This window comes from Microcystis sp. LE19-195.1E, assembly GCF_027532095.1.
Taxonomy (GTDB): Bacteria; Cyanobacteriota; Cyanobacteriia; order Cyanobacteriales; family Microcystaceae; genus Microcystis; species Microcystis aeruginosa.
Genome location: NZ_JAPZSZ010000084.1, coordinates 1 through 41,418, shown reverse-complemented (window position 1 = coordinate 41,418; position 41,418 = coordinate 1). Strand labels below are relative to the sequence as shown.

Genomic DNA, 41,418 nt, shown 5'->3' with positions numbered 1-41,418 from the left:
CTGATAGCTCTGATACCAAATTATTGAGATAAACTCTCATTAAGCTGGCGATCGCTGACTAGAGTGTGACACTTCATAATTCTTAGTAATCGCTAAAAGTCTTACTATACAAGGGCTAGAGCAACTTTTGATTTCAACGACCAGGGTGCGGAATGTGGGTTACTATACCTTACCCGAAATAATAGTGAAATTCTGTGACAAAGTGCAGCCAGATACAAGAATCTTTGCTAGATTTCTAGAAAGCTTCTGTGATAAGTTTCCTTAAAAGGAGATTGTTTGCAGTAAGCTAATCTGGCTAACACGCTTTTGGGCGTGATATGGGGAAAAGTTCTTGCAATTGCGCCTAAATAGAGTGATATACCGAAAGTTGACCCATATTGTTACTCTGGAGAGTGTTATACGGAAAGTTTCCCTGTACTATTCATGAAACTAGGTTCCAAAGATGATTAAGTTTAATGTAAAGCGTCGAGAGATAGTAGCATCTTATTTTGGACTTTCCTTATTTTTTGCCATTGTGTCGGGTTGTACTCCTCAAGTTGTAACTGTTGCAAACATAATAACTGCTGTTAGAACTGTACAACAGTTGTTGAAACTTTCTCGACAGTTGTCAAATGACAATGTTTATGCCTTAAACGTTTCTTATAAAGAGTTGGGAACATTCTTAAACGAGAAGAATTTCTCCACTAACGTAGTTCAAAAAATGGAGCAGAGAGGTTCCTCTTTATCACAAGGTAGCAGTGAATTACGCTCTCGAATTAATCAAACAAGCTCAGCAGCTAATGAACTATTCTCGCTACTTCAAACAAGAGCTAATCAAAACTCAACACCTGAGTTAAAAAGCAAAATGCTTTCTGATATTGGTGATAAGCAGAAAGTCTTTAATGAGAAAATGAAGATAGCAGAAGAAGTTTTATCTAATATTGAGAAATCAGTCAAGAAATATGATGATATTCTTGGCTATATTCAGGTTGCTACTGGCCTCGCACAGATTGATCAATACATTAGAGATGTAGACGAAGCGATAGTGGAGGCTAAAGCATTGGATCGTGAGATTCAAAATGCTTTAAGCGAAAATGAAGCAATAATTGCATCTTTTGATGCAGTTCGATAATTTTAGTTTTTCTGTTTTTATTAGCATGAATTTGTAACCTGATCATTGAAGTATATTTAACTTCATATTTCTAGACCCACTTCATACCTCCATTTCTGTTGATGTAGCAAATCTTAAGTCAAGAATATTCAAGTAATGATTAAATTCAACATTTACCTCAAAGACGAAGATTGGGTGCCAGCAATGGGAGGATGGCGCTGTGATGCTCTGCTCATTCCTGGCGCAAACTTTGAGGCTCTTTATCATGATGGGATGAAAGCTGATACAAAAATTTTCAATGTTGAAAATCATATTATTCGATGGTCAGGAAGTTCAAAGCCAAAAGATATATTAGTAACACTCTCCTTAGCTAAAGATTTACCTAAATTAGAGGAAGAAAGGCTTCAACTGGAACGAGATAAACTGAATTTAGAACAACAGCTAGAACGAGATAAATTGAGCCTAGAACAACAGAAAGCATCCGTAGAAACTAAATGGAAAATCATAACTGCGTTAGGTGCAATTTTTGGTAGTCTGTTAACTTTTGGTACTACATATCTCGTAGGATCATCCAAATCAGCAATACCTGTGATGACTCCACCTAGAGTTCATACCTACGCGGCTGTAATGTCAATTTCTGAAAACAAATGTCTAGAGTCTCTAACAAAGAGCTTGGCAAACTATGGTTTGCAAAATGTTACTCCAGTTAGAATGGGTATCTATGCAACTAGAGGAAGCTATAACGTGTTTGTAGGATGCAATTCAGATGTTAAAGCTGTGTTTCTTGTGGTAAGTGGACCCGATGATTCTAAAGCAAAGAAAATGAGAGAGGATATCAAGGATCTTCTGCCGTAATCTAACTCAAAATCCATGAAATTGCGATCGCTAACGCAAGTACGATCGCCGATCTTGTAGGGTACGTTCCCTAATATGACTCCTACTGCTCCAGCGATCGATTTTTGGGGAACGCACCATGCACATTGATTGCATCTGTGATACCAAATCCTGTTATAATAAAACGAGATATAGGGTGCGTCCCACGCAGCCTTTACCTTTTTGAAAACACTTTCAATGATGTAGCTATGGACTGGGAAACTCGAATTACACTAAATCCCGATATTTTGGTGGGAAAACCTATCATTAAAGGAACAAGGATTGCGGTTGAATTTATCATCGATCTTCTCGCCCAAGGTTGGAGTATTGATGAAATTCTGCGAAACTACCCAGGTATTACAGTAGAAGATATTCAAGCTTGTCTTAGCTATGCTAGTGTAATGCTCAAATCTGAGAAAGTCTATGCTATTCCTGCTTAACTGATGCGTTTTCTAGCGAACGAAAATTTCCCCCTTGATGCGGTTGAAGCCCTACGACAAAATGGCCATGATGTCCTGTGGATTAGGGTGGAATCCCCCGGAATCTCGGACCGTGAAGTTTTAAGTCGCGCCCAAGCAGAAAATCGTATTCTCTTGACATTTGATAAAGATTTTGGAGAACTCGCCTTTCGTTCAAGGTTGCCGGCCAGTGTTGGTATTATTTTGTTTAGAATAAGAGTACCTTCTGCATCTGTAGTCGCTGAGAAAGTTGCCAAGGTTATCTCATTGCGGGATGACTGGTATGGACACTTTACAGTTATTGAAGAAGACAAAATTAGAATGAGAGACTTAACGGTGCGATCGCCGATCTTGTAGGGTGCGTTCCCTCATGTGGCTCTTACTGCTCCACCGATCGATTTTTGGGGAACGCACCATGCACATTGATTGCAGCTGTGATACCAAATCCTGTGATAATAAAACGAGTAAAGACGAGGTTTTAGACCCGATTTTTTTGATACCATTTAGTGAATAATCGACCTCTGGTAAGCTAGGGAGCGCCAGAGCAGGGGGAGTAGAGCTTTTGTACTAAATTTTCCTGTCTTTTTTCTCCTCCTGTCTCGGATTTTCCTAACCTAAGGTCAGGTTTTTAATTTTTGCAGGAGATCTATAGCGGGTTTCCCAGAAGTTAGTCCCGATTGAAACGCTGGCCTATCTAGGGGTTGCTGAATAAATCTAAAAACCTTGTTGGATAATATTTTTAGACTTTTTTGAAATCAAAAAGTACCAGCGATTGGAGTGATTGGGAGGAAAATTCAGGGACTTTTTCCCTGAAAATTAGGTAATTGACCGCCTGAAAATGGGTAAAACCTACACCCCACACCCCACACCCCACACCCTAGCCCCACCAACAAACTTTTTCAGTAAACCCTATCTATCAAGGGATTTACGATACCTTACCCGAAATAATAGTGAAATTTTGTGACAAAGTGCAGCCAGATATAAGAATCTTTGCTAGATTCCTAGAAGGCTTCTGTGATAAGTCTCCTTAAAGGAAGCTCTTTGCAGTAAGCTAATCTGGCTAACACGCTTGTGGGCGTGGTATGGGGGAGGATACAACCATGACTCATGAGATTTTAGGTGAATTTTTATCTTTGCCTGCTGAAGCACAGAGCCAAGTAGTCAGCCTGATCGCTTTTTTGAAACAAAAGTACATATATTCTGAACCTCTGTCTGCATCGTCAAATGTTGATTTAGTTAATGATCCCTTTGTTGGAATGTGGCGCGATCGTCAAGATTTAGATAGTACTACTTGGGTGCGAAATTTACGAGAAAGCGAGTGGTCAAAGACAAATGGCTAGTTCAACTATCGTAGATACCGACATAATCATTGATGTTGGTCGTGGTATTCCTGAAGCAGTCAATTGTCTGCAAAGGCTACAATCAAGTTCCAGATTAGCAATTAGCGTAGTTACACAAATGGAACTAATTGTTGGCTGCACTAACAAGTCAGAGTTACGGACGCTGGAAAAATTCCTTCAACAGTTTGATATAATCAGAATTGACCAACCTATTTCAGACCAAGCGGTTGACTTACTTCGCTTGTATCGGCTAAGTCACGGTTTGCTGATTGCCGATGGCTTGATTGCAGGTACAGCAATAATATGGAATTACCCTTTTATCACCAAGAATCAACGAGACTACCGATTTATTCAAAATTTAAATGTATTACCCTACCCTTAGGGAAAAGCCTAACTAGACCGTTATGCCGCAAGTCCTCGGTGGAGGGTGTAAACAGGGCTAGTTCATCGGTATCTGAAGTTAAAAAAGGAGAATTGGTTTTTGAGCGAGGATAAAGAGTATCGGTTCTTCGGTTTGAAAAACTGATAGATTTGCATAAATTTTATTTTGAAAATTTAATCAAATCCGCCTCTTTTTCCTTTGGAATTATTGGGGCGATTTTGACCTATGTAATCAGCGCTAAACTTAGCGAAAACTTAATTAGGCTTGCTCTTCAACTACCATTTCTACTCAGCATCGGGACGTTCATTATGTTTTGTTTCGGCACATGGAAGACCTGGGATTTGTCAAATTGGGTGAAGCATCATCAGGCAGAACTTGGAATTGATTGGCGACCTCATGCCGAAACTTTAACCTATATGTCAATCGCGTTTGCTCTATTGTTCTTAATAGTAGCCATTGGTCTTGGAGGACTTATTGCAAATCCCTCAATGCTACAGCCGTAGGGTGCGTTCCCTAATGTGGCTCCTACTGCTCCAGCGATCGATTTTTGGGGAACGCACCATGCACATTGATTGCAGCTGTGGGTTAAAGTGCGATGCCGAAGGCACTGCGTAGCAGATCGCTGATCTTGTAGCTTGGGTTGACGAAAAGAAATCCAACACCTTCGGAACTAAACTGCGAAGGCTAATCTTGTATTGTTCTTAACCTTAAATAGCCTTTGGCCTACACGAGCATATTCACAGATTGACAGTCAGCGAGGCATTCAGCTATGTTTGAGATATTTAGAGCAAAACTTTTGAATGCCCACGCTGTTGACCGTTGGCCCATATCGATTCTTTTGCTACGCAGGCGATCGCTTCGGAGCCACCTCACATCCATGTTGAACGAGATCGAGAGATCGCTAAATTCTGGCTTCAGCCGGTTCGTCTTCAGAGTAACCAAGGATTTAACCGCACCGAAATTAACCGCATTCAAAAACTTGTTCAAGAAAACCAAGAACAATTACTAGCAGGCTGGAATGACTTTTTTAACGAATGAAGTATTTGAAACATTGGCTATTCAGCAATTGGCCATCACAGATGACACACTCAGTGTAGATTTGTCTGATGGGCGCACTATATCTGTTCCCCTGGCATGGTATCCTCGGCTCCTGCATGGCTCAACTGAGGAGCGCAATGATTATCGCTTGCTCGCTGGTGGCAGTGGAATCCATTGGAATCAACTAGATGAAGACATTAGCACTAAAAACTTGATTCTTGGCCAACCATCAGGGGAAAGTCAAAAATCATTGAAGCGTTGGTTAAATAATCGATTGCGATCGCAATCGCCGTAGGGTGCGTTCCCTAATGTGGCTCCTACTGCTCCACCGATCGATTTTTGGGGAACGCACCATGCACATTGATTGCAGCTGTGGGTTAAAGTGCGATGCCGCTCTGGTGGGCTGAGTGCGATGCCGAAGGCACTGCGTAGCAGATCGCTGATCTTGTGGGTTGGGTTGACGAAAAGAAATCCAACAACTTCTGGTTTAATCCCCTCCGCCACCTCAACGATAGACACCTCCATTGCTTAGGGTAAAATGAAGGGGTATAGTTGAAAAGAGGTCAAATCTATGACAGTTCGACAACCCCGCTACAGCAAAGAAGAGTTTGCCCGACGTGGCGATGAGATTTATGAATCTCAGGTGCGCCCCCAAATTGAGGAAGGTAATCATGGCAGAATTGTGGCGATCAACATCGAAACTGGAGCGTTTGAGCTTGCCGACGATACGATGACTGCGACTCGGCGACTTTATGAACGATTGCCTGATGCTCAGCCTTGGGTTGTTCGGATCGGCTATCGCGCCGTTCATCGTTTCGGCGCACGGAGTTTGAAAGACGCTCTATGATGATGCAGGGTTACGTCAATCAGAATTACGAAGCAATGCTTTCCTTAATAGACTGGACAAGAACCTCTAGATGGGCGAGGCTATGGGTGGCCATGGCAGTAAACCGCAGACGACTGGTGGGAACGGTAGGAGGACGAATTGCTGGGGCAAAAATCCCTTTTTCTAGCAGTTTTTGCGATAATTCTAGGGCTTGACCCGGATTGGCTACCGGTAAACATAAAATCGCCGCTTCCGAAGGCAATATATTAAGATTATTTAATTTACTCTTGACAAAATTAATATTTTGGTGTAAGCGTTGGCGACGTTCCGGTTCCAGACGAATAATCTCTAAAGCCATTCTAGCGGCGGCGGTGTCGGCGGGGGATAAACCGGTAGTATAAATCCAGGTGGCGGCGCGATTGCGGATAAAATCGATAATTTTGGCGTTTCCGGTCACATATCCCCCTAAACTGCCCAAAGCTTTACTCAGGGTTCCCATCTGAATTAATTCCCGTCCCTGACAACCACAATATTCCACGCAACCTGTGCCATTTTCCCCCATAACCCCGGTAGCGTGGGCCTCATCCACCAAAACCATACAATTATAAATCTCGGCTAGAGCGAGAATTGCCGCTAGGGGACAGATATCCCCATCCATACTAAACACTGTATCAGTGAGCAGTAAACAATGACGATAGTGATGACGGTGGGCTAATAACTGATTTTCTAAATCTTCGAGACTATTGTGCCGGTATTCTTTCACCGTGGCACCGCTTAACTTGGCTCCATTTTTGAGGCTAGAGTGATTGTATTGATCGCCTAAAATCAGGTCTTTGTGCCCCACTAAACAGGTAATTGTCCCCAAATTGGCTAAATATCCCGAACTAAAAACGATCGCGTCTTCGCTATTTTTAAAAGATGCGATCGCTAATTCTAAGTCTCGATGAATATCTCGGTGTCCACTTAATAGACGCGAGCCGGTGCTTCCAGTTCCATAGCGTTGTGTCGCTGCTATGGCTGCCGCAATCATTCTTTCATCGGCTGCTAATCCCAGATAATCATTACTGGCAAAATTGATCAGCGATCGACCCTCTAATTCTATAACGGCTCCGCCCCGGCCTTGAATGGTTTTAACCCTTCGATACCAATTAGCCCGATGGAGGGTTTTTAAGCTATCCTCGATCCAAGAGTAAGGATGATTCATAGGCGATTGATCAATATAGCGGTTAGCTAGGGGAAAATAGCCAGATTGTTGCCGAAAAAAGGCTCTTTTAAGGGTTAATAGTTTCGTAAAAACGACAATCTTGACAGGGACCTGGGGGGTTAATCGCACAGCGCAACAGTTCGGATCTGGCGTTAAAACGACAACTAGCATCCCCCATCACCCAACGTCCTTCAATCAAACTTTTTTCGTTAGGGGTGGGAGCAGTTTGTACATAAAGGGATATTTTGCGTAAACAATAGCCACCAATCTTGTATTGATACTGGTGGTGACGTTCCAAAACCGCATAGGTTTGTCCTTTTAAGGCCAAATAATTACCCGGTTGTGGCATCCAATCCAACTGTATCTCTCCCAAACTTTGCCGCGGATGGGTCAGAATAACCTCCGTTGTTAATGAATCTTGCTCCATGATTATCCCTGTATTCTGGGCTACCTTTGCTCAATGGTAGCTTAGATCTCCGAGTCGATTAATAATTATATCTCCTGCAAAAATCAAAAATCTGACCTTAGGTGAGGAGACCCCCAGACAGAAGACTCCGAGACGGGGGGAGAAAAAAGACAAGAGACAAATATCCTAGAATTGCCAATTTCCCGATTAAAGTGGAAGATAAACCGCAGGATTTTTCCGAGAATTTACTTTAAATCTCTTGCATAATTAATTTTTCAGGGTTCAAAAACGGCAAAAATAAGGATTAAATCGCATAAAGTGTGTAAATAGACCATTTAACTGATTATTATTCATTCTTAATTCTCCTGACTACTGACTACTGGCTACTGACCCCTAACCCTAACAACAATTTTTGATTTTTACAAGAGGTCTTTTATGGTTTACCCCATCCCGCCTGAAGATAATCTACCGCAAAAATTTCCGAAAATTCCCTTAGATCGTCGCGCCTATGCTTTCCTGATCGACTTTGCCTCGATCTGGTTTTTAAGCTCCTTTGCTAACGGTACACCTGTACTGCAATTCTTCCTTTTTCTCCTGATTTGGTGGTGTTTGCGGGTGTTATTGGTAGCGCAGAATCAGGGTCAGAGTTTAGGCCGTTGGGCCTTGGATATGAAGATCATCGATCTACGACTTCAGCGTTTACCTGGAATTTTGGAGTTAAGCAAAAGAGAGGCGATCGCTGGTGGCGGGGCAGCTTTAATGATGCTAGGGTTAAATACTTTTTTTGGCAATCCTTTAAGTTTGATTTTACTATCTTCGCCCCTTTTCGCCGATTGTGGTATGGCGATCGGTGATGAGCAATTGAACCGAGCTTTCCACGATCGCATCGGTGGCACGATTGTTATTCCCACCCGTCGGGGTTTTTCTCTCGATCTACGTTTAAGAAGGCTTTGGTATCAAGTTAAGGGCAGAATGAGAAGATAAATATCAGTGATCAGTGATCAGTTATCAGTGATCAGTGATCAGTTTTAAGTTTTGAGTTTTAAGTGAGCAGTATTATAGCAGTTTTCATCAGAATGAGGTATGGGCAAGGGGCTTAAGCCCTTTGTTGGCAAAACTTGTCGATACCTCAGTAACGTGAAAAGTGCTATATGTGGGTTTTCCTGTAACGGGAAAACCCTTGATTTTGTCTCCCTGACTTGGTAATAGTCAGGAAAGATTAAGACTCCTGATGAGATCGCATTACAGTGGGAATTTAGGAAATCGGATCAGCGTTGGCATCGAAAAGCCCATAATTAAAGTTATTCCCCCATCCGACGGGCATCGGTGGGGGACAAGAATTAGTCTATTAGGAGTTTACCAAAATGTCAGAAGACAGATTAGAGCGGATCGAGAGAATAGTGGAATCGAACGCTCGCGCTATTCAAGCCCTAGCTGATGCCGTCGCTAGTGACCGCGAGGAACGGAAACAGGAGAAAAAAGGGCTTTACGATTACCTAGCTCGAATAGCAAGCGCACAATCAGATTTTTATGAGACTCAAGCCGATTTTTACCGGCATCTAGAGAGAATGGATGATCGACACGCTCAAATGATTGAAATCATCCGACAGATTAACAAGAACAGAAGCGATCAAGCCTAACCTCTAGAAGTTGCCCGTAGCCGTGCCTACGGGCTTAATTAAGCCCGTAAATATTTCGATAATGGGGTTGATGCTATAGCAGTTTTTATCAGAATGAGGCATGGGCAAGGGGCTTAAGCCCTTTGTTGGCAAAACTTGTTGATACCTCAGTAACGTGAAAAGCGCTATAAATAGCAGTTTCCCAGCATCTTTTCACTGTTTACTGTTTACCGATCACTGAAAAAGGCGGGATCGGCCGGGATCGAACCGGCGGCCTAGTGCTTAGGAGGCACTCGCTCTATCCAACTGAGCTACGACCCCAATTTTTTCCCTAACCATGATAAGACATCCACGGCTAAACTGTTGATTGCCGTGGATTATTTAGGGTTTGCTGAATAAATCTAACAACCTTGTTGGATAAGGTTTTTAGACTTTTTTCCCTCAAAAAGTGCCGACCATTGGAGTGATTGGGGGGAAAATTCCGGGACTTTTTCCCTGAAAATTAGGTAATTGACCACCTGAAAATGGGTAAAACCCCACACCCTACCCCCACGAAAAACTTTTTGCCGCAAACCCTATTTAGGGGTTTTTTTTGGGGGGGTAATCTCGACTAATCGGCGAAAAAACACCTCGATACCCAGCTACTTTCTGTTTTATGGCCGTGACCTTGGCAGTATGTTAATTTTATTTGCCCTTGAGGGCTTTTTGAAAATTCTTGCGGTAGGCGGGATTAACAGCCAAAAGAAGCGGCCAGAACAGGGTTAGAGCTAAACGATTGGGTAAACTGGGACTAAAATTAGTGCTTCTGTACCCATTCCAGAATTTCCAACCACCGGCACCATAAACAATTATTAAGATAAAAATAACCAGTCTCATGCCATCTCATCCTTGAATTTAGAGAATTCACATCTCCTATTTTAAGCTTGGGTTTTGCCGACTTGGGAAAAGAAAATATTGTTCTGAATCGGGGGGACGGTGTTAGAATGCCGGTTAGGAACTGGCTCGATCGAGGTCGGGAAACTAAAGCCATAATTTGGAAAAACTATTTAAAAACGGCGAAAAGATAGCCTTGGGAGGAAATTATGCGAGCGGTATTAATGGCAGGTGGTTCAGGGACAAGATTACGTCCGCTTACTTGTGATCTTCCCAAACCGATGGTCCCGATTCTCAACCGTCCCATCGCCGAACATATTATTAATTTACTACGAAAGCATGACATTACCGAAATTATCACCACCCTGCACTATCTCCCCGATGTCATGCGCGACTACTTTCAAGACGGCAGCGACTTTGGGGTAAAAATCACCTACGCTGTCGAGGAGGATCAACCCCTAGGCACCGCAGGATGTGTGAAAAATATTGCCGAATGGTTAGATGATACCTTTCTGGTGATTAGTGGCGATAGTATCACCGATTTTGACCTGCAAAAAGCGATCGCATTCCATAAAAGTAAAAACTCGAAAGCAACCCTCGTCCTGACGCGGGTTGCCAATCCGATCGAATTTGGGGTAGTGATTACCGACAAAGAAGGCAGAATTCGCCGTTTTATCGAAAAACCATCCACCAGCGAGATTTTTTCCGATACTGTCAACACCGGAACCTATATTCTCGAACCAGAAGTCCTCGATTATCTCCCCTACAAAGAAGAAGCCGACTTTTCTAAAGATTTGTTTCCGCTGCTGCTGCAAAGGGGCGAACCTATGTATGGTTATGTGGCCGATGGTTATTGGTGCGATGTCGGTCATCTGGAGGCCTACCGAGAAGCGCAATACGACGCTTTATCCGGCAAAGTTAACCTGGAATTTCCCTATCGAGAAAAATCCCCCGGAGTGTGGGTCGGCACTAATACCTATATCGATCCTAGCGCCCAGATTGAGGCCCCAGCCATGATCGGCAATCATTGTCGTATTGGTGCAAATGTTCTGATCGAGAGGGGTTCGGTTATCGGCGATAATGTCACCATCGGTGCCGGTTCCGATCTGAAACGTCCCATCCTCTGGAATGGTGTGGTGATCGGGGATGAGGTCAATTTAGCCGCTTGTACGATCGCTAGGGGAACCAGAATCGATCGACGGGCCCAGGTACACGAAGGTGCGGTGATCGGACAATTATCGATCGTGGGGGAAGAAGCGCAGATCAATTCCGGGGTCAGAGTCTGGCCGAGTAAACAGATCGAATCGGGAGCCATCCTCAATATTAACCTGATTTGGGGAAATACTGCCCATAAAAACCTCTTTGGTCAACGAGGAGTATCGGGCCTCGCTAACATCGATATCACGCCCGAATTCGCCGTTAAACTGGGGGCATCCTACGGTTCTATCCTGAAACCGGGGTCAACGGTAATCGTCTCCCGGGATCAACGTAGTGTCTCGCGCATGGTCAGTCGATCGCTGATTGCCGGTTTAATGTCCGTGGGGGTGAATATCCAAAACCTACAAGCGAATGCTTTACCGATTTCGCGGACTTTAGTGGCTAAATTAAACGTAGTCGGTGGCATTCACGTTCGTATTCATCCCGATCGCCCAGATTTTCTCTTAATCGAGTTTTTAGACGAAAAAGGGATTAATGTTTCCAAAGCGAGGGAAAAGAAAATCGAAGGGGCCTATTTCAAAGAAGATCTGCGACGGGTGGGAATGCAGGAAATCGGCAGTATGTCCTATCCGGCTGATATTCTCGATAATTACCGCAAAACCTTTGAAACTCAGCTAAATGTAGAGGCTATTCGCAATAGTAGCTCCAAAATCGTCATTGATTACGCCTACGGAGTCTCAGGGGCAATTTTACCAGAATTACTGGCCAAATTTGGCTGTGATGCCGTGGTTCTCAATGCCAGTTTACGTCAGAATGCCCTTTCCATGCAGGAAAGAGAGTTACTAATCCATCAATTGGGCCATGTGGTGGAGGCCCTGAAAGCGAACTTAGGCGTACAAGTTTCGGCCAACGGGGAACAATTAGTCCTCGTCGATGAGAGTGGTTTATCGATTCGCGGGGAACAATTAACTGCTCTAATGGTGAATACAATTCTGACCGCCCATCCGCGCGGTACAGTGGTAGTGCCGGTTCATGCTTCTAGTGCCGTGGAACAGATCGCGCGTCGTCACGATGGCCGGGTGGTGCGGACAAAAGCCAGTCCTAGCGCTTTAATGGAAGGATGTCAAACCAATCCTAATGTGGTTTTAGGAGGATCTGGGCAAACTGGCTTTATTTTTCCGCAATTACATCCCGGTTTCGATGCCATGTTCAGCGTGGCGAAACTTTTGGAGATGTTAACCATTCAGGAACGTTCTCTAGCTCAGGTGCGGGCCGAGTTACCGCGCATTTACAATAAGAATACGGCGGTGCGTTGTCCTTGGAAAGTCAAGGGATCCCTGATGCGCTATCTAGTGGAGACTCACGCGGATCTTAATCTAGAGTTGATCGATGGGGTGAAGGTGATTAATCCCCTTAATGATGACTGGGTATTGATTTTACCCGATGCTGGAGAACCTTTAGTGCATATCTATGCTAACAGTGAGCAGCGGGAATGGGTCGATCGGACAATTAAAGAATATCGTCATCGTGTCCAATATTTCGTCGAACATTACCAGGGCGAAATAGTGATGATTTAGGATTTTTCTGCCCTATTAGCCCCGAAACTTGACTATGATGACTTTTTTGACCTAAAAGTTGTCCTAGCCCTGTAGATGCTCATTTTTCCCGCAAAAGGAAGGCGATTCGATCGGCCGCCGCCTCACCGGTGCGGATCGCTCCCTCAAAAAATCCCGGCCAGCGATCGGCCATTTCTGTGCCGGCCCAGTGAATCGGTCCGACGGGAGTAAAAAGAGCCTCGCCGAAACTTGTCCAGACTCCGGGGGGCATAAAAGCGGAATATGCGCCACCAGTCCAGGGATCCCCGGGCCAATCCACCTCATCATAACTGATCGGCAAAAAGGCCTCTTGACCGAAATAAATAGCTAAATCCGAGAGGACGGCGGCACGACGCGCCGGACTACTCATGGAGCGCCAACGACTATAGCGATCGCCAACCACAAAGGTGGCGATTACCCCGACGCCGGTTTCGGGATCCGAACTATCAGCACAGAGTTCCAACCATTGACAATTCCCTTGAGCAAGTCCCGCTAGTCCCTGTTTTCGCCAGAAAGGTTGCTCGTAGGAAATCAGGATTTTAGCGCAGCATCCCATCGGTACTCGTTGGGTTAGTTGTTCTCGCTGGGGTGGCAGCGGGGGATGATAAATAATGCGGCCGGCAAGATGGGGCGGCATGGCAATGATGGCAAATTTGGCGGTAAAAGTGTTCTGGCTGGTTTCTATGGTCACGCCGGCCGAGTCATAATTAAGGCGAAAAACCGGTTCCCCCAGTCGAATTCGCTCTCCTAATTCCGCCGCGATCTTGTCGGGAATTTGTCCCGCTCCGCCATGGATCAGTTCGGCTTCTGGATGTTCGGCCTGAGGGGCGCAATTTTGTCCCCAAAGAACGTGCAGCAGTGAGACTTGTTGGGGTTCGGCCGGCCCGAGAAACCCCACTGCACGGGCCATATAAGCAAAATACCATTGACCAAAATCTGTGCTTGTGTTTTCTTCAATCCACTGAGCAAAAGTTTTACTGTCTAGTTTTTTGGTGTGATCGTTGCTTTGGGGATAACCTGAAGGTAGGGTTTTGGCTAGTTCTTGAAAACGCGCCCATGCTGACATCGCATCTTGCCATTCTTCCGTGCCGATATCGGGTACTTCTCCCTCGTGGAAACCTTGAAAAAAACCATTGAATTCATAGCGTTTGTTGTTGAACACTAGGACGGTTTTTCCCTGATTGGGAGAGGGAAAACGACGTATTTTATACTCGTCGAGGAGGGCTAAAAAACGCTCTTGGGTTGGGCCCACCCACTGACCACCTCGATCGATCCACTGTCCGGAGGGGAGATATTGACCAGACATTCTGCCACCGTAACGATTTCGCGCTTCGATTACCAGAACTTGATGACCTCGCCTCTGGAGATTACGCGCGGCGATTAATCCTGCTAATCCCGCCCCGATCACGATACACTCATAGCTAGTCAATTGGAGATTTGCCATGATTTTAGCTCCACAGAATATTTGATAATTAACAATTATTATTCTCCCCGATTTTTCCCTCAGTTTCTCTATCCATTGGCTCTTTTGATTAAATTATCTGCTGCCATCAATGTTTGATCTTCTTAGCGATCGCTTAAGCCAACACCTAGAACAAATTGTCCGAGAAAGAAACCCTTTTTTCTCTAGTCAAGGACATTTTTATGTGCGAGAATACCTGCGGCAAGAGTTAGGACAGTGGGGAAAGTTTGAATCACATTTTTTCACTTTTCAGGGAAAAGTTTATGAAAATTTAATCTTGGATTTGCCTAACAACAGTCAAAAACCCCTGATTTTAATTGGCGCTCATTATGACACGGTGCCGGGGTCGCCAGGGGCTGACGATAACGCCACGGGATTAGCGGTATTATTAGAATTAGCGAGGTTTTTTGGGGAGAATCAGGCTAATTATCCAATTCGTTTAATTGCCTTCGATCTAGAAGAATACGGATTACTGGGGAGCATTGCCTACGCAGAAAAATTAAAACAAACTAAGCAGGATTTAAGGTTAATGTTATCCTTAGAAATGCTCGGTTACTGTGATAAAAATCCCCATTCTCAAAAATATCCAGCTTTTCTAGAATATTTTTACCCCAACACTGGGGATTTTATCGCTTTGATTGGCAATCTCAAAACCCGCGAGGATTTGAAGTTTCTTAGTCGAGTCATGAGAGAAAATCAGACTCCCTGCGAATGGTTGCCGGTAATTTTTGGAGGTTATATCGTCCCCGATACTCGACGCAGCGATCATTCTCCTTTTTGGAGTCGCGGTTATTCGGCAATTATGGTGACAGATACGGCTAATATGCGTAATCCCTATTATCATAGTTATCGGGATACAATCGCTACTTTAGACTTAAATTTCCTAACAAGAGTGTGTCAAGGTCTTTGTTTTGGATTGCAATCTTTACCGATGAGATGAAAGCAGACTACGGGGGAATTTTTCGCCGCACTAAAGCTCTGCAAGAATTATCACTTTAAGCGGTGACATTTTCTGTTTCTGCTGGTTGAATTTCCGGCATTTCTACTTTAATTAAACTCACTCTAGCACGATAAAGTAGTTTTTCCCCATGACGATAGCCCCGATAACGCACTAGAACTTGTGTACCTATTTCCGCTTGACCATCGATCAATTGATGGATTTGCGGATCGTAACCGACATGATCACCAACACTGTGAATTGGTTGCACTCCCCAGCGCTCCAGTAACTGCATAATCGGTTTAACTAGGGAGAGGATTTTGACGGCTGCTAGGTCGGGATTTTTGCGGGCAACGGCCTCGGCCGTAGGCCATTGAACTAACCAAGATTCGATCGCTTCGATGCTTTGACGTTGAAATTCTGCGGCTAATTCTTCTTTTTGCTTGTCTAATTTTTGCTGTAAATTTTGATACTCTTGTTCGAGAATTTTTGATTCCCCTGAACGATCCTCTGTCCCCATCGTCGGGATTTGAAAATGAGCGAGAAGATCGCTAACTGGCAGCTGCAGCGCATTAGCTAATTTCACCAAAGATTCAGAGGATAATTTGGCGATTAAGCCATGGCGAACTCTCTGCAATTGCCAAGAAGATAGACCCGATAACCGACTCAATTCTTCCAGATTTTTACAGCCAATTTCTGCCATTAACTGCTCTAATTTTTGCCGATGATATTTATATAAGGACTCATTCATGGGACTTCTCAGCTTAAGCGATGTGTTTAGCTAAAACGGATTTAGGAGCGCGACGAACTCGACAGAGAATTGTTTCTTTACCGAGACGCTGATGAGCGGCAAAGCGATGGCAACCGGAAAAACCGTAGTATTGACCATCCACCTCCAAAACATCGATCGGCTCTCGTAATCCCTCCTCAGCGATCGATTGCATCAACTGATTAACTTTTTCGGGATCGGTTTGTCGCGGTAAAGGACGACGAATTTGGGACAGAGGAATGTTTTTAATTTCCATAGTGTTTTTACTATAGCACATTTAGGCTAAACTGAAGATAAGTGGACTCGGTTGCTGATGCAGTGGTCCGCCTCGCTGCCGGCAGTTTTATTAACACAGACAAGATTTTATCACCCAATCCTCTCCTTTGCTGACTATGACTATTCCTCCTATCAATGAAAAAATTATCCGGAAAAATAGCACCAATGCTTCCTATCAGCGCGGTCAATATTATTACGATAAAGGTGCAGTTATTTCTCTTTGGCAACGGGGGCAAAATCTACAAGCTTTAGTGAGTGGTAGTGAGGTTAAACCCTATCGAGTTGCCATAGATTTTAACCAAGAAAACCTTGAAAATGTCTCCTGTTCCTGTCCCTACGATTATGAGGGTTGGTGTAAGCATATTGTGGCGGTTTTATTAACCTGTTCTCGCCAACCAGAATTAATTATCAAAAAAGCATCTTTAGAGGAGTTATTGACACCGATCGATGAAAGTAAATTAAGAAAATTGCTTAATCATTTAGTGGCTAAACACCCAGAAATTATCGAGACAATTGATAAGTTTTTATTTCCAGCTACCCCAGTTAATAAAGCGGCAGGGAAGATAACTATTAATGTCAAAGCTTATCGTAATACTGTCCGTAATGAACTGCGGCAATCCCTGCGAGCGATCGAAGAAGATTACTACGAAGAAGATCCAATTTCTAATGAAATTTATGCCCTAGTGGATGAGTCCCAAGATTATTATCAAAAGGGAGAACCGGATAATGCGATCGCTATTTTAGAAGCAATTATTAGCGCCTGTATCGAGGAATGGGATAATTTAGAAGATTACGGTGCTGTTAATGATGATTTAAGTGCTAGAATCGATCGAGTTTTAACTGGGGCAATTTTAAGTAAAGAATTTAATCCCCAAGAAAAGCAAGATTTAAGGGAAAAAATCGAGCAATGGCAGCATGAATGGAGTGCCGATTTTGAGATGAGTTTAGCAGCCTTACAACAGGGATGGGACGATCCAGTTTTAGAGAAGATTTTACGGGGAGAATCGGCTAATTTTTCAGAAATGTGGTCAGATAATATCCCCGATTATGCCCAAACATTAACTTATATTCGCTTAGAAATTTTCGAGAAACAGGAAAAAGATCAGGAGTATTTGAATCTAGCTTTAGCTTCAGGACAAGTGGTAGAATACCTAACTAAGTTAGTCTATCTCGATCGCATTGATGAAGCGATGGCAGCATCAAAAAACATGATAACTAAAAACGATGAAGCCTTCTTTTTTGCCAAAGCTTTACGCGATGAATCCGCACCAGAATCCGCCCTAATAATTGCCCGGAGTGGTCTAAATTTCCCAGGTAATTATCATTATCAATTAGCTCTCTGGACAAGTGAACTAGCGCAATCTTTAGGGGATATAGATATAGCTTTGGCTGCTAGAATTAAGGCATTTCAAGACCAACCTTCCTTTTCCCATTACCAAAAAATTGAGTCTTTAGCGGGGGAAGATTGGCCCGATTTAAAATTAGACTTGTTAGATTACTTGCGCGAGTTTAGCGGTGGACGTTCCCTAGAGGCTAAAATTGATATATTTCTCCACGAAAATTTAGTTAGAGATGCAATTAAAGTCGTTTCTGATAATTCCTATGTGCAGTCTCACCTAATTTGGCGGATAATGGATGCGGCTGCTACCGTCGATCCTAACTGGGTGATCGATCACGCACGTCCTGCCGCGGAAAAGATACTCGACGAAAAAAAGGCTGATCGCTACGAAGAAGCGATTAAATGGCTAAAAAAAGCTCGTAATGCCTTTTATATGTCGGGAAGACGGGAAGAATGGCAAACCTATCGAGAAAATTTAATTAAGGAACACGGACGCAAATCGAAATTTATGGGGTTATTTAAACATCAGGATTTACAATGATTTAAGCTTCTAGCTGTCAGTTATCGGCTAAAACCGGGCTATTTTTAGCTTGTGGCAGAGGAATTGTCCTAATCTTAAGTCTGTGATGTTTCGACGCAAAGTAGAGTATAATGGAAGATTGGTCTAAACTTATACCCAGACTACTTATACTGAATATTCATTGTCAAAAAATATGACTGAAACTATTCGCTTTTTGATGTGTTCTCCCGATCATTACGATGTGGATTATGTGATTAATCCTTGGATGGAGGGCAACATTCACAAATCTTCCCAAGAAAAAGCTAGGCAACAATGGCAGCAGCTTTATCATGTTCTCAAAGATCGGGCGCTCGTGGATTTAGTCACACCAGAAAAAGGCTGGCCCGACATGGTTTTTACCGCTAATGCAGGTTTAGTTCTGGAAAAAACTGTCGTTCTCAGTCGCTTTTTACACAAAGAAAGACAGGGAGAAGAACCCTATTTTAAACAGTGGTTTGAAGATAACGGTTTTACAGTTCACGAACTGCCCAAAGATTTACCCTTTGAAGGTGCAGGAGACGCACTATTAGATCGGGAAGGACGTTGGTTATGGGCAGGATATGGCTTCAGAACCGAGTTAGATTCCCACCCTTTAATCGCTAAATGGCTCGATATCGAGGTTTTATCCCTACGTTTAATCGATGAACGTTTTTATCACCTTGATACCTGTTTTTGTCCCCTTAGTGGCGGTTATCTCCTCTACTATCCTGATGCTTTTGATGCCTATTCTAATCGGTTAATTGAGTTAAAAATTCCCGAAGAAAAACGCATTATCGTTGAAGAAGCCGATGCGGTTAACTTTGCTTGTAATGCTGTGAATATCGGTGAAGTAATCGTCATGAATAAAATTAGTGACGATTTACAACATAAGTTAGCGTCAAAAGGGTTTGAAGTGGTACAAACTCCCCTGACGGAGTTCTTAAAAGCAGGAGGAGCCGCTAAATGTTTAACCCTGCGTACCACCGAACCCTTAATTCCAGACCATCACGCTAATGTCACCATTGAAAGTCGCATTCTCCAGCTAGAAGGTCATCTGCTCGACGCGGGAATTATGAATAAAGCTCTCGATGTTGTGGTAGGAAATGGGGGCAGCTTCAAGGTTTTAAACTTCACTTTGGGGATTGAGCGCCAAAGTACCTCCTCGGCCGAAGTGCGGGTTTCTGCACCCTCTCACGAGGTAATGGAGGAGATCATGGTACAATTGATCGACCTCGGTGCGGCCGCTCGTCCCCAAGAAATATGTGATGTCAATACCGCAGTGGTGGCACAAGATGGGGTCGCTCCCGATGATTTTTATGTCAGCACCATCTATCCCACGGAAGTGCGGGTTAACTGTGAATGGGTGCGGGTGGAAAATCAACGCATGGATGCAGCCATCGTCGTCACTGAAGGTCCGGAAGGCAAAACCGCGAAATGTACTCTGCTGCGGGATTTAAAAGCTGGCGATCGCGTTATGGTGGGAGTTGAGGGCATCCGTACTATCCGACAGGCGGAATCCAGGGAACAACGCAACAGCACCCAGGAATTTACCTTTATGGGTGCGGGGGTTTCCAGCGAGCGCCGAGTCGAGTTAACCGTGGAGCAGATTGCCTGGGAAATGCGTAAAATTCGCGACCAGGGCGGTAAAGTGGTAGTAACGGCAGGTCCGGTGGTCATTCACACTGGAGGAGCGCAACATCTCTCCCGTTTAATCCGCGATGGTTACGTTCACGCTTTACTGGGGGGAAATGCGATCGCAGTTCACGACATGGAACAGGCGATCATGGGTACTTCTTTAGGGGTAGATATGCAGAAAGGCATCCCCGTGCGCGGTGGCCATCGTCACCACCTCAAGATTATCAACCTCATCCGTCGCCACGGCAGCATCGCTAAAGCTGTATCGGCCGGGGTATTGACAAAAGGCGTAATGTATGAATGCGTCAAGAATAATGTCCCCTTCAGTTTGGCCGGTTCAATTCGCGATGATGGTCCGCTTCCGGATACGGAGATGGATTTAATTAAAGCACAGGAAGAATATTCGCGCTTAATTCAAGGTGCAGACATGATTCTCATGCTGTCTAGTATGCTCCATTCCATCGGTGTGGGCAATATGACACCGGCGGGGGTGAAAATGGTCTGTGTTGATATTAACCCGGCCGTGGTGACAAAATTAAGCGATCGAGGTTCCGTAGAATCCGTGGGTATTGTCACCGATGTGGGTTTATTCCTGAGTCTGTTAACCCAACAGTTGGATAAGTTAACCCGTCCCTTGGTAGAAACGGTTTAAAACCAATACTCTAAAACATAAAACTTATGAGCTTTGGGGGTATTTAAACCCCCTTTTTTGGGACTATTAACCCCTATCTCTATAGGTGAGTTAGCAATGGGTAACTAGAATAATAAAGGAGAACCATTGCCGAAAAACGAGAGCGCTATGCCAGAAGAAACTATTTGGATTATCACCGCAGAAGATACCCCCGTCACCCCCGATAAAGATGCGAAAGGAAACGACACCTATGACAATCCCTGGGACACGAGGAAAACTATCACCGAAGCTGCGACTCGCGGCGTAAAAGTGAGCATAGAGAAGTTAGAGACAGAACTCTCCCATTTTCTCCAGCTTATCGGCAAAGTCTTCAATCAAGCACAGAAACAGGTCAACCAACAAACCGGTTTTAAACTCGACGAAGTAGAGCTTTGCGTAGAGATTACCGGAGAAGGTGAAGTAAAATTGTTAGGGACGGGGATTAAGACCGGCACTAAAGGCGGATTAACCCTAAAATTCAAGCGAGACGAGAAAAACACACCGACTGCGGACTAATGGCGAATCATGGGTTAATTATCGGGATAAATCAATATCAGCGCTTGAAACCGCTCAAATGTGCCAAGCAGGACGCGGTAGAGATGGCGCGTTATTGTCGTGACGAAATTAATTTTGACGAAGTTTTCCTGTTTACCGATGAGTCTGACCCAATAACCGCGCCGAATGGTTCCCAACAGGAGACGAAACCGACGTACACAAACCTAATGGCTTTCCTGCACGACTTTTTCGAGTCGCAACGCTTGGAAACCGGCGATAATTTCTGGTTTTTCTTCAGTGGCCACGGATTACGCCATCAGGGACAGGATTACCTCGTTCCCAGCGAGGGACACCCGACCTTAATCGAACAGACGACCATTTCCCTCAATTACGTTACCCAACGTTTACGGAGATGCGGTGCAGATAATATCATTCTCTTTCTCGATGCCTGTCGCAACGAGAACGATTTTAGAAATAAATCCGTAGGCTGGCAAAAGCAACAGGGAGTGATAACCATCGCTTCCTGTAGTCCGACGGAGGAATCCTACGAAATTCCCGAACTACAACAGGGTTCCTTTACCTATTCACTTCTAGAGGCTTTACGAATCCAAGGGGAAAATAACTGCGCTACGGTAGAAAGACTCTGTAATCGTCTCCGCGAAAGGATTCCCGAAATCAACCGACAACACAACAAACCCCCGCAAACCCTCCATTCTATTGTCGAACCGCATTATAAAAATCATCTGATTCTGTTACCGAAACAGGCAAAGACTCCCGATATAGAGTTATTGCGAGTGGAAGCTTTAGAGTTGGAAGTGGAGGGAAAGCTAGAGGAAGCGCGACAGTTGATGAGACGAGTTCTGGCTTTGGATACAACCAGACCTAAATACTGGCAAGATTACGACAGAATTAATCGAAAATTAGCACAACAACCCGTCCCACCTTCCCCTAAAACGGAACCGATAAATCGCGAGTCGGCGAAAACGATAACAGAAACCCCGAAACCCGCAGCACCGAAACTGGAAGAAATCGAACTAAAAAGTGCCAAAGGAATCGATTATCGGAACTTAGAGGATTTATTAAAACGGCAGCAATGGAAGCAAGCGGACGAAGAAACCGCAAGAGTGATGCTACAGGTAGCTAACCGAACAAAAGAGGGATGGCTACGGGTAGAAGATATCGATAATTTTCCCTGCGAGGATTTGCGAACCATTGACCAATTATGGGTTAAATATAGTGGCGGTCGCTTTGGTTTTTCCGTGCAGGCGAAAATCTACCGCGAACTCGGTGGGACGCGGGAGTATAATGAAAGAGTTTGGAACGCTTTCGGAGATAGAGTAGGCTGGCGAGTGAATAATATCTGGATATACTACAAAGATGTTACTTTTGACCTAAAAGCACCCCATGGACACCTCCCTCATCGAAGTGTATTCTTTTGGGAGGGGGGTTGGGAGGGGGGAATGGGATTTCTTCTCTCGCGTCGAGACTTGTAAAATGTAACATATAAAGGTTACAGCCAATTTTTAAGAATTGTATCGGGTTGATTTTCCACGAAGCCTTGCGGGTTCTGGGTTTTCGATACCTGTCACCCAGGCCCCCCGTCCGGTCTGCGACATGATTGTAGTATGTCCCCGGCGACGCGGGGGTTGTAGGCGTTGGCAAAAACGAACTGATCCGCCACCGCGAGAATTTCTGGGGTGACTTCCTCCCACTCCTCCCACCAGAGAGACAATTGGCCCGGAGAGGATTTTTTAGACCTTTTCTTCGGCTTTATCCCCGCGAGTAGCTTACTTCCCCAGTGGTTGCGGGTTTCCGGTTTCGGTCGCGGCCGGTATTTCTTGCAGAATCCGCGATATTTGGCCGCGCATTCCTCTAGGGTTTCTCCCAGACTCAAAAACGCAGGATGCCAAGTGGTTAAGCCATCGTCTCCGAGTCGGTCATAGACCCCGTAATCGCTAAAATCGTAGAAGAATCCGACTTGGACTCCCGCAGCCTTCGGATTGGCGTGAATATAGCGTAGGGTATTCAGCGCTCGCTTAGTATCCGTGGTGGGAAAACCGCTACTGTGATAGCGTTTCTCCCAGAAGTGACCAGTTCGATTCAGCATTCGGTTAAAACACATGGCGGTGTACCAGTTCAACCAGTGCATGATTTTGGGCAAGTCTTCCGCGTCTTTCGGTTCGATGAGATAGTGAATATGGTTACTCATCACACAGAGCGCGTAGAGTTTGAATCCGTACTTTTCGATCGCTTTTTTGATAGCGTAGAGTAACACCTGTCGGCATTCTAGACGGGTCAGGCGAAATTCTCGGTTATTACAGCGAATGGTTATATGATAGGAATAGCCTGGGATTAGTTCTCGTTTTGCTCGTGACATTTTGCGTATTTTTCCCCGCGAGGACTTGTAGAATATAACACCTAACAGAAAGATACCGCTATCTTTATCCTGTCCGCGACTTTTATCTGTTAACATGGAACTGTAAACATATTACTAATGCTCAAATTCAGAAAAAACTTCTCAATATATGCGCGGATTTCGGCTATAAATTACCGCTAATCTGTACACCTTACGAGTTAATGGGAGAATGAGCCATGTGGGAAGATGAAATACTCGAAGAAATTCATAAGATTAGAGAAGAACACGCCAAGTCTTTCAACTACGATATAAAAGCGATTTGCGCCGATTGGAGGGAGAGACAAGGGAAAAGTGGTAGAAAATTAGTTCGGTTAAATACCGCCCAAAACATGACAAAAAATAGCGAAAATGATACTATTGAGAGAACCAAATGCTAGAAATTAACAAAAGCTATGTATTAGACAAGGATCAAAAGCCGATTGCCGTTCAGATTCCCATTGCTGAATTTGAAAAAATCGAAGAAATCCTAGAGGATTACGGACTAGGAAAACTCATCGAAGAAGTTGAAAATGATCAAATCCTAGACAAAGAAAAAGCCTGGCAATACTGCCCGTATATACTGTAAAATCTATTTTATAGAAGTCTATAAAGAAATTGGCTAAATTACAATATAAATGCCTTATTTAAATCCCAATGCGACAATCCCACCAGCTAAATTAACCCGGTATTTGCTAGTTTTACAACCAAAAGATGATAAATCAGGCTTTCTGGCACAAGCGGGATATAATTTAGACAACTGGCAGGTATTGGAACAAGATTTAAGACGTATTCTTCTCAACGAGGCCACCTTAAATAAACCAACAAAGTTCGGTGATATTTATGAAATTAAAGGACTTTTACAAGGGGTGAACGGGATAAACTTACGAGTCTCTACCTATTGGATTATCGACTCACTTACGAAAGAAACAAGATTTGTGACTTTATTACCAGATTAAAAGAGTTAGACTATGAAATTTGATATGTTTTCCGAAGTTCAATTAACCGAAGATTTGCCAGAATCTAATTTGTCTCGTGGCACTCACGCGATTATCGTGGATTATTGTCCTCGACCCGAAGGCCAAGAGGATGGCTATGTTTTAGAAGTGTTAAATAATCAGGGAAAAGCCTATACAGTTATCGCTGTAGAAGTTTCCAAGATTGAATCAATTCAAAATATTAAACAGGATGAATTGCAAATTATATAATTCTGTTATTCTTAGTGGATTTAATCCCCCATCCTAGCAATGGCGAAATGGGAGCAATTTTAGAAGTTTTTAACGCTCTCGGTGAGTCAATTTCAGTAGTAACCTTTGGGGTGGTTGGGTTTCGCTTAAACAATCGAATTGAGCCATTTTCGACCCAGTATTGTTTCGCTCAACCCAACCTACAATAATTGCTTATATTAATTTCTGATTAATTGCCAATTCATTGCCGACACAAGAGTTAAAGCGATAACAATTCATTGCTGTATGTAACAATATAAGAGGAGTGCGATCGCTGATCTTGTAGGGTGCGAAAACGCGCGTGTAACGCACCGCTAATGTTTGGGATAAAATGGAGAAGTTTCAAGGCGATCAAGTGCGATCGCATTGAGAAATGATCGAGGTCAAGCATGACAGTGCAATAACTTCGTTACAGAGATAGGATAGTAGAATAGAGGGGGCTACCATACGGCTGCTTCAGGCTTTAATTTAGTCTTGTCGATCAGTTATTATCATGAAAGAAAAAGTGTACTTGGATTCCACGGTTCCGAGTTATTACTTTGATGAGCGTGAAGCTCTAAAAACTTTTACCGAAATCACAAGGAAGTGGTGGTCGGAGATGTCCAGTTATTATGATTTATATATTTCGGATGCTGTGCTTCAAGAACTAACCAACGGAAACTATCCGCGTAAAGCTGAAATTATTCATTTGGTTTCGACGATTCCTTTACTACCGCCGACTTCTGCTCTTGAACAAGTTGTCGAGTTTTATCTTGCCAACTATGTCATGCCAAGGTCTCTTGTGGGCGACGCTCTACATCTTGCCTATGCCAGCTATTTCGACATTCAATATCTCGTTACTTGGAATTGCAACCACCTAGCGAATGCTAACAAACGGAAGCATATTCGCGTTATCAATGCCCGCCTTGGTTTGTCAACACCTGAAATTGTCACACCACTTGAACTATTCAAAGAGGAGAATAACTTATGATCCACTCAGAGATTTTGCAAGAAAAAGATAAAACTCAAACAAGATTATCGGAGGAATGCACGTCTATCCATGACTATTTAGTTAAGTCTCGCATTGCTGCGGAAAAGGCTGCGGAATCCTACGGGTTTACTCTCAAGTATGCTGAAGAAATTCATAAAATTCGAGAAGAACACACCAAAGCTTTCAACGCCAACACAACAGCCTCTTAGGTTGGCTTGAGCGAAACGCTATAGATTAATTCTGATTAATTGCCAATTCATTGCCAACACAAGAGTTAAAGCGATAACAATTCATTGCTGTATGTAACAATATAAGAGGAGTTTATCTCAGGAGTTCCACAGTGATTAAAGAGCTAGACCGTATTACTGTTAATCCACAAATATGTCTTGGACAGCCAACGATTCGAGGAATGCGTATCACTGTAGGATTTGTTCTGAAACTGTTGGCTAGTCAGTTATCTATTCAGGAAGTCTTAGAGGCTTATCCAGAGTTAGAGGAGGAAGATATTCGTCAGGCTCTTAATTATGCAGCTTGGGCTGTATCCGATTATATCGTTAGCTTCACTTCGGCATGATTTCTTATTCCGAGGCTCTGCCTTAGAACACCATATCTAAGGCTCTACCTTAAACCAGTATTCAGGTAGAAACTGAAGAGAGCGTTCCCCGGTAGAATATGGTAACGGGATAAAATTGTCAAATCCATATCTTCTCGTGAATCGATTAAAATATAGTTATTAGTTAATATCCATCTCACAACAATTTAAATCATGAAAGGTATTCAGTATATTGTCGATGAAACAGGAGAAAAAACAGCAGTTGTTATCGATCTAAAAGAATGGGGTCAACTGTGGAATGAGTTTTATCAAAATTTACTCGATCGCTCTCCCGTAAATGAAGACTGGATAAATCGATCGCCTTTTCGAGAAAAATTAGATCAAGCTCTGACATGGAATGCTAATCATCCACCGCAGTTATCAGATCTAGAATCCCTAGAGAGCAAACTCGACAATCATGAGTGCTGAAGAAAAGGCTAGAAAACTAAGTAGATTGAGCGATGCAAATTCCATCTAAAGCAATTATTCCAGAGGATAAACTTACTCGTTATCTTCTCGTATTCAGAGACAAAGATGACAAATCAAAATTTTTAGCACAAGCAGGATTTACTCTCGATAATGCGCCCAGTTTGCAAAGAGCGATTATTCAGCTAATTACCGTAGAAGATGCGATCAAAGATGGTAAAAATGAATACGGTATCTTTTATCGAGTTGAAGGAATGCTAGAAGGAGTTAACGGAATCAATTTAGCAGTGGTTACAATATGGATACTGCGATACATTGACGACTGTTTTCAGTTTGTTACTCTCAAGCCCCGAAAGGATAGATAATTATGGATGTTAGATTATACGATCATGTGGTTCTTTGTCTTGATGTTCCCGAAGACAATCTAAAATCGGGAGATGTGGCAGTATTAGTGGATTTAATCCCCCATCCTAGCAATGGCGAAATGGGAGCAATTTTAGAGGTTTTTAACGCTCTCGGTGAGTCAATTTCAGTAGTTACTGTGCCAATTTCGGCGATTAAACCCCTACAAGCAAATGAAATATTTACCGTCCGCTCTTTGGTGAAAGTTGAATAAGTTAAAATCAAAGAGAATATCCCTATCGCTGCAATTTTAATCACCGATGACTCTCCTGAAAGATAGCAAAAAAATTCGTTTTATTGACCTTTTTTGTGGTTTGGGAGGGTTTCGAGTCGCTATTGAACAAGTTTGTCGCCAACAAAACTTAGAATCTGATTGTGTCTTTTCCTGTGATATAGATAAAGACGCTCGGGCAATTTATCACGCTAATTTTGGCGACAAACCCCAGGGAGATATTACCGAAATCGCCGCCCTAGATATTCCCAATCACGATATTTTAATGGCAGGATTTACCTGTCAACCTTTTAGTATTTGTGGTGATTTAAAGGGATTTGAAGATACCAGAGGCACGCTATTTTTTGAGATTGCTCGCATTTTAAAAGCCAAACAACCCGCAGCATTTATTCTGGAAAATGTCAAGCAATTGCAGGGACATCAACAGGGAAAAACCTTGCAAGTTATTCTCGATACTCTGCAAGATTTAGATTACCATACCGATGATCGGGTTTTGAATGCGCTTAATTTTGGCCTACCGCAAAAAACGGAATCCATCAGGCCATTGGGTTTGAGCATTATAAATAATATCCGTGAGGATGGTATTTTGGAGATTAGCCAGACGCAAATCGGCGCTGCTTAAATCCGCTTGTTGCAAATTGGTTCCTAACAAACTAGCTTGACGGAGAATTGCACCGCTAAGATTGCATTGGCTAAGATTGGCAGTGCCGAGGTTGGCCCCACTAAGGTTAGCTTGACTAAAGTTCGCTTTTGCCGCTTGCACAGACCACAAAATCGCCTTGCTTAAATTGGCACCCCGGAAGTTAACTGATTCTAGATTGGCATAGCTAAAGTCAAATTCACTGAGATTCAGACCAGATAAATCCAAACCTTGTAAATTTTCACCGTTTAAGCCGATCTTTAAGCCATTGTTGATCGCGCTCTCCAGTTGTTGACGGGTGACGCTAGACATTGTGTAGCAAGGAAAAAGTAAAAAAGCCTGTCAAGACGGGGAGCTTGCCCGTCTTAACATGATTAAAACTGGATTCGATCGCAGTTAACCAAACAAGGGTACAGTAACCCAATAACGTTTACGATAACCATTGCCAAAGTTAACTTCGATCGCTTTGCGGGCGATCAAAATCGCCTCATCGCCGTCAATATCGTAGCCAATCTCGGTGGAATTGGGTACAGTGGTGAATTCTAGAGGCATTCCAGCGCCACCGCGAGCAGACAGGGAAGCCAATTGTCGGCTAAACTCTGCCGCTAGTAACTGCTCATAGTTGCTAGGTTCGGGTGCTAAGACAGGAGCGATATCACCCTGGGGAGGCGGCGCACTGGCAGAGCGTACAGGACGACTACTTAACTGTTCGAGCGAGCGGACTGATGAATGCACATCGGTGACAGTACCATCATTATCCAGGGCAATTCGCACCGTACCCGCCCCCGGGGTAATCACTGGGACACCATTAATCAACTGTCGGAATTGGACAATCACACCAGTAGTAAACGGTCCGTCCAATTGTCCCGAACCGTTAGCCGTACCGCCGGCTTCGGAAGATAAGATAATTCGATCGAACACCACTGGGACTTCTTGGTCAAGACCGTAACGCCAGACGGCCTCCTGGGCTAAGGTTTGGGCGCTGTCCATAGCCAAGGGGTTGTAATTATAACGGTTAGGAGTTGCCAAACGAACATCAATTGACCCATCACTACCGTAGGCGATGCTTTGTTCCCCCGTCACCACGCGATAGGAGCCATTTCTGGTACTACCAACTTCTGACGGGATTTCCAGGTCAAGACCAAATCGTGCCGCTAGGCTGCGGGCAGCGGGTCGAGTAGCGTCTAGGGGTTGCAAACGACCGACGAGGAGATGCTGGGGTAAGACCAGTTGTGGTTGGCTACTGCGAGCCACATTGTACCATCGCCACCAATACCAAGCATTACTGACCCGTTCGCGAGAAAAATAGCGTTCATTAAAGAGACGATTTTTCGCCTCATCCGCACTGGCACCGCAGGCCACCACCGAGGGGGCCTGGTCGTGGGCAATGCGCCAACTAGCATCTAACCAAGCGGTACTTAAAGGCTTATTCTTGTTCCATTCTTCCCAGAAAAATTTACCGTAATTGGGATTATCCCAACTAACAGTTTCATAGCCGAAGAGCATTCGCCAACCGCGATTACTACGATGCCAAGTGCGAATCGGGTTGTGACCGCCCAGAACCCGCAGGGAAAGACAGGTAGACAGAAAAATGTATCTGACCCGCTCGTTACCCCAAATTAACTTATCACTGCTAGAGACGATCGTACAACCTTCGCTACCCCAAGGTTTGCTCATCGGTAGATAAAACACGCCATTGGCATCCATCCCGCCATGACCAGAGTGATAGAAGGCCATGACCGCATCTACCCCGTAGGTATCTTGCCAATCATCGTAGGGTTCGTAGTAAAGCCAGGGTTGTACGCCACAATCCTGATACCAAAAGTTTAAGGGGGTAAACTTTTTCACATAGTCTAACCAGCCTTGGGCATCTTCATGGGTATAGCGCAGGGTGCCAAAGGAGCAACCACAGCCCACTTCAATACTACAGCCGCCATAGAGATTCGCTCCGCCACGCAGGCCATCTTTGCTATCCTGACCGAGGGGGTTTTCGGCAAAGAGAGGAACGGCGGGAATTTCTGGTGTTTCGGACTTAGGAAGGTTAGCTGCGGGGGGAATTTGAGTCGGTTGTGTTAATGTCATGGTATTTTCCTCGTTAAATCTTGAAAAAGTTTTAAAAAACGTAAATTTCCTGAATCACGTTGTTTTCTAGACGCAGATTGACGGGAAATTTTCTTTCCTTAGCGGCGGACAGCAGGGTAAGCATCCCCAAGAAAACACTGTCACTCTCGCTGGCAATCTTGCGCCAGCCGAGGCCGTCCACATAGGCGGCCGCATTGCGTTCTTGGTTAATCATCCACAAACCGGTAATCTGCTTTTTCTCTAGCCAAGCACTGCCGGGGACAGTGAAGGTCATCGTGGCAGCAACGGCAGAAATCTGGGCGATTTTTAGGCCAGAGTTGCTACCATCCCACCATTTGCCAGCAGGACTGGTGCTATCGGAAAACTCGGTTTTATAGGAGGCTCGAAATAGGTCGGCGTTATCACCAGCATTCACGTCTTTCTCCAAATCGAAGCGATTATCGGCCTGTTCTAAGGAACATTCGTAGTGTTGGCTAGGAGTCATCTGTTCCTCCTCGTTACCATTCTTCTGTTCGTCCACGTGCCAGATGGCTAGGCCCGCATCGGGGAGGAATGTATCCCGGCCAGTTTTCTGCCGGTTTTCGATCAGGAAATACTCGTTAGCGTTCTTACTGTAGAGGTAAAACTCATTCTTGGCCGCAGGAAGACTGGCGGTAAGACCTGGAGTTATCGCTGTCACTTTGCTGGCCCAACCGGCTTCATTTTTGAGGTAGGCACAAACTTGTACGGGATTTTTATCATTGCCTCCGTAACACATCAGACAATAATTACCCACTCCTGCCGATTGACCGCCATAATCGTAGAGATCGGGAAAATCGCAGATCATGTGACCATTTTCATGACAGAAGGTACGCAAGGTCAGTTCACTACCCATATTGGTGATTTGGTAGTCGTATAACTTCTTGCCCCCCCCGACATCGTAGGGTGAAGCTAAACTCCAGGAATGAGGCCATAGTCCTTCGGCCCAATTGTTGACCCGCGGTCCGACATAGAAGACATTTAAGGCATAAATTAAACCGTTACTATCACTACTCAACTGACTAAAGTTAAAGCCTTGGGATTTCAAATAATTGAGGGCTTCTAGAATCAGTTCTCGGGCGCGAGTACCATAGTCGATCGCTGGATCGGTATAATAGGAGCGATTATGGGCGGCGGTGTAATATTGGGTGACAACATTGGTATAGGTTAATTTTCCCTGGGAGTTGTCGTAGAAATAATCCCGTACTGACCCTTTATTGCCAAATCCGGCGTAACCAGGTAGGTTACAGAAGTTGCTGACTTCCTGTTGGGAAATGCTGGCGGCAACGTCGGGAAACTTAATCAAGATACATAATCCCAGATAGTTGCCCACAGTTACTGTTGAAGCTGGTCTGGCATCAGCACTGGTCGTCGCACTGATTCCCTGCAGCTGAGTTTTTTTTTGCTGACGACGGACTCGCCATTGACTGAACCCTTCCTGTAGCATCGGTGCGCTCTGAGCTTGTTGTTTGGCACTCTCGGTCTCGATGCTTAGATGGGGCTGGATGCCGAGGCTTTGGGGTGCTACTTGGCCGACTATCCCATCGGTGGCTATCAGTTGGCTTTTGTCTTCGGAAAGCTGGGCGTAGGTGTAAAAACCATTGTCAGGGTTTTTGACCACGGTATAGCCATCTAGGGTTTCAAAAACAGCATAATACTGGTTTCCCGATCCCCTGACCCGGATAGTGCTGCCGTCGGGATTGGTGAAGGTAAATTCCTCATTCACAAAGGGTGTAGGCATAGATTTGATTCTCCTTGCCAAAGAAATTTTGGCTTTCTCGATGAGAAGCTCTGTTCAAGAACTAAGTACAGGACAATGCACAATTTCAATAATCATCAAATTTTTCTGGGTTAACAATACGATGATCCGCGTAGGGAATTATGAAGATATCGCAGCAATCTGCCCTTTCAGTAGCCCCAACTTTTCGAGGGCAACTATAACCGCTGCCGTCCGAGTTTGTACCCCTAGTTTCCCGTGAATATGTTCTAGATGTTTTCGCACGGTTCCTTCGCTACATCCGATAACTTTTGCTATGGCGGCATTACTTTTATCTTGGGCAATCCAAAATAGCACTTCTGCTTCCCTTTTAGTCAGTCCCAACAATTCTAAGGCCGCAATCGAAAAAGAGGGCAGTTCTTGTTCTTCTAAGATTAGGAGAAACTGTTCCCCGATCAGACTGGGAATCAGAAAAATGATTAACTGTCGTCCCTCTTGTTCTAGGCGTAAGGGTGAACAGGAAAAGGCTTGGTCATCCTTGGCTAGGAGTCGGGCAATCGGATGTTTAAACCACTTTTGCAAGGGTTCTGGTAAGGTGTTCGGGGTATGGGAGAGGGAATACTGGTACAGCAATTGTTCAGATCGTTCCGTAAGCATTTGCACGCTTCCAGCTATATCCATGACTATTAAACCTATCTGCTGGCAAAATTGGGGTAATCGTGGCTTTATTGCTTTTATTTGATTATATTTGTCCTTATTGTTTTCTGGCTCTCTCTCTGGGCTAGATAGCAAAGCTGCGAGACAGCGATCGCAACTTACTGAGAGCTTTGGCATCAATCCCATAAATTTCTCCACTATTCAAATAATTATCACAAAATCCATCTTTCTGCCCTAGTGGTGACGCTCTTATCTCAAGGCCTAGTGCTTGCTCAGAATATCTGTACTTTTAGAAAGCAGCAAATAGGCAACAGAAAATTAGGAAACAAACAAGAAAATATCTATGTCATCAACATCAGTCGCAGTGACAGAGTTCCTTAAAAAAGCCCCCTGTTAACTATAGTTTCCTTTCATAAAACGCCAATTCAAGTCTGAATTACATGACTGTCTGCTCCATCCTCATAGAATACCTCATTCGGGTTACGATAGTCAAGACATTTTCGAGGACGATTGTTAATCAAGTTTACGGCTCTTTCTACCTCCTCAAACTTGGCTAAAAATACCTCTAAAGTTCGATTTATTCTTTGACGTAGCTGTGCTATAAGGTGATGAATTATCCCCATTAAGTTAGGATATTATCCAGGTCTTGCTAGGGATGCGATCGATGAATTTACTTAAAGATAAGCAGAAAATTCGTTTTGTTGACCTTTTTTGTGGTTTGGGAGGGTTTCGAGTTGCTATTGAACAAGTTTGCCGCCAAAAAAACTTAGAATCTGATTGTGTCTTTTCCTGTGATATAGATAAAGATGCTCGGTCAATTTATCACGCTAATTTTGGCGATCAACCCCAGGGAGATATTACCGAAATTGCCGCCCTAGATATTCCCAATCACGATATTTTAATGGCAGGATTTCCCTGTCAACCCTTTAGTATTTGTGGTGATTTAAAGGGATTTGAAGATACCAGAGGCACGCTATTTTTTGAGATTGCCCGCATTTTAAAAGCCAAACAACCCGCAGCATTTATTCTGGAAAATGTCAAGCAATTGCAGGGACATCAACAGGGAAAAACCTTAGAAGTTATTCTCGATACTCTGCAAGATTTAGATTACTATACCGATTACCGAGTTTTGAATGCGCTTAATTTTGGTTTACCGCAAAAACGGGAACGGATTTTTATCGTTGGTTTCCGAGAAGCGCGGGGTTTTATCTGGCCAAAACCAGCTTTATCTAGAACAAGTTTAACAGAAATCTTAGAGGAAAATGTCTCGGATTTTTATTATGCTTCCGAAAAAATTCAAAAAAGTCGCCTTCTGAAAAGAGAGGGGAAAAAACCTTATAGTGAACCGACTATCTGGCACGAAAATAAAGGAGGAAATGTCAGTGCTTATCCCTATTCCTGTGCCTTGCGAGCGGGAGCATCCTATAATTATTTGTTAGTGGATGGGAAAAGACGCTTAACAGAAAGAGAAATGCTACGTTTACAAGGTTTTCCCGATGATTATCAAATTGTCGGCAGTTATCAAACTATGCGAAAATTAACCGGTAATAGTGTAGCGATTTCCTGCGTAGCTGCTGTGGTTAATTCTGTAATCGAGTCTTTGTTAGATGTTGCTCAAGCATCAACTAATTCATTCTCGTTAAATCGACAACTTAATTAAGTTTATTTTCGACTCAGGAGTTTTAGATAGTGGTAAGTATTCAGGACGCTTTTAATTCCCTATATAGAGAGTAAAAGCCTAGGATATTATAGCTTGTTTGAGTCCTAATTTATGTCTCTAAAATTAGCTGACCCATTGCCTTGAGAATTTGGAGCAGATTAATTGCTGATTCAGGATACATTAAATTAAGTTCTGGCATTATCTGATAAGTGGGGTTAGTTTCTTGTCTGAGATAGACGAACATATATTGTAAGCCATTAGTCGCTAATCCCCAAACTGAGGGTTGTCTTTCTAAGCTATTGTAGGCATAAGTCAGTAATTGAGGTAATCCCTGACGTACTTCGATTCCACTCTCTTTAGCTTCAATTACTAAAATCCAAAAAGGGATATTATTGACAGTTGATATCGAATTATTCACCGTGACAATATCAAAGCGTCCGCTAATAGTTTTATCTTCATCCACAAGGATAATATTATCAATCCCTTCTTCAAACCTAATCTTAATCGGATAACGATAAAAACCCGCTAACCGCAATAAGGGAAATAGGGTGAAAACTTTAACTTTTCCTTCTGATGCTTTATCTTCCATCAAATAGGGTCGAAAATCGTTGCGGATTTGAACAAGTTCTAATTTTTCTGCGTCGCTGACGGTTTCCAAAGCTAAAAGCTCTGTAAATGAAACATCCTCAAGCTTTTCTTGGAAATTGAGATGACGTTGAACATCAGCAAGGGTTAGTTTACTCGTTTTGAGGGTAAGCATTGATTTAGCAAGCAGTGCAGCACTGTTTCCCTGGTAGCGTAAAATAGGTTTCTCGGCTGTTCTTCCTAACAAAATAAGCCAAGACAGAAACACAAATTTAACAATAAAGTTGCTGCGTGGGGTGCGGATTGTTGATGTGGGTTTTTTAACAGAATTGGTAGCCTTCTAATGCACTTTACACTCGTCGGCGATCTACGATAAAGTTATTTTTGAACGAAAAGCACCCCAAGGTCATATTTCTTGTAGTTAGAGGTTTGATTGGGTTGGGGATGGTGGCATGGGATTGGAATGGGGAGAAGTGGGGTGGACTTAGGCTGAAACTCCTTCTCCCTGCTCCCTTCTCCCCTATAGTCTTAACGAGTAATTTAGATAGTCAACAGCTGACCAAATTTAGGTTACACTTCCTCTTGATGGGAAAGACTGTATCTTGAGAAAATAATGGGCTAAATAGACCCGTATTTAGGGGGTATTTTCCAGAAAAGAATCACTATAATTAAATAAAAATGGTACGCTATTTTTTCCCGATCCATCCATGACTAAAACCCGGGGCATTTGCGCCCCACCTTCGCGCCAAGCTTCGATCGCTTCTTTCTGTAAAACTAATCCTCCCCCCTGTTCTTTTAAAGTTTCTGCTAATAGTCTTTGTGCCTCAGCTTTCCCTTTAGCGCGATTAATTTCTGCCTGGGCCTGTTGTTCGGCTTCTTGGGTGATATAAACGGCTCTTTGGGCGCGTTGTTCCGCGATTTGTTTATCTTCGACAGCCCGAGCAAATTCCGGAGAAAAATTCAAATCTACCACACTGGTATCTAAGACTAGAATACCATACTTTTCTAACCGAGTCGATAGGGCATTATCAAAGTCTTCTTTTAACTCACTGCGTCGAGTAATTGCCTCCTCTACTGTTCTTTTAGCGGCGGCAATTTTAAAGGATTCTTGGGTTTGAGGGGCGATAATTTTAGCGACAATATTTTGTAGGGTACCTTGGGTTCTTCTAATTGCCACTACTTGAGTCGGATCAAGACGAAAATTAATCGCAAAACTAGCGGATAAATTTTGTAAATCTTTAGTGGAACTTTGGGCGGGAACTTCAAATTTTTGCACCGTAACATCGTAGATATCGACACTAGAAACAAAGGGAGGTTTAAAGTGAAATCCCTCCAATAAAACCCCGTCCTTAGCCTTTCCTAAAACACTTAAAACCCCCGCTTGTCCCGGGGTGATAATCACATAGGCATTAAAGGCCGCTAAAATGACAATAGTGGCCAATAATCCCCCGATCAGGGAAAGTAAATTAATAGCATCTTTCTGGTTCACAGTTTATACTCCTTGATGAGCGACTAAAGCGAGAATTTTTACCGCAATTGCTTGATTGACAGGCATCACTGACAGACGATTTCCTGTCCTTACTAATAATAATTCATCGGCGGTAAAATTTTGTTTTAAAATTCCTAGGGGCAGCAGTTGGGGAAAAAGGCGATCAAACTCAACTTTAACCGTCCACCAGCGCGGGCAATCTGGGGAGGATTTAGAATCATAGTAGGGACTATCGGTATCGAATTGTGTGGGATCGATCATATCAGTTTGCACTACTCGCATCAAGCCGACAATCCCCGGCGGGGTGGTATTAGAATGATAAAAAAAGGCTAAATCTCCCCGTTTCATCTGACGGAGAAAATTGCGCGCCTGATAATTTCGCACTCCCTCCCAAATAGTTTGACCATCTTTTTTTAAATCCTCGATACTATAGACATCGGGTTCCGATTTCATTAACCAGTAATTTAAATTCATCATTTATAGTTGTGATTAATTCAAATAAGCTCAAAAATATTTTTAGCCGTTCCTGTAAGCCCTGTCACCATAGGGTTATACCAAATCTGGTTATTAAAGACTGATTATTTATTCCTCCTGTTGCCTGTTGCCTTTTGCCTGTCCTGATATGTAGCCTATACTCAACGGATTTAGTATTAAATATAATTCACTTTGACTGCTTTTGTAGTTCTACTCAAACAATTATTGGGAAGAATGTATCTAAAAATACCTTTGTTAGGGGCAATTTTTAAGGACTATGAGCGTTCAAGTCTAGCTATTCTTGGCAACCGTCAGTTTTTCCCTATAGCTAAAAATAATTTATTCTCGATTATTAAATCGATCAATGTAAAATAAGATACATTGCTCTAAAAATCTCTAGCCAATCCATAGATTATCGGTGTTCCAAGCCACTCGCCGCCGTTTAGCCTTATGGTACACTGTTGTCACTGCCATACTACTGCTTTTTCTCGCTACGGGAATGTATTTTTATGTGCGGCATACCCTAGTGGATCGCATTGATGATACCCTCAAACACATCATTGAGGTGGTAAATCGTTCCCTCGTGATCGAATCGATTCCCCCGGATCAAGGACGTTATCGCGTCGATCCCCTCGCAAGTTTTCCCAGTCAGGGTAAATCCGTCGAGGACGATCATATAGATTTGGAATGGTTTGATCCCCAAGGTAATCTACTTTGGTCAACTCTGGCCGAATCCTTAGATATTCCCCTCCATCCCCACCGTCAAGGGGAAACTATTCGCTTATCCGATAATCGTCTGCTGCGACAAGTAACCGAAAGGGTGGAAATCGGTCATTATGTTTTGGGATATCTGCGGGTAAGTCATCCTTGGTTTGAGGTGACAAAACCGATTAGACAGCTATTATGGGATTTAATCGTCGGAATTTGCCTGATGATTGCCAGTGTCGCCTGGATTGGTTGGTTTTTGTCCGGTTTAGCCATTCAACCGGTAAAAGAGTCCTATCAGAGTTTAAAACAATTTACCGCCGATGCTTCCCATGAATTACGCAATCCGATCGCCACTATCCAAACTAACGTGCAAATGGCGATCGCCTATCCCCAAACTGGCCATCAACGCTTGCAAGTGATCGATCGTTTAACGGAAAGATTGGGCAATTTAGTCAATGATCTGCTCTTTTTAGCCCGTTCTGATAGTGGCATCGTCCAACCGATCGAGCAAGCTGTACCTTTGGATGCTTTATTGATGGAAGTGGTGGAAGAACAGCGTTTAATCGCCGATAAGCAGGGAATTTCCCTCTCTTTGTCGATTGTGGAACCGAATCAAGAGGATTTTTCCTACAGCGATGAAATGTTTACTATGCAGGGAGATTGGGATCAATTAGCCCGTTTATTCACAAATTTAATTTCTAATGCCCTAAAACACGCTTTTTTGCCCGAATCTGAGCCTAAAAATGTGGCAGTGGAATTGGAAAAAAGTAAACGCGATCGACAATCGGTGTTACTGGTACGCGTCAAAGATAACGGAATCGGCATTCCCGAGGCTGCTTTGTCCCATATTTTCGATCGCTTTTATCGTCTCGATCCCGCACGACAAAATTCTGCCACCTCCGGGGGAACAGGATTAGGATTAGCGATCGCTTTAGCGATTACCCTCAGTCATCATGGACAAATTAGCGTCGAAAGTCAGATCGATCGAGGAACAATCTTCACCGTCAGCTTACCGAAAAGCCATCAACGGGAGAAAAAAACCGAAAAGTCAGAAGCTTGACACCTCTGACTTCTTTTCATACCCCCAAGGGAATTCGAATCCCTGTCGCCTCCGTGAAAGGGAGGTGTCCTAGGCCACTAGACGATGGGGGCGTGGATTTCAGACCTTTTTAAATATAACAATAATCTTTCCGGGAGTCAAGGGTTTTGGCAAAAAATTTTTTTTATCCCGCCCTTGCACAATAGGATAGTCTAATTGAAGATGTTATCGCCCAAAATCCATGGCTGCCGATCCCTATAAAAGCCGACTGTTCAACCTGATCAACCGTCGTTTGATCCGTCTGAAAGATAACCTCGGCCGCGTCTCCCGTCGCGGTCAAAATGCGATCGCTATTGCCCTGCAAATAGCCCTCTATCCCGTCTATTTACTGGTACAATCCCTGCGGATGACGGCTAATCAATTGGGGAACAGTCTCCAGAAACAATTATCACCCCCCGGCAAAGAGGGGACGGATGCGATCGAAGAATTTCTCCAGAGCTTATCCGACCAAGAAACGCCATTTATTGGCATAGCAGCCGATCTAGAGGATCAAGCTTTAGTTTTCGTCACTAACGATCACCAGACTGTTAAAATCACCGATAATCAAACCCAAAGACAAATAGAAAAACAAATTAGAACGGCACTGGCTAACTACGCCCTCGAAAAACGGAAAATTAAGCGATTAAATCCTCAATATCCGCCTTTATTACCGAATTTTACCGACAAAAATCCTGTCTTGCCTCCGATCCGTTGGTTTTGGAACCTGCTACGCTGGGAACAACAGGGGCAAATAGCGATCGCCATAAATCTATTCCAGGAATCCCATCTCGTCAAAACCCCGACACCACCCTCCTTACCACTGCCTAATTTAAATTCTCAAGCGATTTTAGAAGTTATTGACGAAAAATTAGCAATTTTCGAGGCTAAATTTCTCGCTATCTCCCCCGCAATCCCCAGCAGTGTTAGCCACACCTCTAACCTACCTTCCGATCTCGTTAACCAGTCCCCGACTCTCGAGAAAAATTCCTCCTATCTCTGGCGACTTTATTGGTTAATTTATGCGGCGATCGAGCATTTCTGGGCAAAAGAGAAGAATAATTTAGAATATAGTGCTGATTCACCCGCTTTATCGGCAAAATATCCCCTAAGTCTTCCTAATTCTCTGCTGATCAGCTTCAAGCAACGTCTCCAGGATTGGCTAGAAAAACAAACCCAAGCGGATCCCTTCACGATCGGCAAACTCATCCAAGCGGCGATCGATCACTTCTTCTCCTCTCGCCAATCCCTGACATTTTCCGCCATCAGCGAGCAACCTTGGCTAGAATCCGCCGATATATTGGCTATTTCTCCCCAAGACTCCGAAAAACCGCGCCTTAACCCCGCTTATCCCCTTCCCCAGTCCCCAGGCACACCAGCCGAGCCTCATAGCACAAAAAAAGCTTTTAGTCAAGAAAAACAAAATAAATCTTTACAAAAAATCCCCCCGGCCGCCGCTGAAATTACTCCTGGAGAATCCCCCCCCGCAACCCAATTAGATCCCCGCTACGCTAGGGAGATAATTCAACCAATTAACGAAGAATGGTTAGAAACCGAATCAACCCCCGTCGGCTACGTTAAACACCCCTTAGAACGGATTTTAGAGGGATTAGATGCGATTATTTTATGGGTGGAGGAATTAGTTATTAAAATTTGGCGTTGGTTGCGGTACAATCGACGCATTTCTAAATTACTCAAACGCAAACGCTAAATCGATCGGTTTTGGGTATAGCCGAGCGGGGAGTCTTTCTGTTGCGAGAAACTTGAGACTATCTTTAGGGACTTACCTCTGTCAATCCCTAGCGCTGCACTTCACTTTTGAATGAACATTGGCTGCTCGGCAGTTAAGTTCATGGCTATAATCTGAAATTACCCAAATTTATCGACAAAAATAAGCTAAACTAACGGCAAAGATAATAAGTTTTGATTTTTTCCTTGGGATTACTTATGGACGGTATTTGTACCTTAGCCAACGATCGCATTTACGATCAATTAATCGCTCTACTCAACAGCATCGAGGTAAATGGGGGAAAAGATATTCCTGTTTGTGTCTATCCCTACGATGACAACACCGAACGTATCAAGGCGGAAATTGCTCAACGTCCTAATGTAGAGTTATTTGATAATCAGGAAATTATCGAACGCTGGGATAATTTCGCTAAATCTGCTTGGGAACCCCATCCTACCGCTAAAGAACGCTGGTTAAAGGCTGGTAGTAGAGGTTATCATCGTTTTGGTACCCATCGTCGTTATTGTGCCTTTGATGGGCCGTTCGATCGCTTTATCTACATGGATGGTGATACCCTATTGATGAGTCCCTTAGATCGGGTTTTTGCACAGTTAGATAATTATGATTGTGTAGTCTACGATTTTCAGCACAAAGATATCACCCACGTTTATGAAGTTACTTCCCCAAAATTATTAGAAATCTTTCCCCAAGAACGTCTTAACCAAGAAATTTTCTGTTCGGGTTTTTATGGCTCAAAAAAAGGTTTATTTGACGGGGAACGCCGTAATTGGCTCATAGAACAATTGCGAGCAGGAGAAGCAGAAATAGTTTATCCTATGGCAGTAGATCAACCTCTGTTAAATTATATGATGATGCGCTCAAATTTTTCTATATATAATCTAGCTCTTCAATTGCCTAAAGAAGAACGCACCGGCTGCTGTGTCACCTCTCCCCATTTTCAGGCTTTAGATAATATTCTTTATGACCACGACAAACGTTTGACATACCTTCACTACATTGGTTTATCTTCCTCTCTGTTCACGCGACTTTGTAGCGGTGAAAATCTCGATTTTCCCTATCGAGATATTTTCTTACACTATCGTTATCTCTACGAACCTAGTCAACGTCCTGTTTTTACCGATAGTCCCAAACCCTATCAACCACCTACCCCAACCTTTTGGCAAAAAGTAACCAGAAAACTCGGTTTAGGAAAATAATAATTAGGGTCTGCTGAAAAAGTTTGTTGGTGGGGGCAGGGTGTGGGGTGTGGGGTGTGGGGTGTAGGGTTTTACCGATTTTGAGGTAGTCAGTTACCTAATTTTCAGGGAAAAAGTACCTGAATTTTACCCCCGATCCCTCCA

At 43.7% G+C, this 41,418-nt stretch carries 48 protein-coding genes, 2 tRNA genes and 2 pseudogenes; 34 read left to right on the top strand and 18 right to left on the bottom strand.

What is annotated here, in order from left to right; translation table 11 throughout:
• Positions 1 to 442: 442 nt before the first annotated feature.
• From O9300_RS05210 to O9300_RS05165, 10 genes are all read left to right on the top strand, one after another.
• Positions 443 to 1,111 carry a hypothetical protein gene (locus O9300_RS05210; RefSeq protein WP_123230747.1) on the top strand — a complete coding sequence of 223 codons (669 nt, stop codon included), beginning with the start codon at positions 443 to 445 and terminating at the stop codon, positions 1,109 to 1,111.
• Between the two features lie 135 nt (positions 1,112 to 1,246).
• Positions 1,247 to 1,945, top strand: coding sequence for a hypothetical protein (locus tag O9300_RS05205; protein ID WP_287970411.1), 699 nt, complete (start codon positions 1,247 to 1,249; stop codon positions 1,943 to 1,945).
• A 227-nt stretch (positions 1,946 to 2,172) separates the two neighbouring features.
• The gene (locus tag O9300_RS05200; RefSeq protein ID WP_002779924.1) at positions 2,173 to 2,403 is read left to right on the top strand and encodes a DUF433 domain-containing protein; all 231 of its coding nucleotides are present in this window, start codon (positions 2,173 to 2,175) and stop codon (positions 2,401 to 2,403) included.
• 3 nt (positions 2,404 to 2,406) lie between these two features.
• Entirely contained in the window at positions 2,407 to 2,778 is a 372-nt protein-coding gene (locus O9300_RS05195) for a DUF5615 family PIN-like protein (protein WP_287970408.1), read from the top strand.
• A gap of 481 nt (positions 2,779 to 3,259) precedes the next feature.
• Positions 3,260 to 3,385 (top strand): hypothetical protein, encoded by a 126-nt coding sequence (locus tag O9300_RS05190; protein WP_287970406.1) that lies wholly within the window; start codon positions 3,260 to 3,262, stop codon positions 3,383 to 3,385.
• A 136-nt stretch (positions 3,386 to 3,521) separates the two neighbouring features.
• A complete protein-coding gene (locus O9300_RS05185) occupies positions 3,522 to 3,761 on the top strand; it encodes a hypothetical protein (RefSeq protein ID WP_002739406.1) in 240 nt (79 codons plus the stop codon).
• Positions 3,754 to 4,143: a type II toxin-antitoxin system VapC family toxin gene (locus tag O9300_RS05180; protein WP_287970404.1), complete on the top strand. Its 390-nt coding sequence runs from the start codon at positions 3,754 to 3,756 to the stop codon at positions 4,141 to 4,143. The genes O9300_RS05185 and O9300_RS05180 overlap by 8 nt, the downstream gene beginning before the upstream one ends.
• 149 nt (positions 4,144 to 4,292) lie before the next feature.
• On the top strand, positions 4,293 to 4,646 hold the full coding sequence (locus tag O9300_RS05175; protein WP_287970402.1) for a hypothetical protein: 354 nt from the start codon (positions 4,293 to 4,295) through the stop codon (positions 4,644 to 4,646).
• A gap of 316 nt (positions 4,647 to 4,962) precedes the next feature.
• Positions 4,963 to 5,181 carry a DUF4160 domain-containing protein gene (locus tag O9300_RS05170; RefSeq protein WP_002779928.1) on the top strand — a complete coding sequence of 73 codons (219 nt, stop codon included), beginning with the start codon at positions 4,963 to 4,965 and terminating at the stop codon, positions 5,179 to 5,181.
• A complete protein-coding gene (locus tag O9300_RS05165) occupies positions 5,162 to 5,476 on the top strand; it encodes a DUF2442 domain-containing protein (RefSeq protein ID WP_287970400.1) in 315 nt (104 codons plus the stop codon). Before O9300_RS05170 ends, O9300_RS05165 begins: the two co-directional genes overlap by 20 nt.
• Here the strand turns inward: O9300_RS05165 and O9300_RS05160 are convergent.
• Positions 5,422 to 5,700: a hypothetical protein gene (locus O9300_RS05160; RefSeq protein WP_287970414.1), complete on the bottom strand. Its 279-nt coding sequence runs from the start codon at positions 5,698 to 5,700 to the stop codon at positions 5,422 to 5,424. The genes O9300_RS05165 and O9300_RS05160 overlap by 55 nt on opposite strands.
• A 52-nt stretch (positions 5,701 to 5,752) precedes the next feature.
• Here O9300_RS05160 and O9300_RS05155 point away from each other — a divergent pair, with 52 nt between their 5' ends.
• Positions 5,753 to 6,028, top strand: coding sequence for a hypothetical protein (locus tag O9300_RS05155; RefSeq protein WP_287970398.1), 276 nt, complete (start codon positions 5,753 to 5,755; stop codon positions 6,026 to 6,028).
• 25 nt (positions 6,029 to 6,053) lie between these two features.
• On the opposite strand, the gene bioF is transcribed toward O9300_RS05155, so the two are convergent.
• Positions 6,054 to 7,211 carry an 8-amino-7-oxononanoate synthase gene (gene bioF, locus O9300_RS05150; protein WP_287970396.1) on the bottom strand — a complete coding sequence of 386 codons (1,158 nt, stop codon included), beginning with the start codon at positions 7,209 to 7,211 and terminating at the stop codon, positions 6,054 to 6,056.
• A gap of 67 nt (positions 7,212 to 7,278) precedes the next feature.
• Positions 7,279 to 7,638, bottom strand: a complete 360-nt coding sequence (locus tag O9300_RS05145) for a DUF6464 family protein (protein ID WP_002763426.1) — start codon at positions 7,636 to 7,638, stop codon at positions 7,279 to 7,281.
• A gap of 414 nt (positions 7,639 to 8,052) precedes the next feature.
• Here O9300_RS05145 and O9300_RS05140 point away from each other — a divergent pair, with 414 nt between their 5' ends.
• Entirely contained in the window at positions 8,053 to 8,601 is a 549-nt protein-coding gene (locus tag O9300_RS05140) for an RDD family protein (RefSeq protein ID WP_002789701.1), read from the top strand.
• Positions 8,602 to 8,981: 380 nt separating this feature from the next.
• Positions 8,982 to 9,257: a hypothetical protein gene (locus tag O9300_RS05135; RefSeq protein ID WP_002763421.1), complete on the top strand. Its 276-nt coding sequence runs from the start codon at positions 8,982 to 8,984 to the stop codon at positions 9,255 to 9,257.
• Between the two features lie 226 nt (positions 9,258 to 9,483).
• Here O9300_RS05135 and O9300_RS05130 read toward each other — a convergent pair.
• Together O9300_RS05130 and O9300_RS05125 are read right to left on the bottom strand one after the other, a co-directional pair.
• A tRNA-Arg gene (locus O9300_RS05130) sits at positions 9,484 to 9,557 on the bottom strand.
• A 363-nt stretch (positions 9,558 to 9,920) separates the two neighbouring features.
• Positions 9,921 to 10,112, bottom strand: a complete 192-nt coding sequence (locus tag O9300_RS05125) for a hypothetical protein (RefSeq protein ID WP_043999505.1) — start codon at positions 10,110 to 10,112, stop codon at positions 9,921 to 9,923.
• A 206-nt stretch (positions 10,113 to 10,318) separates the two neighbouring features.
• Between O9300_RS05125 and O9300_RS05120 the strand changes: the two genes are divergently transcribed.
• Entirely contained in the window at positions 10,319 to 12,844 is a 2,526-nt protein-coding gene (locus tag O9300_RS05120; RefSeq protein ID WP_185239755.1) for a mannose-1-phosphate guanyltransferase, read from the top strand.
• A gap of 79 nt (positions 12,845 to 12,923) precedes the next feature.
• Here O9300_RS05120 and O9300_RS05115 read toward each other — a convergent pair whose 3' ends face one another.
• Positions 12,924 to 14,306 (bottom strand): flavin monoamine oxidase family protein, encoded by a 1,383-nt coding sequence (locus O9300_RS05115; protein ID WP_287970391.1) that lies wholly within the window; start codon positions 14,304 to 14,306, stop codon positions 12,924 to 12,926.
• Positions 14,307 to 14,415: 109 nt separating this feature from the next.
• Between O9300_RS05115 and O9300_RS05110 the strand changes: the two genes are divergently transcribed.
• On the top strand, positions 14,416 to 15,264 hold the full coding sequence (locus tag O9300_RS05110; RefSeq protein WP_287970389.1) for a M28 family metallopeptidase: 849 nt from the start codon (positions 14,416 to 14,418) through the stop codon (positions 15,262 to 15,264).
• Between the two features lie 55 nt (positions 15,265 to 15,319).
• Here O9300_RS05110 and O9300_RS05105 read toward each other — a convergent pair whose 3' ends face one another.
• Both O9300_RS05105 and O9300_RS05100 read right to left on the bottom strand, forming a co-directional pair.
• Positions 15,320 to 16,012 carry a helix-turn-helix domain-containing protein gene (locus O9300_RS05105; RefSeq protein WP_287970387.1) on the bottom strand — a complete coding sequence of 231 codons (693 nt, stop codon included), beginning with the start codon at positions 16,010 to 16,012 and terminating at the stop codon, positions 15,320 to 15,322.
• A 13-nt stretch (positions 16,013 to 16,025) separates the two neighbouring features.
• A complete protein-coding gene (locus tag O9300_RS05100; RefSeq protein ID WP_190380461.1) occupies positions 16,026 to 16,307 on the bottom strand; it encodes a ParB N-terminal domain-containing protein in 282 nt (93 codons plus the stop codon).
• Between the two features lie 115 nt (positions 16,308 to 16,422).
• Between O9300_RS05100 and O9300_RS05095 the strand changes: the two genes are divergently transcribed.
• The 4 genes from O9300_RS05095 to O9300_RS05080 all read left to right on the top strand — a co-directional run bounded on the left by O9300_RS05095 (position 16,423) and on the right by O9300_RS05080 (position 22,476).
• Positions 16,423 to 18,186 carry an SWIM zinc finger family protein gene (locus O9300_RS05095; protein WP_287970384.1) on the top strand — a complete coding sequence of 588 codons (1,764 nt, stop codon included), beginning with the start codon at positions 16,423 to 16,425 and terminating at the stop codon, positions 18,184 to 18,186.
• 172 nt (positions 18,187 to 18,358) lie between these two features.
• Positions 18,359 to 20,470 carry a bifunctional arginine dihydrolase/ornithine cyclodeaminase gene (gene argZ / locus O9300_RS05090; RefSeq protein ID WP_287970383.1) on the top strand — a complete coding sequence of 704 codons (2,112 nt, stop codon included), beginning with the start codon at positions 18,359 to 18,361 and terminating at the stop codon, positions 20,468 to 20,470.
• A gap of 147 nt (positions 20,471 to 20,617) precedes the next feature.
• Positions 20,618 to 21,004, top strand: a complete 387-nt coding sequence (locus O9300_RS05085) for a Pepco domain-containing protein (protein WP_002800315.1) — start codon at positions 20,618 to 20,620, stop codon at positions 21,002 to 21,004.
• Positions 21,005 to 21,048: 44 nt separating this feature from the next.
• The gene (locus O9300_RS05080) at positions 21,049 to 22,476 is read left to right on the top strand and encodes a GUN4 domain-containing protein (RefSeq protein WP_287970382.1); all 1,428 of its coding nucleotides are present in this window, start codon (positions 21,049 to 21,051) and stop codon (positions 22,474 to 22,476) included.
• Between the two features lie 92 nt (positions 22,477 to 22,568).
• Here the strand turns inward: O9300_RS05080 and O9300_RS05075 are convergent, their stop codons facing one another.
• Positions 22,569 to 23,360 (bottom strand): transposase, encoded by a 792-nt coding sequence (locus O9300_RS05075; RefSeq protein WP_149974946.1) that lies wholly within the window; start codon positions 23,358 to 23,360, stop codon positions 22,569 to 22,571.
• Positions 23,361 to 23,575: 215 nt separating this feature from the next.
• Between O9300_RS05075 and O9300_RS05070 the strand changes: the two genes are divergently transcribed.
• The 11 genes and pseudogenes from O9300_RS05070 to dcm form a co-directional block, all read left to right on the top strand.
• Entirely contained in the window at positions 23,576 to 23,776 is a 201-nt protein-coding gene (locus tag O9300_RS05070; protein WP_002743272.1) for a hypothetical protein, read from the top strand.
• On the top strand, positions 23,770 to 23,964 hold the full coding sequence (locus tag O9300_RS05065) for a RelB antitoxin-like protein (RefSeq protein WP_002743274.1): 195 nt from the start codon (positions 23,770 to 23,772) through the stop codon (positions 23,962 to 23,964). The genes O9300_RS05070 and O9300_RS05065 overlap by 7 nt, the downstream gene beginning before the upstream one ends.
• 49 nt (positions 23,965 to 24,013) lie before the next feature.
• The gene (locus tag O9300_RS05060) at positions 24,014 to 24,334 is read left to right on the top strand and encodes a DUF6883 domain-containing protein (RefSeq protein WP_002734685.1); all 321 of its coding nucleotides are present in this window, start codon (positions 24,014 to 24,016) and stop codon (positions 24,332 to 24,334) included.
• A gap of 12 nt (positions 24,335 to 24,346) precedes the next feature.
• On the top strand, positions 24,347 to 24,583 hold the full coding sequence (locus O9300_RS05055; protein WP_002792164.1) for a DUF4926 domain-containing protein: 237 nt from the start codon (positions 24,347 to 24,349) through the stop codon (positions 24,581 to 24,583).
• Between the two features lie 511 nt (positions 24,584 to 25,094).
• The gene (locus O9300_RS05050) at positions 25,095 to 25,571 is read left to right on the top strand and encodes a type II toxin-antitoxin system VapC family toxin (RefSeq protein ID WP_002789671.1); all 477 of its coding nucleotides are present in this window, start codon (positions 25,095 to 25,097) and stop codon (positions 25,569 to 25,571) included.
• Positions 25,568 to 25,780, top strand: coding sequence for a hypothetical protein (locus O9300_RS05045; RefSeq protein ID WP_004158042.1), 213 nt, complete (start codon positions 25,568 to 25,570; stop codon positions 25,778 to 25,780). Before O9300_RS05050 ends, O9300_RS05045 begins: the two co-directional genes overlap by 4 nt.
• Positions 25,781 to 25,911: 131 nt before the next feature.
• Positions 25,912 to 26,145: a DUF433 domain-containing protein gene (locus tag O9300_RS05040; RefSeq protein WP_002775448.1), complete on the top strand. Its 234-nt coding sequence runs from the start codon at positions 25,912 to 25,914 to the stop codon at positions 26,143 to 26,145.
• A 192-nt stretch (positions 26,146 to 26,337) separates the two neighbouring features.
• On the top strand, positions 26,338 to 26,592 hold the full coding sequence (locus tag O9300_RS05035; RefSeq protein ID WP_150975740.1) for a hypothetical protein: 255 nt from the start codon (positions 26,338 to 26,340) through the stop codon (positions 26,590 to 26,592).
• A gap of 32 nt (positions 26,593 to 26,624) precedes the next feature.
• Positions 26,625 to 26,954 (top strand): DUF6883 domain-containing protein, encoded by a 330-nt coding sequence (locus O9300_RS05030; RefSeq protein WP_061433432.1) that lies wholly within the window; start codon positions 26,625 to 26,627, stop codon positions 26,952 to 26,954.
• A 2-nt stretch (positions 26,955 to 26,956) separates the two neighbouring features.
• Complete coding sequence (locus O9300_RS05025) at positions 26,957 to 27,205, top strand: DUF4926 domain-containing protein (RefSeq protein ID WP_002789664.1); 249 nt, start codon at positions 26,957 to 26,959, stop codon at positions 27,203 to 27,205.
• A 46-nt stretch (positions 27,206 to 27,251) separates the two neighbouring features.
• Positions 27,252 to 27,773, top strand: a pseudogene (dcm, locus tag O9300_RS05020) (DNA (cytosine-5-)-methyltransferase); the annotation flags it as partial.
• Here the strand turns inward: dcm and O9300_RS05015 are convergent.
• From O9300_RS05015 to O9300_RS04995, 5 genes and pseudogenes are all read right to left on the bottom strand, one after another.
• Complete coding sequence (locus O9300_RS05015; RefSeq protein WP_002795826.1) at positions 27,738 to 28,175, bottom strand: pentapeptide repeat-containing protein; 438 nt, start codon at positions 28,173 to 28,175, stop codon at positions 27,738 to 27,740. The pseudogene dcm and the gene O9300_RS05015 overlap by 36 nt on opposite strands.
• Before the next feature lie 84 nt (positions 28,176 to 28,259).
• Entirely contained in the window at positions 28,260 to 29,945 is a 1,686-nt protein-coding gene (locus tag O9300_RS05010; protein WP_287970381.1) for a DUF6345 domain-containing protein, read from the bottom strand.
• Positions 29,946 to 29,976: 31 nt separating this feature from the next.
• A complete protein-coding gene (locus tag O9300_RS05005) occupies positions 29,977 to 31,704 on the bottom strand; it encodes a M6 family metalloprotease domain-containing protein (RefSeq protein ID WP_287970379.1) in 1,728 nt (575 codons plus the stop codon).
• A gap of 138 nt (positions 31,705 to 31,842) precedes the next feature.
• Complete coding sequence (locus O9300_RS05000) at positions 31,843 to 32,361, bottom strand: response regulator transcription factor (RefSeq protein WP_287970378.1); 519 nt, start codon at positions 32,359 to 32,361, stop codon at positions 31,843 to 31,845.
• 401 nt (positions 32,362 to 32,762) lie between these two features.
• Positions 32,763 to 32,888: pseudogene (locus O9300_RS04995) on the bottom strand (IS30 family transposase); the annotation flags it as partial.
• Positions 32,889 to 33,001: 113 nt separating this feature from the next.
• Here O9300_RS04995 and O9300_RS04990 point away from each other — a divergent pair.
• The gene (locus O9300_RS04990; protein ID WP_287733316.1) at positions 33,002 to 33,997 is read left to right on the top strand and encodes a DNA cytosine methyltransferase; all 996 of its coding nucleotides are present in this window, start codon (positions 33,002 to 33,004) and stop codon (positions 33,995 to 33,997) included.
• Between the two features lie 109 nt (positions 33,998 to 34,106).
• Here O9300_RS04990 and O9300_RS04985 read toward each other — a convergent pair whose 3' ends face one another.
• From O9300_RS04985 to O9300_RS04975, 3 genes are all read right to left on the bottom strand, one after another.
• Positions 34,107 to 34,757 (bottom strand): restriction endonuclease subunit R, encoded by a 651-nt coding sequence (locus O9300_RS04985; RefSeq protein WP_287733317.1) that lies wholly within the window; start codon positions 34,755 to 34,757, stop codon positions 34,107 to 34,109.
• 459 nt (positions 34,758 to 35,216) lie between these two features.
• Positions 35,217 to 36,071, bottom strand: a complete 855-nt coding sequence (locus O9300_RS04980) for a prohibitin family protein (RefSeq protein WP_190720260.1) — start codon at positions 36,069 to 36,071, stop codon at positions 35,217 to 35,219.
• A 3-nt stretch (positions 36,072 to 36,074) separates the two neighbouring features.
• Positions 36,075 to 36,548 carry an EVE domain-containing protein gene (locus O9300_RS04975; RefSeq protein ID WP_287733318.1) on the bottom strand — a complete coding sequence of 158 codons (474 nt, stop codon included), beginning with the start codon at positions 36,546 to 36,548 and terminating at the stop codon, positions 36,075 to 36,077.
• A gap of 415 nt (positions 36,549 to 36,963) precedes the next feature.
• On the opposite strand from O9300_RS04975, the gene O9300_RS04970 reads away from it, so the two are divergent.
• On the top strand, positions 36,964 to 38,313 hold the full coding sequence (locus O9300_RS04970; protein ID WP_287970377.1) for a sensor histidine kinase: 1,350 nt from the start codon (positions 36,964 to 36,966) through the stop codon (positions 38,311 to 38,313).
• Positions 38,314 to 38,332: 19 nt separating this feature from the next.
• Here the strand turns inward: O9300_RS04970 and O9300_RS04965 are convergent.
• Positions 38,333 to 38,405, bottom strand: a tRNA-Glu gene (locus tag O9300_RS04965).
• A gap of 128 nt (positions 38,406 to 38,533) precedes the next feature.
• On the opposite strand from O9300_RS04965, the gene O9300_RS04960 reads away from it, so the two are divergent.
• Complete coding sequence (locus O9300_RS04960) at positions 38,534 to 40,039, top strand: hypothetical protein (RefSeq protein ID WP_287970376.1); 1,506 nt, start codon at positions 38,534 to 38,536, stop codon at positions 40,037 to 40,039.
• 236 nt (positions 40,040 to 40,275) lie between these two features.
• Positions 40,276 to 41,274, top strand: coding sequence for an Npun_R2821/Npun_R2822 family protein (locus O9300_RS04955; RefSeq protein ID WP_287970375.1), 999 nt, complete (start codon positions 40,276 to 40,278; stop codon positions 41,272 to 41,274).
• Positions 41,275 to 41,418: the final 144 nt, after the last annotated feature.

Coding starts and splice junctions, on each gene's coding strand:
- O9300_RS05210 (WP_123230747.1), top strand. CDS start 443: ATGATTAAGTTTAATGTAAAGCGTCGAGAGATAGTAGCATCTTATTTT.
- O9300_RS05205 (WP_287970411.1), top strand. CDS start 1,247: ATGATTAAATTCAACATTTACCTCAAAGACGAAGATTGGGTGCCAGCA.
- O9300_RS05200 (WP_002779924.1), top strand. CDS start 2,173: ATGGACTGGGAAACTCGAATTACACTAAATCCCGATATTTTGGTGGGA.
- O9300_RS05195 (WP_287970408.1), top strand. CDS start 2,407: ATGCGTTTTCTAGCGAACGAAAATTTCCCCCTTGATGCGGTTGAAGCC.
- O9300_RS05190 (WP_287970406.1), top strand. CDS start 3,260: ATGGGTAAAACCTACACCCCACACCCCACACCCCACACCCTAGCCCCA.
- O9300_RS05185 (WP_002739406.1), top strand. CDS start 3,522: ATGACTCATGAGATTTTAGGTGAATTTTTATCTTTGCCTGCTGAAGCA.
- O9300_RS05180 (WP_287970404.1), top strand. CDS start 3,754: ATGGCTAGTTCAACTATCGTAGATACCGACATAATCATTGATGTTGGT.
- O9300_RS05165 (WP_287970400.1), top strand. CDS start 5,162: ATGACTTTTTTAACGAATGAAGTATTTGAAACATTGGCTATTCAGCAA.
- O9300_RS05155 (WP_287970398.1), top strand. CDS start 5,753: ATGACAGTTCGACAACCCCGCTACAGCAAAGAAGAGTTTGCCCGACGT.
- bioF (WP_287970396.1), bottom strand. CDS start 7,211: ATGAATCATCCTTACTCTTGGATCGAGGATAGCTTAAAAACCCTCCAT.
- O9300_RS05145 (WP_002763426.1), bottom strand. CDS start 7,638: ATGGAGCAAGATTCATTAACAACGGAGGTTATTCTGACCCATCCGCGG.
- O9300_RS05140 (WP_002789701.1), top strand. CDS start 8,053: ATGGTTTACCCCATCCCGCCTGAAGATAATCTACCGCAAAAATTTCCG.
- O9300_RS05135 (WP_002763421.1), top strand. CDS start 8,982: ATGTCAGAAGACAGATTAGAGCGGATCGAGAGAATAGTGGAATCGAAC.
- O9300_RS05125 (WP_043999505.1), bottom strand. CDS start 10,112: ATGAGACTGGTTATTTTTATCTTAATAATTGTTTATGGTGCCGGTGGT.
- O9300_RS05120 (WP_185239755.1), top strand. CDS start 10,319: ATGCGAGCGGTATTAATGGCAGGTGGTTCAGGGACAAGATTACGTCCG.
- O9300_RS05115 (WP_287970391.1), bottom strand. CDS start 14,306: ATGGCAAATCTCCAATTGACTAGCTATGAGTGTATCGTGATCGGGGCG.
- O9300_RS05110 (WP_287970389.1), top strand. CDS start 14,416: ATGTTTGATCTTCTTAGCGATCGCTTAAGCCAACACCTAGAACAAATT.
- O9300_RS05105 (WP_287970387.1), bottom strand. CDS start 16,012: ATGAATGAGTCCTTATATAAATATCATCGGCAAAAATTAGAGCAGTTA.
- O9300_RS05100 (WP_190380461.1), bottom strand. CDS start 16,307: ATGTGCTATAGTAAAAACACTATGGAAATTAAAAACATTCCTCTGTCC.
- O9300_RS05095 (WP_287970384.1), top strand. CDS start 16,423: ATGACTATTCCTCCTATCAATGAAAAAATTATCCGGAAAAATAGCACC.
- argZ (WP_287970383.1), top strand. CDS start 18,359: ATGACTGAAACTATTCGCTTTTTGATGTGTTCTCCCGATCATTACGAT.
- O9300_RS05085 (WP_002800315.1), top strand. CDS start 20,618: ATGCCAGAAGAAACTATTTGGATTATCACCGCAGAAGATACCCCCGTC.
- O9300_RS05075 (WP_149974946.1), bottom strand. CDS start 23,360: ATGTCACGAGCAAAACGAGAACTAATCCCAGGCTATTCCTATCATATA.
- O9300_RS05070 (WP_002743272.1), top strand. CDS start 23,576: ATGTGGGAAGATGAAATACTCGAAGAAATTCATAAGATTAGAGAAGAA.
- O9300_RS05065 (WP_002743274.1), top strand. CDS start 23,770: ATGCTAGAAATTAACAAAAGCTATGTATTAGACAAGGATCAAAAGCCG.
- O9300_RS05060 (WP_002734685.1), top strand. CDS start 24,014: ATGCCTTATTTAAATCCCAATGCGACAATCCCACCAGCTAAATTAACC.
- O9300_RS05055 (WP_002792164.1), top strand. CDS start 24,347: ATGAAATTTGATATGTTTTCCGAAGTTCAATTAACCGAAGATTTGCCA.
- O9300_RS05050 (WP_002789671.1), top strand. CDS start 25,095: ATGAAAGAAAAAGTGTACTTGGATTCCACGGTTCCGAGTTATTACTTT.
- O9300_RS05045 (WP_004158042.1), top strand. CDS start 25,568: ATGATCCACTCAGAGATTTTGCAAGAAAAAGATAAAACTCAAACAAGA.
- O9300_RS05035 (WP_150975740.1), top strand. CDS start 26,338: ATGAAAGGTATTCAGTATATTGTCGATGAAACAGGAGAAAAAACAGCA.
- O9300_RS05030 (WP_061433432.1), top strand. CDS start 26,625: ATGCAAATTCCATCTAAAGCAATTATTCCAGAGGATAAACTTACTCGT.
- O9300_RS05025 (WP_002789664.1), top strand. CDS start 26,957: ATGGATGTTAGATTATACGATCATGTGGTTCTTTGTCTTGATGTTCCC.
- O9300_RS05015 (WP_002795826.1), bottom strand. CDS start 28,175: ATGTCTAGCGTCACCCGTCAACAACTGGAGAGCGCGATCAACAATGGC.
- O9300_RS05010 (WP_287970381.1), bottom strand. CDS start 29,945: ATGACATTAACACAACCGACTCAAATTCCCCCCGCAGCTAACCTTCCT.
- O9300_RS05005 (WP_287970379.1), bottom strand. CDS start 31,704: ATGCCTACACCCTTTGTGAATGAGGAATTTACCTTCACCAATCCCGAC.
- O9300_RS05000 (WP_287970378.1), bottom strand. CDS start 32,361: ATGGATATAGCTGGAAGCGTGCAAATGCTTACGGAACGATCTGAACAA.
- O9300_RS04990 (WP_287733316.1), top strand. CDS start 33,002: ATGAATTTACTTAAAGATAAGCAGAAAATTCGTTTTGTTGACCTTTTT.
- O9300_RS04985 (WP_287733317.1), bottom strand. CDS start 34,757: ATGCTTACCCTCAAAACGAGTAAACTAACCCTTGCTGATGTTCAACGT.
- O9300_RS04975 (WP_287733318.1), bottom strand. CDS start 36,548: ATGATGAATTTAAATTACTGGTTAATGAAATCGGAACCCGATGTCTAT.
- O9300_RS04960 (WP_287970376.1), top strand. CDS start 38,534: ATGGCTGCCGATCCCTATAAAAGCCGACTGTTCAACCTGATCAACCGT.
- O9300_RS04955 (WP_287970375.1), top strand. CDS start 40,276: ATGGACGGTATTTGTACCTTAGCCAACGATCGCATTTACGATCAATTA.